Source organism: Paenibacillus sp. NPDC058177 (assembly GCF_042883835.1).
GTDB classification, from domain to species: Bacteria; Bacillota; Bacilli; order Paenibacillales; family Paenibacillaceae; genus Paenibacillus_AQ; species Paenibacillus_AQ agri.
In genome coordinates, this window is sequence record NZ_JBHVVB010000005.1 from 300,846 (window position 1) to 358,516 (window position 57,671).

43 protein-coding genes and 4 tRNA genes (1 of these 47 only partly in view) are annotated in these 57,671 nt (G+C 47.2%); 6 read left to right on the top strand and 41 right to left on the bottom strand.

Features of this window, described 5'->3' with window-relative positions; translation table 11 throughout:
• The 21 genes from ACFVU8_RS20840 to ACFVU8_RS20940 form a co-directional block, all read right to left on the bottom strand.
• A partial coding sequence (locus tag ACFVU8_RS20840) for a beta strand repeat-containing protein (protein WP_387429928.1) occupies positions 1–3,657 on the bottom strand: 3,657 nt, incomplete at its 3' end.
• Positions 3,658–3,792: 135 nt separating this feature from the next.
• A complete protein-coding gene (locus ACFVU8_RS20845) occupies positions 3,793–4,923 on the bottom strand; it encodes a response regulator (protein ID WP_387430134.1) in 1,131 nt (376 codons plus the stop codon).
• Positions 4,923–8,045: a hybrid sensor histidine kinase/response regulator gene (locus tag ACFVU8_RS20850; protein ID WP_387429929.1), complete on the bottom strand. Its 3,123-nt coding sequence runs from the start codon at positions 8,043–8,045 to the stop codon at positions 4,923–4,925. Before ACFVU8_RS20850 ends, ACFVU8_RS20845 begins: the two co-directional genes overlap by 1 nt.
• Before the next feature lie 126 nt (positions 8,046–8,171).
• Positions 8,172–8,555, bottom strand: coding sequence for a hypothetical protein (locus ACFVU8_RS20855; protein WP_387429932.1), 384 nt, complete (start codon positions 8,553–8,555; stop codon positions 8,172–8,174).
• A 132-nt stretch (positions 8,556–8,687) separates the two neighbouring features.
• The gene (locus ACFVU8_RS20860; protein WP_379464874.1) at positions 8,688–9,428 is read right to left on the bottom strand and encodes an IclR family transcriptional regulator; all 741 of its coding nucleotides are present in this window, start codon (positions 9,426–9,428) and stop codon (positions 8,688–8,690) included.
• Between the two features lie 52 nt (positions 9,429–9,480).
• Positions 9,481–10,119: an ABC transporter permease gene (locus ACFVU8_RS20865; RefSeq protein ID WP_379464875.1), complete on the bottom strand. Its 639-nt coding sequence runs from the start codon at positions 10,117–10,119 to the stop codon at positions 9,481–9,483.
• Between the two features lie 5 nt (positions 10,120–10,124).
• Positions 10,125–11,081 (bottom strand): ABC transporter ATP-binding protein, encoded by a 957-nt coding sequence (locus tag ACFVU8_RS20870; protein ID WP_217622213.1) that lies wholly within the window; start codon positions 11,079–11,081, stop codon positions 10,125–10,127.
• 67 nt (positions 11,082–11,148) lie between these two features.
• Positions 11,149–12,048: a glycine betaine ABC transporter substrate-binding protein gene (locus ACFVU8_RS20875; protein ID WP_387429934.1), complete on the bottom strand. Its 900-nt coding sequence runs from the start codon at positions 12,046–12,048 to the stop codon at positions 11,149–11,151.
• An 18-nt stretch (positions 12,049–12,066) separates the two neighbouring features.
• Positions 12,067–12,720 (bottom strand): ABC transporter permease, encoded by a 654-nt coding sequence (locus tag ACFVU8_RS20880; protein WP_066372638.1) that lies wholly within the window; start codon positions 12,718–12,720, stop codon positions 12,067–12,069.
• Positions 12,721–13,028: 308 nt separating this feature from the next.
• The gene (locus ACFVU8_RS20885; RefSeq protein WP_387429937.1) at positions 13,029–14,270 is read right to left on the bottom strand and encodes a Zn-dependent hydrolase; all 1,242 of its coding nucleotides are present in this window, start codon (positions 14,268–14,270) and stop codon (positions 13,029–13,031) included.
• Positions 14,263–15,534 carry a Zn-dependent hydrolase gene (locus ACFVU8_RS20890; RefSeq protein WP_387429939.1) on the bottom strand — a complete coding sequence of 424 codons (1,272 nt, stop codon included), beginning with the start codon at positions 15,532–15,534 and terminating at the stop codon, positions 14,263–14,265. The genes ACFVU8_RS20885 and ACFVU8_RS20890 overlap by 8 nt, the downstream gene beginning before the upstream one ends.
• Positions 15,535–15,561: 27 nt before the next feature.
• Positions 15,562–16,926 (bottom strand): dihydroorotase, encoded by a 1,365-nt coding sequence (locus tag ACFVU8_RS20895; protein WP_387429941.1) that lies wholly within the window; start codon positions 16,924–16,926, stop codon positions 15,562–15,564.
• Entirely contained in the window at positions 16,923–18,482 is a 1,560-nt protein-coding gene (locus tag ACFVU8_RS20900) for an HAL/PAL/TAL family ammonia-lyase (RefSeq protein ID WP_387429944.1), read from the bottom strand. The genes ACFVU8_RS20895 and ACFVU8_RS20900 overlap by 4 nt, the downstream gene beginning before the upstream one ends.
• Positions 18,483–18,520: 38 nt before the next feature.
• Positions 18,521–19,615, bottom strand: coding sequence for a thiohydantoin desulfurase (locus ACFVU8_RS20905; protein WP_379464881.1), 1,095 nt, complete (start codon positions 19,613–19,615; stop codon positions 18,521–18,523).
• A complete protein-coding gene (locus ACFVU8_RS20910; protein ID WP_387429947.1) occupies positions 19,615–21,270 on the bottom strand; it encodes a thiourocanate hydratase in 1,656 nt (551 codons plus the stop codon). Before ACFVU8_RS20910 ends, ACFVU8_RS20905 begins: the two co-directional genes overlap by 1 nt.
• Before the next feature lie 303 nt (positions 21,271–21,573).
• Positions 21,574–22,461 (bottom strand): DUF427 domain-containing protein, encoded by an 888-nt coding sequence (locus ACFVU8_RS20915; protein ID WP_387429950.1) that lies wholly within the window; start codon positions 22,459–22,461, stop codon positions 21,574–21,576.
• Between the two features lie 34 nt (positions 22,462–22,495).
• Positions 22,496–23,428, bottom strand: a complete 933-nt coding sequence (locus ACFVU8_RS20920; RefSeq protein ID WP_387430136.1) for an ABC transporter substrate-binding protein — start codon at positions 23,426–23,428, stop codon at positions 22,496–22,498.
• A gap of 292 nt (positions 23,429–23,720) precedes the next feature.
• A complete protein-coding gene (locus ACFVU8_RS20925; RefSeq protein WP_387429951.1) occupies positions 23,721–24,245 on the bottom strand; it encodes a hypothetical protein in 525 nt (174 codons plus the stop codon).
• A 78-nt stretch (positions 24,246–24,323) separates the two neighbouring features.
• On the bottom strand, positions 24,324–24,872 hold the full coding sequence (locus ACFVU8_RS20930; protein ID WP_387429953.1) for a GNAT family N-acetyltransferase: 549 nt from the start codon (positions 24,870–24,872) through the stop codon (positions 24,324–24,326).
• 122 nt (positions 24,873–24,994) lie between these two features.
• Positions 24,995–25,315 carry a restriction endonuclease gene (locus ACFVU8_RS20935; RefSeq protein ID WP_387429955.1) on the bottom strand — a complete coding sequence of 107 codons (321 nt, stop codon included), beginning with the start codon at positions 25,313–25,315 and terminating at the stop codon, positions 24,995–24,997.
• Between the two features lie 124 nt (positions 25,316–25,439).
• Complete coding sequence (locus tag ACFVU8_RS20940) at positions 25,440–25,703, bottom strand: hypothetical protein (protein WP_387429957.1); 264 nt, start codon at positions 25,701–25,703, stop codon at positions 25,440–25,442.
• A 457-nt stretch (positions 25,704–26,160) separates the two neighbouring features.
• Here ACFVU8_RS20940 and ACFVU8_RS20945 point away from each other — a divergent pair, with 457 nt between their 5' ends.
• Together ACFVU8_RS20945 and ACFVU8_RS20950 are read left to right on the top strand one after the other, a co-directional pair.
• On the top strand, positions 26,161–26,808 hold the full coding sequence (locus ACFVU8_RS20945) for a transcriptional regulator (protein ID WP_387429959.1): 648 nt from the start codon (positions 26,161–26,163) through the stop codon (positions 26,806–26,808).
• 866 nt (positions 26,809–27,674) lie between these two features.
• Complete coding sequence (locus ACFVU8_RS20950; RefSeq protein ID WP_387429960.1) at positions 27,675–29,552, top strand: amidase; 1,878 nt, start codon at positions 27,675–27,677, stop codon at positions 29,550–29,552.
• Between the two features lie 142 nt (positions 29,553–29,694).
• Here ACFVU8_RS20950 and ACFVU8_RS20955 read toward each other — a convergent pair.
• From ACFVU8_RS20955 to ACFVU8_RS20970, 4 genes are all read right to left on the bottom strand, one after another.
• A tRNA-Lys gene (locus tag ACFVU8_RS20955) sits at positions 29,695–29,767 on the bottom strand.
• A 12-nt stretch (positions 29,768–29,779) separates the two neighbouring features.
• Positions 29,780–29,855 (bottom strand) — tRNA-Ala (locus ACFVU8_RS20960).
• A 294-nt stretch (positions 29,856–30,149) separates the two neighbouring features.
• Entirely contained in the window at positions 30,150–31,574 is a 1,425-nt protein-coding gene (locus ACFVU8_RS20965) for an MFS transporter (protein WP_387429962.1), read from the bottom strand.
• 102 nt (positions 31,575–31,676) lie between these two features.
• Complete coding sequence (locus tag ACFVU8_RS20970) at positions 31,677–32,261, bottom strand: TetR/AcrR family transcriptional regulator (protein WP_387429964.1); 585 nt, start codon at positions 32,259–32,261, stop codon at positions 31,677–31,679.
• A gap of 561 nt (positions 32,262–32,822) precedes the next feature.
• On the opposite strand from ACFVU8_RS20970, the gene ACFVU8_RS20975 reads away from it, so the two are divergent.
• Complete coding sequence (locus ACFVU8_RS20975) at positions 32,823–33,104, top strand: ArsR/SmtB family transcription factor (protein ID WP_379464892.1); 282 nt, start codon at positions 32,823–32,825, stop codon at positions 33,102–33,104.
• Between the two features lie 71 nt (positions 33,105–33,175).
• Positions 33,176–34,372, top strand: coding sequence for an MFS transporter (locus tag ACFVU8_RS20980; protein WP_387429966.1), 1,197 nt, complete (start codon positions 33,176–33,178; stop codon positions 34,370–34,372).
• Between the two features lie 230 nt (positions 34,373–34,602).
• Here the strand turns inward: ACFVU8_RS20980 and ACFVU8_RS20985 are convergent.
• From ACFVU8_RS20985 to ACFVU8_RS21030, 10 genes are all read right to left on the bottom strand, one after another.
• Positions 34,603–34,675, bottom strand: a tRNA-Lys gene (locus ACFVU8_RS20985).
• Positions 34,676–34,687: 12 nt separating this feature from the next.
• A tRNA-Ala gene (locus tag ACFVU8_RS20990) sits at positions 34,688–34,763 on the bottom strand.
• A 130-nt stretch (positions 34,764–34,893) separates the two neighbouring features.
• Positions 34,894–35,784 carry a sensor histidine kinase gene (locus tag ACFVU8_RS20995; protein WP_387429968.1) on the bottom strand — a complete coding sequence of 297 codons (891 nt, stop codon included), beginning with the start codon at positions 35,782–35,784 and terminating at the stop codon, positions 34,894–34,896.
• A 45-nt stretch (positions 35,785–35,829) separates the two neighbouring features.
• A complete protein-coding gene (locus ACFVU8_RS21000; RefSeq protein WP_387429970.1) occupies positions 35,830–36,627 on the bottom strand; it encodes an ABC transporter permease in 798 nt (265 codons plus the stop codon).
• The gene (locus ACFVU8_RS21005; protein ID WP_066374270.1) at positions 36,620–37,543 is read right to left on the bottom strand and encodes an ABC transporter ATP-binding protein; all 924 of its coding nucleotides are present in this window, start codon (positions 37,541–37,543) and stop codon (positions 36,620–36,622) included. Before ACFVU8_RS21005 ends, ACFVU8_RS21000 begins: the two co-directional genes overlap by 8 nt.
• A 91-nt stretch (positions 37,544–37,634) precedes the next feature.
• Positions 37,635–38,315 (bottom strand): response regulator transcription factor, encoded by a 681-nt coding sequence (locus ACFVU8_RS21010; protein ID WP_379464897.1) that lies wholly within the window; start codon positions 38,313–38,315, stop codon positions 37,635–37,637.
• Positions 38,316–38,347: 32 nt separating this feature from the next.
• Positions 38,348–40,120 (bottom strand): ABC transporter ATP-binding protein, encoded by a 1,773-nt coding sequence (locus tag ACFVU8_RS21015; RefSeq protein ID WP_387429972.1) that lies wholly within the window; start codon positions 40,118–40,120, stop codon positions 38,348–38,350.
• Positions 40,117–41,883 (bottom strand): ABC transporter ATP-binding protein, encoded by a 1,767-nt coding sequence (locus ACFVU8_RS21020; RefSeq protein WP_387429974.1) that lies wholly within the window; start codon positions 41,881–41,883, stop codon positions 40,117–40,119. The genes ACFVU8_RS21015 and ACFVU8_RS21020 overlap by 4 nt, the downstream gene beginning before the upstream one ends.
• 194 nt (positions 41,884–42,077) lie before the next feature.
• Positions 42,078–42,680 carry an acyl-CoA-like ligand-binding transcription factor gene (locus tag ACFVU8_RS21025; RefSeq protein ID WP_387429976.1) on the bottom strand — a complete coding sequence of 201 codons (603 nt, stop codon included), beginning with the start codon at positions 42,678–42,680 and terminating at the stop codon, positions 42,078–42,080.
• Between the two features lie 130 nt (positions 42,681–42,810).
• Positions 42,811–44,331 carry an MFS transporter gene (locus ACFVU8_RS21030; RefSeq protein WP_387429978.1) on the bottom strand — a complete coding sequence of 507 codons (1,521 nt, stop codon included), beginning with the start codon at positions 44,329–44,331 and terminating at the stop codon, positions 42,811–42,813.
• A 253-nt stretch (positions 44,332–44,584) separates the two neighbouring features.
• On the opposite strand from ACFVU8_RS21030, the gene ACFVU8_RS21035 reads away from it, so the two are divergent.
• Positions 44,585–45,520: an EamA family transporter gene (locus tag ACFVU8_RS21035; RefSeq protein WP_379464901.1), complete on the top strand. Its 936-nt coding sequence runs from the start codon at positions 44,585–44,587 to the stop codon at positions 45,518–45,520.
• Between the two features lie 161 nt (positions 45,521–45,681).
• Here the strand turns inward: ACFVU8_RS21035 and ACFVU8_RS21040 are convergent, their stop codons facing one another.
• A complete protein-coding gene (locus tag ACFVU8_RS21040) occupies positions 45,682–46,521 on the bottom strand; it encodes an oxidoreductase (protein ID WP_387429979.1) in 840 nt (279 codons plus the stop codon).
• Positions 46,522–46,717: 196 nt separating this feature from the next.
• Between ACFVU8_RS21040 and ACFVU8_RS21045 the strand changes: the two genes are divergently transcribed.
• On the top strand, positions 46,718–47,173 hold the full coding sequence (locus ACFVU8_RS21045; RefSeq protein WP_387429981.1) for a MerR family transcriptional regulator: 456 nt from the start codon (positions 46,718–46,720) through the stop codon (positions 47,171–47,173).
• A 176-nt stretch (positions 47,174–47,349) separates the two neighbouring features.
• Here the strand turns inward: ACFVU8_RS21045 and ACFVU8_RS21050 are convergent, their stop codons facing one another.
• The 5 genes from ACFVU8_RS21050 to ACFVU8_RS21070 form a co-directional block, all read right to left on the bottom strand.
• Positions 47,350–53,676, bottom strand: coding sequence for an InlB B-repeat-containing protein (locus ACFVU8_RS21050; RefSeq protein ID WP_387429983.1), 6,327 nt, complete (start codon positions 53,674–53,676; stop codon positions 47,350–47,352).
• Positions 53,677–54,269: 593 nt separating this feature from the next.
• Entirely contained in the window at positions 54,270–55,226 is a 957-nt protein-coding gene (locus ACFVU8_RS21055) for a tRNA dihydrouridine synthase (protein WP_387430138.1), read from the bottom strand.
• Between the two features lie 491 nt (positions 55,227–55,717).
• The gene (locus ACFVU8_RS21060; RefSeq protein WP_387429984.1) at positions 55,718–56,212 is read right to left on the bottom strand and encodes a hypothetical protein; all 495 of its coding nucleotides are present in this window, start codon (positions 56,210–56,212) and stop codon (positions 55,718–55,720) included.
• A complete protein-coding gene (locus ACFVU8_RS21065) occupies positions 56,213–56,458 on the bottom strand; it encodes a helix-turn-helix transcriptional regulator (RefSeq protein WP_387429986.1) in 246 nt (81 codons plus the stop codon). It abuts the gene before it with no gap.
• Positions 56,459–56,767: 309 nt separating this feature from the next.
• On the bottom strand, positions 56,768–57,671 hold the 3' portion of the coding sequence (locus tag ACFVU8_RS21070; protein ID WP_387429988.1) for a hypothetical protein. Its footprint extends 944 nt past the window's final position; only the last 904 of its 1,848 coding nucleotides appear in the window; its start codon lies beyond the right edge, outside the window; its stop codon occupies positions 56,768–56,770.

Here is a 57,671-nt window from a genome sequence, read left to right on the forward strand (position 1 = left end):
GTTATTAACGGCTGGCGCCACCGTCACCGTGATCGCCGCAGACGCTTTCTTCGTTGCGTCTGCTGTCGAAGTTGCCGTGATCGTATAGCTACCCGGGGCCGCATTCGCTGCTACAGTAACTTTACCGGTGTTGTCCACCACTACTTTGTTACTGGCGTCACTGCTAGTCCACGTAACCGTGGTCGCTGCTCCGCCAACGGCATCGACTGCCGCTGTGAGCTGCTTGCTTCCGCCTGGCAAGATGCTTGCCGTGCTTGGGCTGACAGCTACGCTATTAACGGCTGGCGCCACCGTCACCGTGATCGCCGCAGAGGCTTTCTTTGTTGCGTCTGCTGTCGACGTGGCTGTAATTGTATAACTACCCGGTGCCGCATTCGCGGCTACGGTTACTTTACCCGTATTGTCCACTGCCACTTTGTTGCTGGCGTCACTGCTACTCCACGTAACTGTGGTCGCTGCTCCGCCAACGGCATCAACTGTGGCTGTGAGTTGCTTACTTCCTCCTTGCACCACACTTGCACTATTCGGAGTGACACTCACACTATTGACCGCTGGCGCCACCGTTACCGTAATCGTTGCAGAGGCTTTCTTTGTTGCGTCTGCTGTCGACGTTGCTGTAATCGTATAACTGCCCGGTACCGCATTCGCTGCTACAGTAACTTTCCCTGTATTGTCCACTGCCACTTTATTGCTGGCGTCGCTGCTACTCCACGTAACCGTGGTTGCTGCTCCGCCAACGGTATCAACTGCCGCTGTGAGTTGCTTACTTCCTCCTTGCACCACACTTGCACTACCCGGAGTGACACTCACGCTATTGACTGCTGATGCCACCGTCACCGTGATCGTCGCAGACGCTTTCTTCGTTGCGTCTGCTGTCGAAGTTGCCGTGACCGTATAAACGCCCGGTGCCGCATTCGCGGCTACGGTTACTTTACCTGTATTGTCCACCGCTACTTTGTTGCTGCTATCACTACTCGTCCAAACGACCGTCGTTTCTGCGTCACCAACCGCATCGACTGTCGCTGTGAGTTGCTTGCTATCACCTGGCGCAATGCTTGCACTGCCCGGGCTGACCGCTACGCTATTAACAGCTGGCGCTACCGTCACTGTAATTGTCGCAGAGGCTTTCTTCGTTGCGTCTACCGTCGACGTGGCCGTGATCGTATAATTACCCGGTGCCGCATTCGCTGCTACGGTTACTTTACCTGTATTGTCCACCGCCACTTTGTTGCTCGCATCACTGCTACTCCACGTGACTGTCGTCTCTGCTCCGCCAACGACATCGACTGCCGCTGTGAGTTGCTTGCTTCCTCCTTGCACCACACTTGCACTATCCGGAGTGACACTCACGCTGTTGACGGCTGATGCCATCGTCACTGTAATTGTCGCAGAGGCTTTCTTCGTTGCGTCTGCTGTCGACGTAGCTGTAATCGTATAACTACCCAGTGCCGCATTCGCTGCTACGGTTACTTTACCTGTGTTGTCCACTGCCACTTTATTGCTGGCATCACTACTCGTCCAAACGACCGTCGTTTCTGCGTCACCAGCCGTATCGACTGTCGCTGTGAGTTGCTTGCTTCCTCCTTGTACCACACTTGCACTGCCCGGAGTGACACTCACATTATTGACTACTGGAGCTAAAGTAACCGTAATCGTCACGGCCCCTTTTTTGTCGCTGTCCACTGTTGACGTTGCCGTGATTGTATAATCGCCCGGCACAGCATCCGCAGCAACAATCACATTCCCTGTACTGTCCACAACGACTTTATTGCTGACGTCACTGCTCTTCCACGTGACGGTTGTCGCGATGCCTGCAAGAGCGTCTACCGTAGCCGTGAGCTGCTTACTCCCTCCTTGCACTACGCTTGCGCTAGCTGGGCTAACCGTCACACTGTTGACTGCCGGAAGCAGGGTTCCTGACTGCAGAATCGTTCCAGTTACCCCCGCCGCCACATATGTGCCTTTTCCGTACGTGACGCCCATTAGGCTTTTCTGAATGCCGCTCGCTCGGATCGTCCAATTCACTCCATTACTAGAGGATACTATCGTGCCTTGATTCCCCACCGCCACATACATGCCATTTCCGTAAATGACGTCCCACAGAGCATTCGGGGTTCCGCTCGTTCGCTGCGTCCAGTTCGCTCCATCACCGGAGGTCAGAATCGTTCCACGTGTCCAATTTGTACCCACTGCCACATAGGTTCCATTTCCGTAGATAACATTATTTAAAGTATCCGTAGTGCCGCTCGTTTGACTACTCCAGGTCACTCCGTCACTGGAAGTCAGAATCGCTCCACTATCTCCCACCGCCACATACATGCCATTTCCGTACGTGACGCCATTTAGAGAATACGTAGTGCCGACTGTTTGACTTGTCCAGTTCACTCCGTCACTGGAGGTCACAATCACCCCATTGTATCCCACTGCCACAAACATTCCGTTTCCGTAAGTGACACCTCTTAGATAATACGTAGCACCGACTGTTTGACTTGTCCAGTTCACTGCGTCACTGGAAGTCACAATCACTCCATTATCCCCCACTGCCACATATGTGCCGTTTCCATAGGCGACATCGTTTAGATTCACTCTGCTGCTATTAGTTTGGCTCGTCCAGCTCGTTCCGTTACTGGAGGTCATAATGAATCCCCTGACTCCTATCGCCACATACATGTTGTTTCCGTAAGCAACTCTCTTTAGATCATTCGTAAGAGGGTTCGCTCGGATCGTCCAGTCCGTTCCGTTGCCGGTGGTCAGAATCACTCCACCTGCACCTATCACGACAAACGTTCCATTCCCGTAGGCAGCGCTAATTAGCCCATTCGTAACACCGGTCGTCCGGCTTGTCCAACTCGTTCCGTTGGTGGAGGCCACAACATTGCCAGTAAAGGTATCAAAGGCCATAAATGTGCCGTTTCCGAAAGCAACGTTATATAGAGTGCTCGTAGTTCCACTCGCACGGCTATTCCAGGTTGTTAAGTTAGTAGAGGTTAGAATGGTCCCACTAGCACCTACTACCACATACATGTTGTTTCCATATGTGACATCATTTAGAGCATCCGTAGAGCCACTTGTTTTACTCGCCCAGCTCGCTCCATCGGTGGAACTCATAATCGTTCCCTTAGTTCCAACCAATACAAACGTTCCGTTTCCGAAAATGACTTCATTAAAATGGTTCGTCGTAGTAATCGACCGTTTCGTCCAGCTGACACCATTGTTGCTGGAAGTCACTATCGTTCCACCTGCACCTACCACCACAAATGTTCCTTTTCCGAAGGTGACGCCACTTAGCGCACTCGAAGTAATAGTGGCACGGTTCGTTCGGTCCGTCCAGTTCACTCCGTCGGTGGAGGTCACAATGATTCCAGTGGCCCCCACTGCCACAAACGTGCCATTTCCAAAGGCGACGCTAGTTAAATAATTTGTAATGACACTACTTCGTTTCGTCCAGTTCACTCCGTCACTGGAGGTCACAATCGCTCCGCCTTCCCCCACTGCCACAAACATGTTGTTTCCGAAGGTAATTGCATTTAAACGCTCACCCGTAGGCAACGGATTGCGGATATTCCACTCGTCAAGAGAATCTGCAAAAGCATACTGAGGAATATTGCCCGCAATTAATAAAAATACGATGAAGATCGACATCCAACGTTTGATCATTTTCTCTATTCCACTCACCTTCATGCTGATTTACTCTACGGTGATATTATATCTGGAGCAATGTTGCAAAATTGTGACAAAGCAAAAAGGAACCCGCTTCTGATGACAGGTTCCTTTCTTCGTTCGATATATATATCAATCCGTTAATTCTCGAAGCAAAGATGTAAGCGTATCTCCCGACACAGCTCCCAGCTCTGCATGGATCAACTCGGTGTATTCTTCGTAGTAGGCGGTAGCACGCCCAGAACCGCCGATGCGATAGTGTAGCTTCAGCGCCTCTTCCCGCAGTGATTCATCATAAGGATCGTGTTCGACCAGCAGCTCGGCCAGTCGCAGCGCCTTGAGCGGCTCCGTCACGGATTCCTCATAATACAATAGCAGCTTTTTCCCCAGACTGAGAAAGAACTGGCGGTATTCTTTGCGGTAAGGCTCGCACCAGACGCTGTCGAACCCTTGAAGAAACGGCCGGCTACAGCGGTGAATCAGTTGCTCGACATACACCAGATTGTCAGGATCTATTCTGACAGCATCCAATACGAAAAGCTCCAATTCGTCCGCATCCAAAGCCAGCGCTTCATCGGATAAGACCAATTTGTATCCATTCCGGACAGATGCCAGCGACATCCCTGATCGGCAGTCCCGTAGCGTCTTATTGATTCTGCTAACCGTGCTTCGAAGGTTGATGCCGGCCTTCTCCACATCCAGGGCCGGCCAGAGCGCCTCAAACAGTTCCCACTTGCTAACCTCTTTATCCCGGGGTTGTAACAGCATATAAGCGAGCAGCTCTGCGCACTTGGAGGTTACCCAGCGAACCGGCTCGGGGTCAACATCCATATGTAGAGCAAACTTGCCGAACAGGTAGGCGACAGCACTCTTTTGTCCGTCGTTACCAGCATTATCCCCGCGTCGCTGCCGTCTTTTTCCTACGCGTTCGAGCGAACGCTGCAAATCCTCTTCCATTAGCGGCTTCAGCAAATAGTCGAGTGCATTCACCCGGAACGCATCGATCGCGTATTGATTGTAGGCAGTAATGAACACGACCTCCATGTCGAGCTTGTCCGCATATACCCGCTCCGCAATCTCAAGTCCGCTCAGCTCGGGCATTTCAATATCCAGAAATAGTACATCGGGCATTAGCTCTTTCGCCATTCCTAGCGCCTCATGAGGATTCACGCAGCAGCCCAGCACCTTCACTCCTGCACTCGCAAGCATTCTGTCAATTTGCTCCGTAACCAATAACTCATCATCTACAACGATAGCTTTCATCAACGTGTTTCATGCTCCTCTCCGTTAGCTCTAGTTGCTGCTGTGCGGGTGGGGATCAGGAAGGTGACGGTTGTACCCTTGTCCTGAACGCTCTCGATCCGCAAGCCTTGAGCGAATTCATTGATGAGTCGTTTGTGGACATTGATCAGGCCAATGCTTCCATCCAGCCGCTCCCGCTTAAAAATTCGATCAAGTTGCTCTGCGGTCATGCCAACCCCGTCATCCTGAACAGTGATCTGCAAGCCTTGCTGCGCAAGCTTCGCCCGAATAACCACCGTGCCTCCCGACAATCGCTTCATGATGCCATGGCGAATCGCATTTTCGACCAGAGGCTGCAAAATCAATGCCGGAATCAACGTCTGCGTTCGAACATCCACATCCCATTCCACATTCAGGCGTGTGCCGAAACGGGCCTGCTCCAGCTCCACGTAGGATTTGGTGAGAGACAGCTCGCGCTTTAGACTGACCTTCGCATGACGGGGGTCAAGATCAAAGCTGAGTCGCAAATAGTTGCTGAATTCGCTCAGCAGCTTGCCTGCCCGATCGCCATCGCTATAGCATAACGAGATAATGCCACTCAAGGCATTATAGATAAAATGCGGCTTGATCTGCGATTGCAGAAACAACGTCTCCATACGAATAGCCTGCTCGACTGCTTCTTTCAATTGCAGCAGTGTCTGTACCCGGGCCAGCAGCTCCTTGCCACTGAACGGTTTCACTAGAAAATCATTTGCTCCCACTTCGAATCCCATCGCAATATCTGCCGGCGAGTTGCGTACAGTCAGCAGCAGAACGGGCAGCTCGTAGAGCGGGATCTCCTCCCGAATACGCCTGCACACTTCATAGCCTGAGAGCTCAGGCATCATCACATCGAGCAGGACAAGCGACAGATCATCGCGATGCTGCTGAATCAGCTTGAGCGCGTCCACCCCATTGTACGCCGTAAGAACATGATAGCGACTGGAGGCAAATAACTCCTGCAGCACCTTGATGTTGGAGGAATCATCATCCACCAGCAAAATCTTCACCTCGCCGGTTCGCTCCGCTGCATGCGGCGAGGTCTCTTTCTTCGCCGGCGAGCTTGCCCTGGGCAAAGGTTGCGGCTCCAGACCGGCAGCGGCTTCTGCCCGGATGGCCCCAAGTTCTCTCTGCGTTGCCGTCGCCTCCGGCAGCTGCAGCTCGAACATGGAGCCTTTTCCCGGCTCCGACCACTTCAGTTCCAGATCCCCGTCCATTTGCTTCGCAAGCGCCTTGGATATTTTCAGGCCGAGACCAGAAGATTGATACGCCGAAACCGCTGGCTCCCCGTCATTATATAGATCAAGTTGGAAAAGCTCCCGACGCCGTTCTTCACTCATTCCGGCGCCAGTGTCTGCAAACGTCAGGAATAGCCGGCCTTCTCGCGACTCTGCAGCCACCGTCACACTTCCACGTTCCGTAAACTTCAACGAATTGCCGACCAGATTCACAAGAATCTGCTTCAGGCGGTTTTCATCGGTAAACAGATAAAAGGTTCCCGGAGGTACCTGATTGACCAGCCACACCTGATCATTTCTACGAATGAATTTCAGTGCTTCGAGCGTAGCCTGCACCGTGCCGCTGACATCGAAAAACCGGTGGTGGAACGTCAGGCTTCCGCGCTGCAAGCTCTGAAAATCGATAATATCGTTCACCAGCGTGGACAAACGGGTCGCCTGGGCAATGATAAAGTCCAGATTCTCACGATGCCGCTGCGCTATCCCTTCGCCGCTCTGGTCGATAACCACCTGCGCCAGATTGATAATGCCGTGCAGCGGTGTTTTGAACTCGTGTGACGTATGGATGAGAAATTCGTCTTTTTGGCGGTCATACGCAATGAGCTGCTCAGTGAGCCGCTCGTTCCGCAAGAACGCCTCGCGAACCCGGTCCGACATGAGGAAGGATTGCGATAGAACGAGAAGCAGAGGCGTTACGATCATATAATACGGGTTGTCTAGCGCGAGCTGATAACGTGTCTGGGCATACACCCAACTAATAATAAGGAAAAATAAACCGAGCAAAATATAGTAAACTTGAACCCCGCTATTCCGATAACGGAACAGCCAGCGAATCATGAAAGCGAACGCCGTGATTTGCAGGACGATCCCGAGCCAAAGAATATCAATTAAATATTCGTTTGGTATGCCAACCAATAAGACAAGACATCCATAATAAACCCTTTTCAACCACTTATACTCCGGGCTTCCCTTATGATCCAGGCCCAGGTACAGATAGACATAGAGGGTAAAGGACATAACAGAAACGTAGGGCAGGATAAAGAGCATTTTCTGCAATAAAAGAAAAGAGATCCCGGGGAACAGAGTCGCCATGACGATTTCATTGTCAATGCTGAAAAATAACCCTAATGACAAGCAGAACAAACTAAAAAAGGCGAGATAGGGCTCCTTCCACCATTGCTTGAATGTTCCTGCGAAATAAATCCCGAATACCAGCATGGTGGTGATAACAATCATGTCCGCTAAACGGGCATTATCGCGCCTGGCCCATACATCTGCTGTTAAACCGAATTCTGGCGCTTGCACCAAGCCGCCTTCCAAATAACGGTAGCTTGCGATCTGAATAATGATATCAATGGTGCCGCTATCCGCTTTCATCATACCGTAAAACGGAAGGTTGCTAGGTACAAATTGATCCGGTGACAAATGCGGTTTTCCAGTACCGCCGAGGTCTGAACCGTTCATGAATATATGGCTGGACAACCGAAGCTTTTTAGCTCTAAGGCTATAAAAGTCAGGATCTTTAACCTCTACGCGCAGACGGTACGTACCTGCACCATGCCCCCTGTCAGATGAAACTACACCTTTCCAGCCTCCAGCAACACTAAGAAGCCGGCGCTCCGCTTCCAGTGCCTTGCCACCGGTTTGGAAATCCTGCGGAGTTAACAGCTTGTTCTCATAGAACTCCCACTCTCCCCGCAACGGTACAATTCCTTGCTTCGCAAAATCCCATTGTCTGGCGTCCAACACTCCTCCACGCGCTTCGGGGTACCGAAACGTAGGATGAAGCCATTCATAGACGAATATTGATATAACGACGGTAAAGACAAGCATCATGCCGATGAGCACCGTCAATTGTTTTCTCATTGTCCCTGGTCCCAGTCCCATTTTCATATTCGCACCCAATCCATAATGTTTATGACTATATTCGTCAGAATACGACACATTTCCTTCAAATAGGGAACTTGGGGAATCAAGGACACATTACCTGGTTTATTCCTTTTCTATTTGCGCCAAAACAAACGAATCTTTATTAATTTCAACGGCAATAGCAGTTTGAGTAGATAGGTCCTTTATCTTATAAAGTTTTGTTCCAACAGGATAATGATTTGAAAAATCATCCTTACCGGACTCCGATTCCTCATCTGAGTAAGTTTTAACTTCTCCTATACTTTCCTGAATATCGGTAGGAGCTACTTTTATTTCAGTTCCCACATAGATTGTTTTATTAAACGTAATGATTTTATCGAAAGACCAGCTCTGGGATGATACCTGGCCTGTCTCAGGTGCGTTGGTCTTGTCAACTTGAGCTAATGAAGGATGAGCACATCCCGATAACAGTAGTAATGCAAACAAAGTTCCAATTAGCCGCTTCACTGTCATTCCCCCTTAATAATCAAGACGTTGGAAAATGAAGAAAAGTTACCTGAACTTAGTCCTGGGCAACGCAAAAAAGCGGCTCACCTTACACTCCGCTACTCTTACTCTTTATGCAGTTCAATAAAATATTTACCCCAATCCGCCAAGCTTGCACGAAATACGAGACGCCGCTTCCTTCACATGCCCAATGAACAGCGGAATTTCGTCTTCGCCAAGCCGATGAATCGGTCCTGCAGCCGACAGGCTGGCAACAATTCGCTGCTGCGGGTCAAGCACAGGCGCTGCAATAGCGAACGCATCCGTATCTACCTCGCCTAAGGTAAAACAATAGCCTGCGTCCTTTATGTTATGCAGTTCTTGCAACAGCGTAGACTTCGTGGAATTTGCTTCAAAAAGCTTGCACATGTCTTCGATAATCTTATCGTTCTCATACGCAAGCAGTGTTTTGCCCGAAGCGCCTGAATTCAGCGGAAGCACCCGGCCATTTTCGATAGACATTCTGATTAATCTTGGACTGGTTACATGCTCAAGACAAATGGCTTTGGAGCCGGAGCGGACGAATAAGACCGAGGTTTCATTAGTCAGAGCGGTGAGCTCCTCCATAATCGGCCTGGCGATAACCAGAAGCTCCTTCTCGATCTGCTGAGACAAGCCTCTGGCTAAATCAAAGATTCGAAGCCCCAGGCCAATCTTGCTTCTCCCCTTGCGCTCCACAAAGCCACTCTTAATCAGCGATTGAATAAAACGATATGCCGTGCTCTCCGGAATGCCCACCTTCTCCGCAATTTCGCTTACTGTAAGCGTAGTACCGGAGTCAGCAAGGACAAACAGGATATCGATAGCACGTTCCAACGTCTGAGTACCATTCATTATTACACCTCAAAATAAAACGATCGTAGTTATAAAACTCTGAACCAGTATATCATACTCTCTGTTCCCCGCGTGACCTGCGCAAAGTGATTTTCTCAAGTCGTAGCAGGACCATATTCGTCGATAACGCCAGCAAGGAGACTAGCAGCGTGCCCCACACCATCTTGGGAATCGAGTTTTGATACAACCCTTCGAACAGAACCCCGCCCAGCCCTCCGGCATTAATCCAGGCCGCGATGGTTGTAATGCCTATTACGGATACCGACGCAATTCGCACCCCGCCCAGAATAACCGGCAATGCCAGCGGCAGTTCAATCCGGACAAATTGTCTCCACGCGCTGTACCCCATACCTTTAGCTACCTCAATAATAGAAGGCTCAATGCCTTGAAATCCTGAGATAACATTGCGGACCAGAATTAGCTGACTGTACACAACCAGTGCAATAATGGCCGGCTTAGCACCAAGTCCCACGAACGGGATCAGCAAGGCGAACATGCCCAAGCTGGGAATCGCATAAATAATACTTAGTACAGACAACACAGGTACGGCAATTCTCCGTCTTCTGGCTAACCAGTAGCCAAGCGGTAGCGCGATAAGCATCGCAATCAGCAAAGAAACAAACGTAAGTACGATATGCTCCCATAAAGAGATCAATAAATCATCATAATGGCGGGAAAAATAGTCCAGCATTCCAATCACCTGCCATTCTGCAGATTCAACTGCTCTAGCGTAATCTGACCTAGCCGCTCGCCCTTATCATTTTCAACAACGACATAAGGGGCATTATGCTGCAAAAGAGACTGAAGCGCCGTCTTTAGACTTTCACTACCCTGAATGGTCGGAACACCATCCGTTACAGTCTCATTCGTCAAAGCGATCATTCGATCCTCAGCCCGGATCAGGTGGAGCTGCTGGAATAAGTCATCTGCTTGAATCAAACTCGACACGAAGGAATTGCTAGGGTTCGACATAATGGCCAGCGGGGTGTCGTACTGCTGAATGGAGCCCTCATTCATGACGATCATTTGATCTCCCAGCTTCATCGCCTCTTCCACATCATGCGTAACAAACAGCACGGTCTTGCCAAGCTCCTGTTGAATCTGCTTAAAATCATCCTGCAGCTTCTTACGTGTAATGGCATCAATAGCACCAAACGGCTCATCCATCAGCAAAATGGCAGGGTCTCCAGCCATCGCTCTGGCAATACCCACCCGCTGCTGCTGTCCACCTGACAATTGGCGAGGGTAGAGCTTTTTATAATTTTCTGGAAGATGGACAAGCTTCATTAAATAATCAATTCGCTCCGCGGTCTTCTGCCGCTCCCAGCCCAGAATATCCGGCACAGTGGCAATGTTCTGCTCGATCGTCAGATGCGGGAACAGCCCCACCTGCTGTATCACATAACCAATACTCCGACGCAGCTCTGTTACAGGCAAGCTCCGAATATCTTTGCCAAACACGGAGATGGTACCTGCGGTCGGCTCAATAATGCGGTTCACCATCTTCAGTAAGGTTGTCTTCCCACTGCCCGATGCGCCCAGAATCGTAACAAAGGAACCTTGGGGAATACTTAGACTCGTTTCATTTACAGAAGGCTTCGGGGCCTTCGGAAATGTTTTGGATACCTGCTCGAAAACGATTGCCTCTTTCATCACTAATCAACTCCTGTAGGAAGGGGGCTTCTCCCTGCTGGAGAAACCCCACTGCTTCAATTATTAATTACTTCTTGATTAGACCTTGTTCTTCCAGGAAGGACTTGGCCACATCTGCATATTCTTTTTTCTCAATATCGACTTGAGCATTCAGCTTTTGCACAGTTTCGTTATCCAGCTTCGCCGAGATTTTATTCAACACTTTCGCGATTTCCGGGTCCTTGTCGTTAAGCTCACCACGGATTACAGGAGCAACGAAGTATGGAGGCCAGAATTTCTTGTCATCCTCCAGCAGCACAAGATCCTTGTTGGTCAAATCACCATCCGTTGTGAAGCCTACAGTGACATCGGCCTCGCCGTCCAGCACGACACGGTATTTGATACCATAGTCAAACAGCTTCATGCTCTTGAAATTCAGTTTACCGTAAGTAGCATTCAGACCTTTCAGTCCATCCTCACGCTCTTCGAATTCCGGCACAGCTGCCATGTTAAGCTCCGGTGCATACTTCACGAGATCAGAGATTTTGTAGAGATTATATTTTTCAGCAATTTTCTTAGAGGTCACCAGACCTTGGGAATCATTCGCGTTGGTCGGCTCCAGCCAGATCAGATTGAATTTGTCTTTGTAGCCTTTGGCTACTTCATCGTACACCGTTTTGGCATCCGAGTTCGGCGGCAATTCCAGAACGTTGATCAATCCGGTTCCTGTGTATTCAGGATAAAAGTCAATATCGCCTTTTTTAAGCGCTTCGTGAGCAACCAATGTACCGCCGAGGTTAAGCTTGCGATCCACCTTGTAGCCAGCATCCTCAAGAGCCAGTGCATACATTTCACCTAGAACCAGGGACTCGGTAAAGTTCTTGGAGCCTACTTTCACTACAGTCTTACCGGAATTGGAGGAGCATGCGCTAATTACCAGAACTACACTTACCAGCAAACCGGCCAAAGCTAATAGTTTTCTTTTCAATGGAATACTCCTCTCACATTATCGCTGATATTTGGTGACTAATCTTTCGATTCCTGAAAAACCGATTTCCGATAGAATGGCTAATAGGGCTACTGGAAGCGCACCGACAAGCAACAAGGAAAATTTGTACATTCCCAGACCATTGATGATAAACGTACCAAATCCGCCGCCGCCGATGAATGCAGCGAGTGTGGCACTGGCAATGACCTCTACCGCCGAAGTCTTAATTCCGGACAACAGCAGTGGAGCTGCGAGCGGCAGCTCGATCTTACGCATAATCATCCTCTCACCCATTCCGAGGCCCGAAGCTGCTTCAATGATTGCCGGCTCAATCCCCCGAAAACCCATATATGTATTAATAAGAATTGGAGGGCAAGCAAGTATCGTCAAGGCGACGAGTGCGGGTGCAAAGCCTGTTCCCATGATCGGTAAAATAATAACTAATACCGCCAAGCTTGGGATGACTCGCAGGGAATTGAAGAGGCCCATGATCGGATCGGTTAGCCATTGCTTCTTGGCGCACAGAATACCGAGAGGTACGCAGATGACGATCGCTATAAGAAGCGCGTAAACGCTTATGCTTAAATGCACCTTAGCCGCTTCCAGAAACCGGTCACTATTGGTTATCACATACTCGTAAGCTTCACGGAAAACATTCACCCGTAATTCCATCTCCTTCCGCCTGATTTATCATATATCAATAATTAATTACCATTATTATTAAGTAATATATACCATTATGTCAATCGGATTTATTTATTTGTTTCTTTATATAAGACGAACTTAAGTTCCAAACGTAAAGCTCAGTCGTCACTACGGTGGAATGTTTGGACTTCCGGCCGCTGTTGTCTGCAGATTTCTTGGTTTACTACCGCTGTTCGCGGTAGAAATCCGCAGACAAAGGCGGGCGCTGTCGCTCCTACAGTTCCAAACTTCCCCCTTCGTTCCTCCTCGCTTTTTGTTACTTTCTTTTGTTCGACTTATATAGAAAGTTTTATCAGAGCATGCAGCAGCACATTAGCGCCGGCCTCACAATCCTCGGGACTGCTCCATTCCAGCGGATGATGACTGATGCCATCGCGTGAGCGGACCAGAATCAAACCGATTTCCGTAAGCTCATTCATTGCAACCGCATCATGGCCTGCACCGCAGACCATATAATGCTCCGGGAACTCATTAATTCTACAGCTCTCTGCCAAGGTATCCATAATCATCTGAGAGGATCGAACGGGCGGAGCACTGTCTGTGGCTATAATCGAGAGACTCAAGCCTTTCTCTTCTGCTATACCAGTTAACGCTTCTCTAATCGCTATCTCCATCTGAAGCAGCTTCTCAGCTTCTTCATGCCGCAGATCGACACTGTATACGACCTCTCCAGGGATAACGTTAATTGCTCCTGGCGCAAGCTTTAATGTGCCTATCGTTGCCACTCCACCGTGTTCAACAGCTATCTGTTCAATGGCGAGCAGTTGCGCAGCAGTAGCCGTCAGCGGATCTTGCCGCAGCTTCATCGGGGTTGTTCCCGCATGATCCGCACGCCCACGAACCGTGACTTCAAGCCAGCAATGTCCATAAATCGCAGTAGCTATTCCAACAGATGTGCCCAGCGCCTCCAGTACACGGCCTTGCTCAATGTGCAGTTCGACATAAGCCTGGATCGATTGGCGGGTGCGACTGGCGAGTGCTGCATTATCGGGATTCACGTCTGCATTTTCCATAGCTCGCTTTAAAGAGATGCCATTGGCATCCTTCAGTTCTAACCAACGATTATCCCATCCCCCGCTCATCGCCCGGCTTCCCAGATATCCTGCGCCAAAGCGCACGCCTTCTTCATCAGTAAAACAAATAATCTCCAGGGAACGAGCGTGCCGGATGCCCTGCTCTTTAATGGTACGCAGCACTTCTATTCCAGCCAGTACGCCAAGCGCCCCGTCAAATCTCCCGCCTTGGATAACCGTATCAATATGCGAGCCTGTAGCGATGACTGCAGCATCCGGGTCTTCACCTGCCAGCACCCCGATCAGATTGCCTGCTTCATCCTGCCGGACCTCAAGCCCTGCATCCGCCATCAGAGACATCACAAATTGTCTTCCAGTCATTTCTTCATCGGTGAGCGAAAGACGGGTAATCCCTCCTTGTTCATCCGCGCCAATCTGACCTAAGGCCTCAAGGGATGTCCATAGACGCTCGCTATTAATTTGTACAGATAGGGGATTAAGCATCCTCCCACCGGCTGAAATCTTCTTCATCAAATAGCAGCAACGCTTGCCCCAACGCCTGTGTTCCAGCAGCGACGTCCTGAAATTCTGTCCACTCCTCCGGACAATGGCTTCTGCCATCCTTGCTCGGAACAAAAATCATCCCGATCGGCGCAATACTTGCCAATTGATTAGCATCATGACCCGCTCCGCTAGGCAGACAGATGGCAGGAGCCACAGAATTACAGGCTGAGAGCACCTTCTCCAATACCTTTTCCTTGACGATAACGGCATCCGATTTCGATAAGGACTCAAGGGATAGCTGCAGTCCGCGTCTTGCCGCAATCTTGGCAGCCTCAGCAGCAAATGCTGAATATACCGACTCAGAGATTTTGTGATCCAGCGAGCGAATCTCCAGATCAAATCTAACCAAGCCCGGTACAACATTGGATGCATTAGGCTCATTGTTCATTTTGCCAATCGTGCCTACCGCATCCTTCGCATAGTGCAGACACTGACGTTCAAAGGCCAACCCGATCTCGCAAAAACCAGCCAACGCATCGTTACGCAGCGTCATCGGGGTCGTTCCCGCATGATTGGGCGCTCCAGTGATCTGGACCCGATAGCGATGAATCCCTACGATGCCCAGCACCGCGCCGAGACGATGCCCTGATTGTTCCAGCACCGGGCCTTGCTCAATATGCAGCTCCAGATACAGCGCTACCTCTCCCGGTTTCCTAACTTCAGCATGTAGACGACTGACATCACCGCCCTGCCGGTTGATGGCATCGGCAAGCTGTAGACCTGTATCATCCCGAAGCTCCAGCATCGCCTCTGTCAGATTCCCCACCATACCGCGGCTTCCAATGGTTGAAAGGCCGAACTCGCTCGGTTCTTCCGCCGTAAAATCAACGATTTGCAGCGTATGCCGCAGCTTCAGCCCCGATTCTTGCAGCAAACGGGCAATTTCGATACCGGCAAGCACGCCGATAATGCCATCAAAACGCCCGCCGCCGGTCACGGTATCCGTATGGGAACCGATCATAATCGGCGCTAAGCTGGGATCACTGCCGGGCAGAACTCCGATCAAATTAGAGGCGGCATCAATCTCCACGGTCAGTCCCGCATCCTGCATTTGTCCGGTCAGCCAGCGTCTTCCGCTGTCATACTCTTCCGTGAACGGACGGCGGGTCCAGCCGGGCTTGGACGGGTTGATCAGCGTGGATAGCTGCTCAATATTATTTTGCAACCTGGATGTGTTAGGTACCATCCCTGCATGAATCTCCATGTTCCATTCCTTCTCCCTAGAATGAATTTATGCCCGGTGCTCAGCACTTACGAATTGACCATACCCTGGCTGGCCTACCACGGCTCCAGCTTCATACACCACAGAACCTCTGACCAAGGTATGGGTTAGCTTCCCTTGCATTTGCATGCCTTCATAAGCACTCCAGCCCGCACTGGAATGTAGCTCCCGTTCATCCAGTGTCCAGGCAACAGAAGGATCAATAATCGCCAGATCGGCATCATAGCCAACTGCCAGCCTTCCTTTACGATGCCCCAGTCCAAATACATCTGCAGGTCTTTGACTAAGCAATCTCACCATCTCTGTAAGTGAAATCCGCCCTTTCGCCACACCTTCACTATAAATGACAGGTAGCAAATGCTCGACACCCGGAGCCCCGGATGAATTGTTGAAAATGTCAGCATCCGATTTGCGCTCAAGCAGCCATGGCGCATGATCGGAAGTAATCATATCAATGGCGCCTTTAGCAGCCAAGTCCCACAGACCTTCAACATCTGATTTGGAACGCAGCGGAGGGTTGATTTTCCCCTTTGCCCCAAGACGCGGCATGTCCTCTTCGCTAAGAGTCAAATAATGCGTACAGGTCTCCGCTGTGATCTTGGCCCCAAGCGAACGGAAATACTCTGCAAGCTGGAAAATACGCGGATACGTACAATGATACAAATGCAGCTTGACTCCGGTCTCGTAAGCTAGCTCCATTACCGTCAGTGCGGCGACGGATTCGCTGACCTTCGGCCGGCTCAAACCATGCGAACGAGGATCGCTGCCGTCATCGCGGTATTTATTAATGTAGCGTCTTACGATTTCATCGTTCTCGGCATGAACGCCTACCGGACAGCCCGTCTCTGCAATGACAGCAAAAGAATCCAGCAGTTGTCCGTCATCTATCCGCGGAAACCGGAAAGAGTCCGTGTTAAACATAGACACCTTGAATCCACAGGCTCCTGCCGCTGCCAGCTCCCGAATATGTTCGTAGCCATCCTCCTTATGGATGGTCACCAGCATAGCCATATCTACAAGGGATTCCTGCTCAAGACGCAGTCTTTTTTCCTCGAACATCTCAAGCGTACAAACCATACCCGTCGCATCGTAAGGCATCTCAATAATCGTCGTTACCCCACCTGCTGCTGCGGATGTACTCGCTGTGGTAAAACCTTCATCTAAAGAGCTATAACAATGAACGTGCGCATCCACAGCCCCGGGGAGTACAAAACTACCCTCTGCATGAATAACTTTGTCTGCCGTGATGCCATCTGGATTCTGTTGGCTTATGCTGACAATCTTGCCGTCCTTTACCCCAATCGCTGAATCATATAGCACTCCATCAGGAAGTACGAGGTTACCGTAAACTAGAAGATCATATTGTGAGCTCATGAATCACTTCTCCCTTCCAATCGAATTCCCTTGCGCATTAATTCATATGCAGCACTAATATCAGGGGTTAGTGGCCGATCCTCCGTCAAAGGCGATACCACGTTTCGAATCTGTGTATAGACCGCAGCTGATCCTTGACCTAATGTAGCTTGTGAATCACGTAAATCAATCGCTTGAGCGGCGTGAATGGCTTCCATGCCAAGAATATAATATAAATGATCAATAATATCAGATGTCTTACGAATCACCAGCGGGGTATTATTGGCGTGATCCTCCATGTCTCCAGCAATCGAGAAGTAGTCCGCAGAGACCGGATTAGAGAGTAAACGGATTTCCGCATCCAATGAAGTAAAAGTCTTCTGCATCGTGCCGAAAGCAATCGTTCCTTCGTCAGGAGCTAGAAAACGCCCTAAGCCCGTGAAACGCGACGTACCTAGCTTAAGCGAGCGGTAGCAGGATATTTTGGATACATGACTGAGTGCAATGGCCAGCATCTCAAAAGCAACGGTCCACGTAGTCACGTCAAAATTAGACGAAGGAACCACCCTTCTTTCCTTTAAAAGAACACAAGGATTGTCGTCTGAGCTATTCAATTGTACTCGCAGAAGCTTGGAAGCATACGCGAGCGCGTCCCGAGCCGCGCCATGGACATGACTGGCGCTGCGAAAGCTTAATGGATCTTGTATTTTCTCCCGCTGATCCATCTGCAGCAGCTTGCCACCGCGTAAATGACTTCGGACATTCGCTGCACTTTCCGCTGCTCCGTCAAGTGGCCTAGCTTCGAACAATGCTTCCTCAAACGGGCTAACGCAACCTTGCAGCGCCTCAAGCGACAAAGCGAACACGGCATCCGCCGTGTCCAGCAATCGTAGTGCCGCCGCTGCTGTTAACGCCGCGTTGCCTGACGACAAGGCGTTAGAGCTAACAATCGCCAGCGCATCTTTCGGTCCAAGCTTTAAAGGCAGAATCCCATTGGCTTCCAAAGCGACTTGGGCAGAGAGCGTGTTCCCTTGATAGCTTACTTGCCCTTCGCCGATCATAGCCAAACCAATATGGGATAAAATCGATATATCTCCAGCGCCCACCGAGCCGCGCACCGGGAGAATCGGGTGGATACCGGCATTAAGCATATCCCGGTACATCAGGACAATCCCCGGCTGCACCCCTGTACAACCTAGCAGCAATGTATTTAGACGGGCAACAAGTACCGCTCTTACCTGCTGCTCTGTAGCCGCAGGACCCACCCCAGATGAATGAGAGTAAATCAGATTCCGATTGAATGCCTCATACATATCGGCGGTGATCTGACGGTCTTTATTCTTGCCAACACCACGATTCAGTCCATAAATCGGAATGCCTTCCGCAGCCAGTTCATGAATCAGAGCATGCGCTTCCTCAACCCGTTCCAGTGCCTCCGGAGACAATTCCACCCGGCATCCGCTGTTGGCAATCTGCTCAAGCTCCTCAATAGAGAGATTGTGCCCGTCAAGCGTAATTATAGAATCGGACAGTTGCTCTTCTGTGTCCGTAACGTTCATTTCTATTTTTCCGTCCATAGTCTAGCACCTTCTCAGTTGTAATAAAGGATCAATTATTAGATACCCTTCAGACCGTATTCGGCAAGCGGAATGCCAAGCGCCTTCTCTACCTCCGGATAAACCGTAGGGTCCTTCACGCTGGAGCTGAGCGGAACATGCTGCTTGTCGATAGCCAGCAATGAAATTTCCATACCTTCCTTCACACCACCTACGCTAATAGGCAAACCTGTAGCTACCTCAAAGGTTGTGATCACATCCGGGTAAGTTGTTAAGCGGTTCCCGTTCGCATCATCCACTGCCATATATTCATTCATGACATGCAGCGTCAACTCACTGCCAGCTCCGTCAGCCATAGTGATGGTACCAATATCAAATGCGCCGGAATAATGAACGTCCTTCTTCAGCACGACGCCTCTGCCGATCATTTTACCGTTTGTTTTCTGAACAACGGTCTCCATGATGTCTTCCGGCCCTTTCGCCTCCGCCTCGATCATGGCATAGCCCAGATCCAGCGCAATCGAAATCCCGCCAATCGCCGCATGCTCTTTCACATAAGAAGCCGGGATCGGATGGCGTGCAGATGCAATGAAGCCTCCAGACATATCAGAAGCCGTGCGCAGGATGTTGGACGTCTTCGCAGGCGTTCCTTTTACAACCAGCTCCAAGTAAGAACCGGTGTCTCTGCGGCCACCAACTACTACCTGAATGGTCTGATAGTCAAGGCGTGAAGCCAGACCCATGGAGCCCATTTTGCCTGTAGGATGCGCGCGAATATCACCAGTTGCATCCACAACCACCAAGCCGAGCGCTGCAGCAGGCAACCAGCCGTTTATCGTACTGGACATGCCGTTCTGAGGCGTCATCACTCCGACCACCTTGCCGTCAAAGTTCTCCATCAGGAGCTGAACAGCTTTGATATAGTCAACACCCCACATCTCCCATTCATTTCCGGCAGGCGCGCCAATCGCTGTACAGGTAATAATAATCGCATCATCGGGAAGCTCATCAACCGATACCAGCTTAGGTTTCGCAATGCCTACCGCCGCACCGCCAATTTCCAATCCATGATCAACCCAGCCCCCGCCTCCAGCTGCAAATACTGCTCCGCCTCTAACTGCTGCACGTACATCCGCTATCGTTAATTCCCGCATTATGCATTCTCCTTCAAAGTAGTATCAATTCTACGTATTCCTTTTTTGCTTACTTCATCTAATGCTTCCTCATACCCTGCATCTGCATATCGCATAACGCCGAGTCCCGTATCGTTATCTAGTGTTGTCTTCAAACGAAGATCCGCATCAGCCGTTCCATCCGCTACGAGTGTTACGCCAGCACTTGTCATATAACCGCTATAACCGCCACCGCCGGAATGGATCGCTACGAGATCCGCCATCGAAGAACAGTTAATCATGGCATTCAGGAGCGGCCAATCCGAGATAGCATCACTGCCGTCCTTCATATTCTCAGTCATAATGTTCGGATGGGTCATCGATCCGGCGTCCAGGTGGTCACGTGAAAAAGCAATCGGACCGCTAAGCTCGCCCGTCTTAACCATTTCGTTCACCGCCAGAGCCAGCTTCGTCCGGTCACCGTGACCGAACCAGCCAATACGCGCTGGCAAACCTTCCACCGGCACGTACTTGTTCGCCAGCGAAATCCAGTTCACCACCACATCGTTATCACTAAAATTCTTCAATATATATTGATCAATCTTCTGAATATCGCCGGCGTCCCCGCTCAGAGCTACCCAGCGGAAAGGACCAATAGCGCGCGAGAACAACGTTCTAAGGAAGGCTTCGGTAAATACCGGGATATCAAAAGCATTTTCCACGCCGTTCTGCACCGCTTGTGAGCGGATATTATTTCCGTTATCAAAAACAATCGCCCCTCTGCGCTGGAACTCCAGCATCGCTGTAACTTCAACAGCAATCGAAGCCCTTGCATCCGCCTGGAGCTGATCGGGTGCAGATTTGCGCAGCTCGGCAGCTTTTTCCAAACTATAACCGGAAGGTATGTAGCCATACATCAGATCATGCGCTGAGGTCTGGTCTGTGACCACATCAGGCTGTACGCCTCTGCGAATCAGTTCCGGATAAATTTCAGCAGCATTGCCTAGCAAACCTACAGACAGACTCTCCTTCTTCTCAGAAGCTTCCTTAACCCACTGCAGCGCTTCATCCAAATTGTCTGTCTTCTTCTGTAAATATCCGACTTCAATACGTTTATCAATTCTGGCCTCAGATACCTCAACGCATAAAATAACCGCACCCGCCATCGTGCCCGCCAGCGGTTGTGCGCCGCCCATTCCGCCCAAACCAGCCGTTAGAATGAACTTACCGGCCAGGCTGCCGCCGAAATGCATTCTGGCGATGGATTGGAAAATCTCATACGTCCCTTGAATGACGCCTTGCGAACCGATATATTGCCAAGCTGCGGCGGTTAGGCCGCCCCAGACGATCAAGCCCTGCTCTTGATATTTATAGAAGTTATCACTCGTAGCCCACCGGCCAACGATGTTACAGTTTGCCATGACCACAATCGGAGCATATTTATGCGTACGCATAATGCCGATAGGCTTGCCGGATTGAATAACAAGCGTCTCATCCTCTTCCAAGGATTTAAGAGTATTGACAATGGCATGATAGGAATCCCAATTCCGTGCTGCCTTCGCAAGTGCAGCATATACCGTAAGTTCCTTCTGATTTTCACCATTTTCAAGTACATTCTCGAGCATTCTCAGCAGCGCTTCCTGCCTCCAGCCCTTACACCGCAACTCTCCACCTCTAGCAGCTGTAATTCTATCCATGCCAATTCCTCCTTTTTATCATCATTCAATAATCACTTTCTATTAATCAATAAATTAACAAACACACACCTTATAGTCAATACAATTCGCAAGATTTGCGTCAGTTTAAGTAACGCGCTAGGAAATAACCGCTTTATTGCGGTGCTGAAATAACTTTATTGTAAGTTAACATCGGCTTAGAAAGCTAATTTAATGACAATTTTCTACAGATTGATATGCTTTCTACAGCGAGAAAAAAGGAACCCGGCTCCGCTGTGGAGGCAGATTCCTTCTTTTATAATGGGCTTCCTATACAAAACACAATCAATTCACTGACTCACCATCTACCAGAAGCTCGACACGTTCATTGTAGAACGCGATACGGCCAGCGATCACTGACAGCTCGGGACGAGGATCGGAGTAAGACCAGGCGATCAAATCCTCCCCTTCATTCGAACGCCAGTAACGATCAGAGTAACCTTTATACGGGCACTCGCTCCAATCTTCGGTTTCCGTCAGTGCACTGAAATCAACCGCTTCAATCGGGAAATAGTATCGGGTCGGCAAACCCGTCTCATAGACCAGCACCGGATCATTCGTTTCGGCAATCACCCGGCCGTTCACCTTAACAGTAACATGACGGCTGCTCGGCAACGCATCCACCCGATTATGCGGGTCACGCGGATGTGTCATCACCGGTTGATCTTCCTCGTACCAGCCGTCCAGCACACCGAGAAACCAGTTAACCCCGAGATAACCTTCGAGTCCCGGTTCGTTCCAGGACCACGCTGCAAAAGGAATATGCCGTTCCCCTAAATGAAGATCAAACCACTTCACATCTGTTGTACGCGGCCGATAGAATATCCCTGGCTCCGGCACTCCCTCCGAAGGGGTCAAGAGATCTGTTCGAACGTGTTCAACCGGAAAACCGTACTCAGGAACCTTATGCCGCGGCTCCCACACTAGTATCTGCGAACGGCTGTCTACTACCGCCACATCCCCTACTACGCCTCGCACCCAACGCTCGCTCGGCTCGAACGTGTATCGTTCAGGGTACGGAGGATACCGCCGGGTCAGACCGGAACTCTCCTGAGGAAGCACAGCGCTTGGTGGACGATTAGCAAAGCGGGGAAGGAGCCCACGCTCCTCATCAGTAATGACAAATGGTACACGTTTGATAGTGTTAGCTGTTTTTTGATCAAATTGAGACATAATCTTCATCCCCTTCTCTTCTACAGAGTTAAAATCATTTAAGCAATCCTTCGCTTTCCAGCCACTCCTTGGCTACATCCTTCGGCGTTCTCTGCTTCACATCAACCTCGCCATTCAAGCGCTGCATTTTGTCATCATCAAGTCTTCCGGCAAGCTTATTGATAATCTCACGCAACTCAGGGTGTTTCTCCACTACTTCGCCGCGGATGAGAGGAATGGCATAGTAAGGCACGAATACCTGTTTATCATCTTTCAGAACAACAAAGTTGCTGAGCGGAATTTGACTGTCGGTTGTATACGCATTGGTCACATCAATCAAATTTTGTTCGATGGCTTTATAGGCCAATACTCTGTTCGGTATGTTCTTGATCTCTTTAAATTGAGGATTATACACCTTCTGGATTACCGGCCATGTATCCTCACTCATCAGAAAGTCCTGGCTTGTTCCAAATAATAAATCCTTAGAGTGAGCCGCTAAATCCGAAATACTCTTGATATTCAGTTTCTCAGCAAACTCTTTGCGCATGACAAACCCATAAGTGTTATTAAATCCGAGCTGGTCCAACACCTCGACTTGATGCTTCTCTTTGAATTTTTCTTTTACAATATCGTAGACCTTTTGCGGATCATTTTCGGGCTTCTCCTTTAAAATCTTAATCAGAGCTGTCCCTGAATACTCTATATAAGTATCGATCTCACCTTTCTCAAGCGCCTCCCACACCGGACCCAAGGAAACTATTTTGGTGTTAAGTTTAGTATCATGTTCAATGAGCTGAGCAATAGCATTAGCCAAAATGTCCGACTCCCCAAAACCTTTGGAGGCGATTGTTATCGTATCCGCGCCACTACCCTCTGACTTTCCACAGCCCGTTACCGCCAATACTAATATGAGCGATAATCCAAGCATAACAAGAGACCGCGACTTTTTTCTCAAACCTAATCCACTTATTCTTCCAAGTAACTTCATCAACAACTTCTCCTCCCACTTGCCCATAAAAAAAGGCTCCATTCCCCTTAAGCTAAGGAAAATGAAACCTCCGTTTGTCCGGTCAGTTATCAGTATGATTATTAATATTCGATAAGTGAATATCGTAAAGCAATATTAAAACACACTATTCCGCTTGTCAATATTTTTGTTAAGTAAATTCATCGGAATAAGGAGATACCTACTCTAACAAAAACACCCACAAAGTCGATTACTTCTGATAACAATAAATAAGCGGCATTCCTGCCACTTTTCTATGGTGGACTCTTCAAATTTATGCAAGGGGTCCTTCTAGTTTCTTATTTAATTCTAAAATAAAATGGGCGGCGTGATCCGTATGATTTTTGATATATACACGATAATCTCCATCTTTCGGAACTGTAATGGTCACTTTACCTGTTCCGTTTGCTACGGTTCCACTGTAGACTTCATCCGTAGATACAGACATAATGCCAACTTCAAGCTCTCGTTCCTGCTCACATTGAACAGAAAAGATGATAGGTTCACCCTTTTTCCATGCCATCTTCGCAAAATTGTTGTCTCGTCCAGCCCCCAAGTCTATCGTCAATTTCTTTCCGTCTGATGTCTCAATTCCGCCCAATACCAGAGATGCTACTTCAGCGGGTTGAGTCTCTATCGGGCTGTCCTTTGTTTGCTCTGAGGGCAGAACCTCAGCAGATTCATTACCCAGAGTAGCACCCACTCCGACAGCAATAATTGCAATAAGTGCAATACTTATGGCCAGCATACTAACCTTCTTTTTTCTAGTGTTCATGAGTGAAGAAAAATACGACTTCATTCTTTTGCCCTCCTGTAAAAGAAAACCTAAATAATAACCATTAAAAATGGTCAATGAACCAAGTCTTGTGTCCCTAGACTAATCTGCATATCTTGCCATCATGTATGTACTGTAATATTTTCCGTCTGACAGGATGCGATCCTTCTTTAATATCCCTTCGACTTCAAAACCCAAGCTTTTGTACAGCCGGATAGCACTCTCATTGGTTTCCAGCACGCCGCTTAGGATGACTTTGGTTATGCCGTTGGCATCAGCCCAAGTAATGGACGCTTTTAGCGGGTTCTTCCCAATACCGAAGCCCCAATATTGTTTCAAGACACCCACTCCAAACTCCACCTTGTGCATGAAGCGCTGCAAATCATTCCCTGCACATCTGGAATAGCCGACGATCTGACCAGCCGCTTCCGCCACCAAACATATATTTCGCAGATGAACCGTGTCCATCTCAATGATTTTTTCAAATCCGGCTTCATCAATAAAAGCTTCTCCCGGCACTCGATCCATATGTTCGGTCTCCCCATCAACCTGCAGCCTTACATCAGACAGACGCTTCGCATCTCCCTTAACTGCAGAGCGGATCGTATAAAGAAGCCCGTTTACTAGGAATTCCTGTTTGTTAATGATCATGGCGGTATTCCTTTCCTTTCTGTTATTAGCTGTTTCCGAACATCTACTCGTTCAGAACCAATTTGAAGATCAGATATTTCCTACATTACATATGTATGCCTGCCTTATCTTTTACGTAAAAACTATACTCCACGTTTAGTCCTCCATCTCTTTAACCTATCATCTAGCGACAAACCAGTGATCAGCTTAATATTAAGCCTATCTGCCGCCTCCTTGGCCGCCTTTGTGAAATTGCTCGTCGTCACTATCCAAGCATCGTAGCAGCCGTGAACCTGCTTGCCCGCTTTAAGGCGCAACACTATATCATTTCCGACATCCTGCTTCCAGCGCTTGCACTGTACAGCGATTTTATACCCCTCTTTGCCTTTAAGGATCAAATCCACTTCATGATCGCCAGAACCGCCAACTCGTTGTACGATATAGCCTTGATCTATGTAATACAACTCCATTAACCTCTCAAAATCCGTACCGGATAATGTCCTTACGTCTGCTTTTAGAATCTGTGCATCGGTTAACTTTTTGATAGGAGCTTTTGCCGAAGGAATATTAGTCTTAGCCCTGGTTGCGTTACTTTGCGTTACTTTGCTTTACACTACTTCGCCTTACATTAGCAGCCTTGCCTGACTTCCTCGCCTTCTTGTTCCTCCGACGTTTGTTGGTCCACATTCCGCCGAAAATCTCTCCCAGAATGACAGAGCCTAACAAAATACCAAAGAAAAATCCCCAGTGCAGGCCCGGAATGCTAAAGTAAACCCCTAAGCCTCCAAGTATTAACAGCCCTCTTATCACATACGCTACCTGTCTACCTTCTGCATAATACGTTTTAGCCATAATCGCTCCACCTCATGTTGTAATAAGCCCTACTAGAAAGTTAAGAACTTTCTATTCGGAATATCCGACATTTAACTTGATCATTCTTCTATTTTTCCTATATTTAGGTTTTATTCACTATATCATATTTCTGGTTATATTTGGTGCGAGAAAGCCCCCGATGAGTCTGAGTACCTATCACAATCTAATCGTTTGAAAATAAGTTGTTACAAACACGCCTTTCCAGGCGCTCTCTGACTCTCCACTTTACTCTATAACGCTTCAGTAAAATGATTTGTACTCAAATTAGAGTCCGCGATATAATACAAGCATAGGTCGTGAAGCACACGCCGCTCCAATGCAATTTCCCACTGAATTGATTTCAGGTGGACGTTGTTTTGGAGCGGTTTTTTTGCGGGAAAAATCAATGCCTTGTTTATGAGTTAGGTTAATTCGTGAGTTAAGGAGGAGCATAGTGATGCAGCGATTTGATCAGCAATATGAGGAATGGTTAACAAGAAATCTGGAGAATGAGAGTAACCCCAGACGAAAGGAGTTTCTTGGTAAAGGGCTAGGTCATGGTACGGTGGAATTCCTCCGCGCTGTATGGTTCCCGGCAGTCGGAAATTTGGATCATCTGTTTCCTGAATGGGAGGTACGCGATTTTAATAATGGCTATCGCTATCTTGATTTGGCTTACATGCCAGGAGGTGTGAAAGGCGGAATTGAAATCCAAGGATTTGGCCCACATGCCAGAGATCTGGATGTCAGGCGTTTCAAAGATTTATGTCGCCGCCATTGCTTGCTAGCTCTTGATGGCTGGACTTTTCTTCCTATCGCTTATCCTTCAATTGTCGAGGAGCCCAAACAATGCCAGCAGTTAGTGCTTTCGTTTATCGGTAAATTCATTACAACGGATGTGCCTTCTAATCTAACTTGGCTGGAAGCAGAGACGTTACGCTTCGCTAGACGTCTTCTCCGAACTTTCACACCCTTGGAGCTTGCGCATCATCTCAAAGTATCTGATAGGCACACCAGACGAATTCTACATAAGTTAGTTGAACTACAGTTATTGGATATCACAGGAGGACAGCAGCGCTATCGGACATACCAGCTTAGAGTGTAGCGCATGTTCAGATGCGTGAATTTATAAAGATGTATGTTAACAGCGCCTGAATTCCGTTACTGTAATCGGGATGCGAGGGAGTCTCGCGGACTACGGGGGAGCTTGACGGGCTATGAGCAGTCTCGAGGGCTACCGGGAGTCTGGCGGACTGTGAGCAATCTCGCGGGCCGTGGGGGCCTGGCGGGCTGTGAGTAGTCTCGCGGGCCGCGGGGGCCTGGCGGGCTGTGAGCAATCTCGCGGGCTGTGGGGAGCCTGGCCGGCTGTGAGCAATCTCGCGCGCTGCGGGGGATTCCGGTAAGTTTTAACGGACCGAGAAGCTCTTATTCACCAAAAAAACACTGCTTTTCTAAGCTTACGGACTCAGATGCAGCTATTTACTGATACTTGCTGGGGATATGCCTGGTAAAGAGGCAATAAGCGCAATACGGTCCGTTAGACGAACTTTTTGTGCCAAATGGAGTAAATAAGCGCATTACGGTCCGTTAACCTGCTAATGTGCCGGGTAGAGCAAATAAGAACTGTGCGGTCCGTAGTGGTCGTAAAGCAGAAGCTCCGGAGCCAAAAGCTATGCGGCGATGAAATGTACTGCGAAAAGGATGCATCAACGCTCACATATTGGAAACCTAGCTTTAGAGAGTAGAATCAAAACTGCAATCTCTTATTCAACTATATATGTTATATAAAATAACATAAACTTCAATAAATCGTCATATTAAAATGTTAAATTATTTAAAACCCAATATGATGTCATGTATTCACACATATTTTTCTGAAAAATCACTACTTTACGTAAATTTATGTTGACCACCTCAAATTTCATGTATTAATATGTAACATAAAGCAAGACATCATGAGGGGGCCATACTATGAAAACATCCACATCTACCCGGCATAGACGTAAGCGGCGCTACGCGAAGACTCTTATGCACCTTTTGACAGGCGTAATGCTCGGTATCATATTATGTCTGAATCTCTATCCGTTGATGGCCTACGCTCAATCCGAGACGGATGTAACCGAAATAGGCGTCGTAAAACTGGCCGAGGCCCTGAAGACCGGCAAGATCACAAGTGTAGAGGCTGTCCAGGAATACCTGGATCGGATTAAGGCCTACGACAAAAAGATCGGTGATAAACCTGGTCTGGGTGCAATTATTACCCTTAACCAGAATGCGTTAAAAGAAGCCGCCGTGCTTGACAAGGAGCGGGCAAACGGCCATATTCGCGGCCCGCTGCACGGCATCCCGGTATTGGTCAAGGACAACATCAATACGGCTGATATGCCCACCAGCCACGGCAATCAAGCACTCGCCACCTACCAGCCTAAGCACGACGCTACCGCTGTCCAAAGACTGAAAGATGCCGGAGCCATCGTGTTGGGCAAGACAAATATGGCAGAATTCGCTATGTTTTGGGATACGGTAAGCTCCGTCAAAGGCAGAACGTATAATCCTTATGATCCTACGAAAAATATCAACGGCTCCAGCGGCGGGACCGGCGCAGCAGTCGCAGCAAGTTTCGCTGCAATTGGCCTCGGAACCGAGTCCTGTGGTTCGATTACCGATGTTGCTTCCTTCAACAATCTAGTCGGATTCCGCCCCACAGTAGGGCTTGGTTCCATGGCTGGAGTTGATTACAATCCGCTAGGAGATGCCATTGGACCTCTGGCGTTGTCCGTTGAAGACGCAGCGATGCTACTTGATGTTCTTGCAGGCACAGACCCTAAAGATCCCTGGACCGCAAAAGCAAACAGCTACAAATCCACTTCATACCTGAACTCATTGAAAGGTTCTTCCCTTAAAGGGGCCCGCATCGGTTACGTCATTGCCCCATTTGGAGGTTATGATTATTCACCAGGCCCTGAATCTAATAATATTTTAGCGACGGCGGAGAAGGAAATTTCAGTACTAGAGGCTCAAGGCGCCACAGTCATTAAAATCCCGCTTAACCGAAGCTGGTGGAATAAGTACGCCCCGCAGAATGCTTCCTACTGGGCAACAACCGGGCATGAAAGTTATTTCGCAAAGACAGAAGCAACCTGGCCAAAAGGTCTGGCTGGACGGACCGAACCGAAAAATGCGATTAATTTCGGTGACATCGTTGCAGGTAGCCCAAATATGGAGAAGACTACCAAAGAGTGGTTAATGGCGGACGACAAGAAGCCACTAGACAAGGCAGGATTCGCAGCAGCAGTCGCTGCCCGTCAAAAATTCGCTCAAGGGGTAACTGAGCTATTCACTTCATATAAGCTTGATGCACTCGCATACCCGACAGTCGCTGCCCCGCCTGCCAAAGTTCATAAGAATCCTGCCGAACTACTCGATTCTGAGCAATTCGGCACACATTGCGGATGGGCTAATTTCACCGGCCGTCCTGTAGTGAGTGTACCCGCTGGCTTTGCAGACAAATTCCCTGTCGGAATCAGTTTGCTCGGGTCCAGGTTTGGCGATGCCAAACTATTAGGATATGCCTATAATCTGGAACAGGCATCCCCCCATCGCAAAACGCCTGAATTGACTCCATCACTCCTACACAAGGCAGGAAGTACTGACACAACGACATCAGCAGTTTCGGCCAATTCTTCCGGAACCAAAGCCTCACCAGGCTCTGGTCAAGCCTCAAGCGGAAACGCACTCTCCGCCAGCACTTCAAGCATGTCGCCTTCTGGCATTCCACTACCAATCGCCACAGTCTTCATAGTAGCCATTGGCCTGATTGGACTCGTCGTCCGGCTACGCAAAAACTAACTCCCTAACTTCCTCAAGCATACATTCTTAACTGAAAGAGGGGCAATCGATGATTGCCCCTCCTTTCCTGTCTCATAAAATCTCTTCCCTTAGACGCAAAAAAACTCAAGCGCTAACTGCGCTTGAGTTTTTTTGAATACGATGGACTCTCAGGGACTCGAACCCTGGACCAATTGATTAAGAGTCAACTGCTCTACCAACTGAGCTAAGAGTCCATATGATGTTCTTGGTGGAGCCTAGGGGGATCGAACCCCTGACCTCATCGCTGCCAGCGATGCGCTCTCCCAGCTGAGCTAAGGCCCCAAAGGGCTTGTCTTCTTCAGGTGAACCGTTCCCTGCAAGCGACTTTTATATCATACAAAAGATCAGCTCTACTGTCAATACTTTTCTCGAAATATTTTGAAGAATGGATTGAACAGGCTGCTATGACTCTAGCAAGCTGTTCGATATGCAATAACATCAACTTTCACATCAAAAAAAGAAACCATGGCATTATACAAAATACCATGGTGTAATAATTCTTTTGACATCTATTAAGAACTGAATTGCTATCTTTCAAAATATCATAACTCTCTTGCTTTAGAATCACGTTATCACTCAATGCTTTGCAATTGCTGTATCCTTATTTACAGTCTTCTTTTGCTTAAGAACCATGAAGGCGACCAATATACCTAGAAGCGTTACGATGGTCGTAACGATAAACGCAATATGAATGGAGTGATTTAGCTCAGTAGTCGTCATCGTCTCCAATGTCGCATTCGAGTTCAATCTTGCGGATATGATCGCCATTATAACAGCAAGACCAATTGCGCCGCCAATTTGCTGACCAGTTGTAATAAGCGCGGACGCCACGCCCTGCTCTTTAGGGTCGATCCCTGTGCTGCCTGCGATGAACATCGTCGTGAATACAAGTGCTTGACCGATGCCGATAATCACAGTACCCGGAATGACTCCCCATACAGAGCCCGTAGCAGATAGCTGAGTGAGCATCAGGAAGCCGCCCCCTCCCGTTCCCATTCCCACAGCAATCGTGCCAGCGACTCCAACCTTCGTTAACAGGATATTAATCAGCCTGACTCCCAGAAACGCGCTAAGCGTAAGCGGCAAGAAAGATAAACCGGATTGAATAGCGGAATAGTGCAGAACATTTTGCGTATACAGCGTCAGGAAGTAATAGAGTGTACCGAACGATGCAGAAAACAGGAACGCGGTCAACGCGGCTCCAGTCAAATTGCGGTTGCGGAACAAACGGAATGATAGCAGTGGCGCTGCCGAACGTTGTTCGATGGCGACAAAAGCGATAAGTAAAACAACGCCGACCAGGACAAATGGCAAAGTCCCAAGGCTAAACCAGCCTTCGACTGGGGATTGAATGAGATAGTACACGATTAGCAGCAACCCTGCTGTAACCGATAGCGTGCCGCCAACGTCGAAATGTTTTGCTTGGGTCGAAATCTTGCTTTCTTTGAGCACGATCGGTGTCATGACAATAGCGAAAAGCGCGATTGGCACATTCACGAAGAAGGTGGCCTCCCATCCGATGTAGCTAGTTAAAACCCCACCAAGCAACAGACCAAGAGATAAGCCTACTCCGCCCATTGAAGACCAAATTCCCATCGCTCGATTGCGCTCAGCACCTTCTTCGAAATTGGACATGATCAGTGATAATGTGGCCGGTGACAACAGTGCTCCCCCAAGTCCTTGCAATCCTCTAGCAATGATTAATATGAGTTGAGATTCCGAAAGGCCCCCTAGCAACGAACCTAAACCGAACAAGGCCATGGCAATAATGAACATCCGACGTCTGCCCATTAAATCGGATAACCGTCCGCCAATTAACAAAAATCCTCCGAACGCAAGCGAATAGGCGCTAATCACCCACTGCAAATGATTGGCTGAGAAGCCCAGTTCCTCGCCAAGGGAAGGCATTGCGACGAAAATAATCGTGTAATCGAGCGCCATCATCAACTGCGAAATGGCCAGAATGAACAGCGCTAATCCTTTAAACCGACTTGCATCCATAGAAGTATTCTCTCCTTTTTCAGACCAAATGGTCTAATTTGATTATATTTGACTGATCGATCTAAAATAAACAAAATAAATGAAGCAGGAAACTGCTTCACATTATCTATTGAGCACAGACAGGGTAACCGCTGTAATTTCCTCCAACACTTTAGCATCATCGGATAATTTGGCAACTTGGGTCAACGCATATCGGGCATGATACAAATACTTCGCAAGCGCAAGCAGGTCCTGCTGGGTGTTCAGCTCATTTTGATCCTTGGCCCGAATCAAGGCTTCATAAAACGCCTTCTCTAACCGAATTCGGTCTTGCTCGAACAACGCCGCGATCTCCGGGTCATGAGGAACCTGGTCGATAGCGCTATATAGAATTAAGCATTCCTTGCGCCGATCCGCATCCTGTAGTGTCGCCACGATCTCACTGAAAATTTTCTCAATCGATTGCTTGACGGATCCCGTCCGCTCCAGATAGGAGACAACAGCCGACGATTTTTCGTTAAGATAATGCTTGACGGCTTTAACGAAGAGATCCCGCTTCGTGCCGTACGTATCATATAAACTCTGACGGGCAATGCCCAAGCCATCGAGCAGAATTTGCAGGGATGTTCCCTCGTAACCGTAATGTCCGAACACTTCCATTGCTTTGTGCAGCACGAGGTTCGTATCGAATTCCTTACTTCTTGCCACTTCAACCCCTCCTTTCTGTCTCATAGTACCCTTACCGGATCGTTCAGTCAAGAAAAAGCATAATTCTAAAAATAATTGCAGACTGATCGATCTAAAATAATCATTAAAACGACCTTCTTTGTTCCCAACTATCCAAATCACCACGCGATAATTTCCTATCCCCCTCTCTCACTTCGTGACCACATCTTATCATTTCCAGACTATTTGGTCAAGAAAGAACAAAAACAGTCCATTCAAGCGATGCGCTCTCCCACGGATAGTCATTTACACACCCATAAACAGCTTGTCAACTGAATCCGTCATAGCCGGTTGAATAACAGCATGGAAACCTTGCAGTGCCGAAGTACCCAGAGCAAACTCCGGGAATAGATTCCTCCTAATGAAGACTAATTCAACATGAGAGCCTGGCAAGATGGTAGCTATTTTGATGGAAAGCCCAAGCGACTCATCTGTTACAATAAACTACACAATCATATTCTCTGTTTACATTCAAAAAAAGGTGTGCTACATTATTTTCACGGATATGGAAATAACTACAGTTAGAAAAAAGGTGAATTTACGATGGTAGAAGAAAATGCGAATGTGCGTCAAGCTGTTAAAGTGTACAAAGCGCTCGGAGAACCCACGAGAATCAAAATTGCCCTGCTCCTTACGGAGGAGACAACTTTGTGTTGCTCGGATATCGAGTCTAAGCTGGAATCGGTGGCCAGCTCAACGCTTTCCCATCACTTGAAGCAATTGACAGACTGCGGACTGCTAAACTTCCGCAAAGAAGGAACGTATATCTACTACAGCGTAAACCGCGAAATGGCACAGAAATATGCGCCTTATTTGCTGGAGTAATTTTTTTTCAACATTATTTCTATATATTTAGAAATATAAAATATTGAAGTATAGAGAGGAGCTTTACCAGTATGTCGAACGCATTGAAAATTTATATGCTGGCTATGATCAGCTTTCTAGTTGGGACATCCGAATATACTATTGCAGGGATTTTGGATAAGGTTGCTGTAGATGTAGGTGTCTCCGTATCGGTCGCAGGTCAGCTGATTACCGTTTTTTCGCTGGCCTATGCCTTCGGCACACCGATCGTCATAGCCGTCACTGCACGTATGGAGAGACGTCAACTTCTGCTTTATGCGCTTGGTGTATTTGCAGTAGGCAACCTGATTGCCGTCGCGTTACCCGGCTATACATTCTTGCTCGTATCGCGTGTTGTTCTCGCGATTAGTACCGGCGTGTTTCTCGTTACCTCATTGACGGTTGCTGCCAAGCTCGCTGCACCTGGCAAACAAGGAAGTGCGATTGCAACACTTATAATGGGCTTCAGTGCCGCCTTAATTATCGGAGTTCCACTTGGAAGAGTCGCCGCTTCGGTTTATGATTGGAAGCTCATTTTCGGCGTTATCGGTCTACTAGGTTTGCTTGCCATGTTCTTAATCCTTATTGCTATTCCCCAATCCAATGGCGAGGCGCCTGTTCCGATTCGCAAACAGTTTGCACTGTTGAAGAAACCTGAAATTGCGATCGCGTTGGCTGTCGCCTTCACGTGGATTGGTGGATACTCTGTTGTTTACACCTATATTTCGCCCTACTTGCTGACCATAACCAAATTAAGCGAGCAAAGCGTAAGCATCGCACTCTTCTCTTTCGGTATCGCCAGCTTGCTTGGCTCTAAATTCGGCGGCTACAGCACCGATAGATGGGGAGCTCCCCGTACATTAGTCATCGGAATGCTGTTTAATACCATTGCTCTAGTTCTGCTCTCACTAGCTGGACAATCGCCGTTGATCGTATTCCCGCTTCTGATGTTTTGGTCTTTCACAGTTTGGTCTTCCAGCCCTACCCAGCAGTTTTATTTATTGTCACTTGCTCCAGAGGCATCCGGCATTATGCTTAGTATGAATACCTCCGTGTTGCATCTTGGCATGGCCGTTGGTGCTGGTCTTGGCGGTGTTGTCGTCGAGCAGGCATCACTGAGCTACATCAGTTGGATCGGCGCAACGAGCGTCATTCTGGCTGCTGTAACTGCCGCTACCTTCTTCCGTATTTCCTACTCGCGCAAACGCCGCGAAGAAGTGAAATGCAGCCTAGTCGAGACGTGTGCGTAATTCAAATCTTCCCAAAAAAACCAGGCTGCTGATTAACGGCACCCTGGTTTTTGTTTTTCTATTCAGGTCAGATCAGGAATTTGTTTTTCTTCCCGCGGCGCAAGCACGACAAGTTCGTCATATAGTTATGCATCTTGCCACTTAAAAACTCTGTGACTGTATAAAAGCAATCAAGTTGTTTCCTAATACAAAACAACAAAAAAACGGCATTTCTGCCGTTTCTTCTGTGATGGACTCTCAGGGACTCGAACCCTGGACCAATTGATTAAGAGTCAACTGCTCTACCAACTGAGCTAAGAGTCCATATAATATTCTTGGTGGAGCCTAGGGGGATCGAACCCCTGACCTCATCGCTGCCAGCGATGCGCTCTCCCAGCTGAGCTAAGGCCCCGAAGGACTTGTCTTTTTTCAGGAAGATCATTTCCTTCAGTCGACTTTAATATCATATAAAAAATGAGCTCACCTGTCAACACTTTTTTTGCAGGATTTTTTTGAAGCATTTATTTTAGCTCAAATCCTCCTCAATCTGCCCTGTCACTTTCATAATAAGCCGGAAGTTCAACGACAATCTCAAGGTAGCCTTTTTGAAGAGAAGCTGATACACTCCCCTTCATCCGCTCCACCAGAAGTTTAACGATAGCAAGACCTAACCCTGTTCCCCTGTTTCTGGCGTGATCCCCCGTATAGAATCGGTCGAACAGACGCTTAACATCAAGAACAACGCCATTCTTCACGGGATTACCAAATGAGAGAATAATTTTGTCTTCCTGATGTTTCAAGCTAATTTGGATCTGACCTGTGCCATGCTCACAGCCATTACGGATCAGATTATTCACGATTCTAGCGAGCATTTCCCTGTCAGCGAGGGCAAACCTTGGCGGAGTCTCCTCAAATTGAACGGACAGTCCTCTTTCCTCCAATAAGGGAACCGCTGCCGCTACACCCTCAGCAATCAGGTTACCCACATTCACTTTTTCCGCTCGGCATTCTGGTTCTGCATTCAACAGGTAGGCATATTCGAAAAAAAGCTCAATCAGCACACCTAAGGCCTCGGTATGCTTCCGGGCAATACGAAGCTTCTCATGCTGGTCAGAAGGTAAATCACCATTCGCCAGCAGTTGCTGATAGCCCTTAACCGCGGTCAGTGGTGTTCGCAAATCATGGGAAATGTTCGCAATCAGCTCCTTAAAGTTCTTCTCTTCACGCATGGCTTGAAGGCGGAGGTTCTCCTCCGCCTTTAAGCATTGATTAATATGAATGGCTAAACGATTAAGCTCTTTGCTCAAAAGGTCCAGGCTTACCGGTTGCCTTGTATGCTCTGCCAGCCGCTTGCCTAATTGGCGATTAATGCTGCGTAGCTGCTGGTGAATAAAAACAATATACACACTCAGCAGCAGAACTAAAATTATCAAAGCTCCTAATGCCAATGCCATCGCCAACGACTTCACAGCCCTTCCTTACTTAATCTCAGATTTTCTAAATGCCGTAAAGGTGACGGCGAGCATGAATGCAATAAAAATTACGCTGATACCGATCGTTCGTGCCATATCACCTGCAGTTGTCTCCAACGCCATAAGAGCATGCTTGTTCCCGTAAGGGGTAAGCGAAAAGATACGGCTGAGCACCGATGAACTCTCACTTCCTCCGGCCAGTTGTGCGCACAGAATAGAGAAACCATAATAGATAGCAACCACGAACACAGGCTTTTTCAGAAAAAAAGCAAGCGGCACACATAGGCTTAACTGTGCTATATAGACAATAATCAAAGTCAGCATAATAGCCGCCAGCTTCCCGATCTCTGCAATCTCCATTACGTTGCCGCTTTCAGCTGTCAGCACATGCAGGAAGCCTATTCCCACAGAACCTACGTCGAACTTATACCCTGTACTAAGCCCCGCCGCCGTAACGATTGAATATGGCAGCAAAAGCAACATTAAGGCAACGGCGAGCGCAACAGCTTTGCTAATGATGATAGCGTATCTCCGGGAGCCGCTAGAAATTGCATTGTGAATCGTTTTGTTCTCAAAATCGCCGCATATGATCATACCCGCAATCACCGCTCCGAGAATACAGGTCATGTTCATGTCCGAGAACATAAATTCGATGCCTGTCATGCGGGTGTCGATCTTACCAAGCGGAATGAGGTAGGCCATAACCGCCGAGATCATCGCGCTTGCTGCTGATATAGCTATCAATACTTTGACCGCCTGTGATTTCATCAGCTTGAATAGATCAGCCCGGATCAGATTAAGCATCCCCTTCACCTCCTAAACAAGAGATGAAGTAGTTTTCTAGCGTTTCACCTTCAACATTAAACTTGGTAACAACAATGCCTTTATCATGAATAGCCCTGGCAACCCGCTCCAACTGGTCTAAACAATCATACAATTTAACCGTACGATCCGGCATAACCTTATAATTCAAGGTGCCAAGCTCCGTCTCCAGTACACTCGTCAGCTTTTCCGGCTGGTCACAGCGAATTAGAATATGATGCTTGCAGCGCTCATCAAGCTGTTCCTGAGTAAGTGTCTGCTTAATCTCTCCCTTGTGAATAATGATATAGTTGGTCGCGGTCTGATACAGCTCAGGCAGGTTATGACTGGAGATGAGAATAGCCATCTGCCGCTCTTCGCAGAGCAACCTCAGTAAGTTGCGGATTTCGATGACGCCAAGCGGGTCGAGTCCGTTAATCGGCTCATCCAGAATAAGCACTTCCGGGCTGCCTAAGAGGGCGATAGCAATGCCAAGCCGCTGCTTCATACCAAGCGAAAAGTCTCTCGCTTTCTTCCTGCCCGTGTCTGCCAGACCAACCAGCTCCAGCAATTCATCTTCAATCTCCTCGTTAGGGACACCTCGCATCATCCGATGCAGCTTCAGGTTCTGCTTCGCGGTCATATATGGAACAAATCCCGGGTGCTCAATCATGCAGCCAAGCCGCTTCCGTTCCTCTTGAAGAGGGTACTTTCCGCTATGGCCGAATAGCTCGATGCTGCCTTCTGTAGGGAAGGCTAGACCAGCCAATAGACGCATCAGCGTCGTTTTTCCGGCGCCGTTTTGTCCGATCAAACCGTAGATATGGCCCCCTTTTAAGCGGATAGAAACTTGGCGTAGCGCTGTATAATCACCGTAGTTTTTACTCAGATGATGGGTTTGCACAACGTATGAGTTCATTTTATTCACCTGCCCTTTCTGCCCCCAGTATAACGATCGCAAGTTTAGAAAAGGTTAAGGCTGACATTGAAAAAGTAAAGAAACCGATAAGTTATCTCTGATGTATCCTATAGCCCAGTCCCCAAACCGTTTCTATGTACTCCTCTTCCGGGCTCATTTTTTTCAGCTTGCTTCGCAAATTGCTGATATGCGTCTTCACCGCATTGTCATCCCCAAGGTATTCGTCCTGCCAGACCGATTCGTACAAATTCGCCTTGGTGAACACCTTACCCGTGTGCTTCAGCAGCATCTCCAGTATCATATACTCTTTGGCAGTTAGCTCAATCTCCGCACCTCCCGCCGTCACGCGTTTAGCATTCTCATCCAACAGCAGATCTTTGTGACGCAGTACCCTGCTTCCCGGTTGATCCCGCCTTGAACGGCGTAAATTGGACTCCACCCGTGCCGCTACTTCCCCTAAGTCAAACGGCTTCGTTATATAATCGTCCGCGCCCAGCTTCAGAAGATCGATTTTCGTACCTACCAGATCCTTCGCAGAAATAATAATGACAGGGGCATCGGAAAACTGGCGCATGTCCTTCAGAATTTCATCCCCGCTTTTATAAGGAAGCATAATATCAAGCAGAACCAAATCATACAATCCGCTGTGAATTTCCCGCAATCCATCCGCCCCTGTATAAGCTGACCGAACGCTGTACCCTGCAGCAGTCAACGATTCCGCCAGCATGTGGTTAACATCTTCCTGATCTTCAATAATGAGGATTGTATTCATTAGGGACCTCTCGTTTCTATTTAAATTGAACTTTAGGTTCGAATATCAGGTTCGGCGTCATCCATGTGAAGTTTGGACTTTCGGTCACTGTTGTCCCCTAAATCCTGAAACTTCTTATATAGTCCCTGATTACGCATTAATTCGGCATGTGTTCCTTCTTCTGCAATCCTGCCTTCATTCATGACAATGATCCGATCGGCTAGCGAAACTAGACTTAGACGATGAGTGATGATAATAGCTGATTTGTGTTCCAAGTACGTTTTTAGAGAGGCCACTACTTGTTGTTCAGTAGCAGGATCCAAGGCAGATGTCGGCTCATCCATGATGAACAAATCACAATCTTTATGTAAAAAAGCTCTGGCCAAGGCAAGACGTTGTCTTTGTCCACCCGAAAAGTTACTGCCTTGCTCACTGATAACCGTATTATATTTATCGGATAATTGATCTACGAATTCTTCAAGCTCTGCGTTTCTTGCCGCGATGTGAATATCATGATCAGTTGCTTGATCATAGGCTAATTTGATATTATCTTGCACCGTTCCAGAGAATAGATATGGCGATTGATTCACATAAACCGATTGACCATGGACCGATACCTTTCCTTGCGTTGGCTCGTATAGACCACAACATAATTTTGCAAAAGTAGATTTGCCCGAACCGCTCGGCCCAATGACGACTACCGTCTCTCCGCTTTTCAAGTCAAAGTTAATATGATTCAGAATAGCTCTATCACTGGATTCAGGTTGAAAAGACACATCGTGAAGGGATAAGACTTCTCTTTTATAAGATATCTCCGTCTCTTGCTTCTCATTACTGTTAGAACTTTTTGTTGCTGTATTATTGGTCGTTCCCACAAAATCATATATTCGCTGAAACGCTCCAATCCCCTCTTGCACACGGCTATACTGATCTGACAGGCCAATGACCGGCCAGACTACAAGCTCGAACAGGACACTAAACGTAATAATCGTTCCAGGAGTCAGTGCATTTCTCGAAGAGGCAATCGCGATGAATACTAATGCCACAATGTAAATGAGATTGAATCCGCTCTCCGTAAAGGTTCTGCTCATGGTGTTCGTCATTGCAAGTCTGGTTTGCGCTATGCTCAGATCCTTCCTTCGCTGCATGAATGGATTGAGGTATAACTCGCTTACATTAAACACTTTAGCAACGGTATATCCCTGGATATATTCTTGTGCTGTTTCTCTAAGCGCCCGTTCCTTCTCTTGAACATCGCTCGACTGGGTACGAATTCTTTTATCAAACATACGACCGATCCAGAATAGAATAGGTGCACTTATAGCTCCAATCAGCGCTAACACGACATCAATTCGGATCAAATAAACAAACGATAAAATAATGAGGACAAGCACAGTTATAAACTCAATAACGGCGTCTATAATTTGCGAACTATGCTCTACATCGTCCTTCACCCGGGTGACCAGATCTCCGGAATGATATTTTTTCAATTTCTGATAAGGCATATGGTTTATAACTTCAAACAATCTAAGCGTTATATCTCTATGTACGTAACCCAGCAGCTTAACGATTAAATGCCTGTGGAGTGCCAATAAGATAATCCCTGCAAGTAGCAAACAAATGACTAGTTTAATAACATAGAATAATCTCGCCAACGTGCCATGGTCTGCGGTATCAATGAACAGGCCCTGGATTTTAGCTACTCCTAATTCAAATGCAATATCTACCCCAATCAAAAAAGGAAGGAAGATAAGAATCATCCAGTACCGTTTTACATAGTGAAAAAGAAGGGACAGCACTGCCCTGGTATTGATCTGCGTATTCAACGGATACCCTCCCTCTTCATTTTCTCCTCTTGCAGTAAACTGAAATACTCCCCTTGATTCCTTATTAAATCTGCATGTGTCCCTACCTCTGTCACTCTTCCACCCTCCACAACAATAATCGTATCCGCATGCCGAATCGTATCCAGCTTGTGTGCAACGACGATCGTCGTCCGATCTTTAGCGAGCGCTTGCAGGGACTCTCGAAACTTTCTTTCATTCTCAATATCCAACGCTGAAGCAGGCTCATCCAGCACAAGAATGTTGGGCTTTCGTAAATATACCCTGGCGAGAGACAGACGCTGAATTTCTCCTCCTGACAGCTGGACACCTCGTTCCCCAATAGCTGTGTCATACCCCTGTGGCAGAGCACTAATATAATTATGAATATGCGCTAACTTGGCAGCGTTCACCACTTCGTCCATAGGTACATTCTCTACTCCAAAGCAAATATTATCCTTAATGGAACCAGAGAATACAATGGCCTGTTGTGAAACATATCCAATACGGGATCTCCACTCCGCCAGCGGGATATCATGTATAGAAACATCGTTGTACAAAATCTCTCCTTTTTCGGGAGTATAGAGTCTTAGCAATAACTTCAGGATCGTAGATTTACCCGAACCGCTGGGTCCTACGATCGCTGCCATCTGTCCGCTTTTTATCGAAAAACTTATGTTATGAATTGTCTTTCTATCGTTGTTATACGTATAATTGACATGTTTAAGCGTAAGATCATGCCGGCCTGGATGAAATACTAGATTCGAATTCTTATTTAGATCATCCTCTTCATTTGGCAAATCTAACAGACTGAATACTCTTTGCGCCTGGGATATCGCTTGAATCATGTCTGTCCATAATCTTGATATCGATAAAAGCGGGTTTGTTAATTGTCCACTTGTTACAATAAAGGTAGCCAGTGCACCTACCATTAGTTCCCCCTTTAAGACCTGATAGCCCCCGAATCCAAGTGTAAAAATCATTCCGCCAAACGTGGCCACCCTATTCAAAGCGTCAAAGCTTCTTTCCAGAATAGAGATGCGTAGTGATCTTGCCAGCACTTGATGAAGTCTTCCTTTTAAAATCCCTTGAAAGTGTTGCTGCAGCCTATAGGTTCGTACCTCTTCAGCGCCTTGAATCGCTTCTTGAAGTATGGAATCCCGATCCGCCACCTCTTTCCCACGCTTGTCATACTGTGCACGTAGAAATCGGGAGATCGGATATGTAATCGCAGGATAGGCCAGTGTAAAACCAACCAGTCCAAGTGTTAGAGGCAAGCTAAGCCAGCTAAAATACGCCATAGCCATCATAATCTGCAGCGCGTTTGTGATAAACGCCAACAGCTTGTCGTTCACTCCGGTTTGCGCATCCGTTACTCCGTTCAACAACCGCCCCACAATGTCGCTGCTATGATAACTTTCGATATGCTCTACCTTTTTCAGATGAAGCTGGTTCAGAACGTGTTTTTGCATATTGGTTATTGAAGCATTTTTAATTTTTACTGTGACTTGAGTTTGCATGATATTGATGACCGTCTGCAGAACGATCGTTATCCCGGCAAGTGCAGTTCCATAATACACAAGATGAAGAGATTTGGACGTCGCTCCCGCCACAATATTTCGTATTGATTCCAGATAGCCCAGATTTACAAAGGTTCCGCAAAGGATAATTAATAATAATAAAATGTACCGAAACGCTTCCGGTTTTGAGAAACTTAGCAATCTAGCAAATGCTCTTTTTGTTGAATAAGTAATCTCTTGGTTCATGATTAGCTCCTATGTATTGGAATCTTTTATAATATTTCCAGCCCGCTAACCATGATACATGAACACCTCCCAAGGTAACAAATAGTATAACCGTTTTTTATCCTCATCTTTTTCTGCAAAAAGAAAAACCCCTTGATGTACAAGGGATTTCTTCTATAGAGCCTACACGTACGTTAAGAATTGCAGACACGGTCTTATTCTATTATTAAGCCTTTCTCCACAACCTCCAGAGCCTCTTCCAATAATTTAGCAAACTCCAATCGGGTCACTTCTGCACTATAATCCATTAAGGATATATTGACCCCGACGATCACTCCGCCAAAGGTTCGGATCGCTGGATCATCTGAACTACGTCCAAGTCGCTTGGCAACCATCTGTGTCAATAGGTGCATCATCTGAGTTAAGTTATTCATCGCTGCTGCACGCAGTTCCGGAACCGCCATGATCAGTTGATTGCGCTGACGTGTTGTCTCCCATTCCTCATCCGTAATCTCCGTAATTCCCGAAATCATCGCATTCCTTACGGCTTGTAGCGGACTAAGCTCTGGTGATTGATTGTCAAAAGCATCCACAAGAAGGGGATCATAGTTATCGGTTAGCACCACATCCTCTTTCGTTGCAAAATAACGAAAAAAGGTGCTCGGAGAAATTTCCGCAGCTTCCGCAATTTGTTCAACCGTTGTATCATGATAACCCTTCTCCTGAAAAAGCCTCAATGCGTGCATCTGCACACTCGCCATCGTCTTCGCTTTTTTCCGCTCACGCAATCCAGTCTTTTGTTTCGCAGTCTCAGGCATTCCTTTCACTCCTAACCAAGTCAAATCACATTCAACATGAACCTTCAAACTTATTTTCATTGAAAATAGAGTTCATGTCAAATTGTAGTCAAAAGCATAAACTATTGACTCTCATGAACTGGAGATCAGATTATTCCTTCGCCTCAAGAGTGGCAGTAGAGCTATTACGCTCCGCTGATCGTGTTTGTAAGAGGATAACTGTAAAAATAATTCCCACAACTGCGGCCCCTGCACATACCCATAACATATTATCCATGCCAGTGACGAAAGCATTTTTCACGGAATGAACCAGAGAGTCTGAGCCGGTTCGCTGAGCAGCGGCTAGGCCGGCTGACACATTACGTTGCGCCATTTGGGCTGCTTCTGTAGGCCATTCCTTCTGGTCAAGACCATTGCGATAACCTGCGTTCAACACAGCCCCTAAAATAGCAACACCTAATGTTCCGCCAACTTGTCTCATCGCCATTAGCAGGGCCGACCCCACGCCGCTTCGCTCGGGTGTGAGTGCAGAGATCGCTGTGTCCATAGCAGCGGGAAGGGCAAATCCAATACCAAGCCCGACGGCAGAAATCCAAATTAATACAAAGCCATATCCGCTTGATATTGTCGTGGCACTCCCCATCGCCAGCCCTATGCCAAGCAGTATAGAACCCGCTATAATCGCCGTCCTGGTTCCAAAGCGCGACTGTAGTACATCAGAGATTGGCGTTCCAAGCAGTAATCCTAATACTAAAGGCAAGAGTCTCAGACCAGCACTGAACGCATCCGCACCTAACACGGCCTGAAGATATTGGGGCAATACGAACAATACACCAAATAGTGCAAAAGAAATGATCGAACCGATCAACGTTCCGCCCGCAAAACGCCGAGACCGGAATAATGCCGGATCCACCAATGGATGAGCAGTCCGAGTCTGATACCTAACAAACCATATTAATAGAAGGAAACCTCCAACTGCTGTCGATAAGGAAAAGCTATCCCCCCATCCTTTTTCACCTGCTTGAATAACACCATACGTTAAAGCAATCAGTCCAACACTTGAAAATAGCATTCCCGGTAAATCCATTGGTCGATATTCCTGACTCCGTGATTCAGGCAAAAGAAAGGAAACGGAGAGGATCGCTATAATCACTAGCGGAAGATTGATGATAAATACTGAGCCCCACCAATAGTGGTTAAGGAGCCAACCTCCAAGAATAGGACCAAGCGGAATGCCTATCGCATTGGCCATCATCCAGACTGCAATAGCTTTGGGCCTTTCCTTCTCCGTAAACAACACTGGAATTATAGCCATAGATAACGGAACAATCAGGGAAGCGCCCAAACCAAGAAAGGCACGCGCGGTTATCAGCTGCCAAGATGATACAGAATACGCACAAGCCAGAGAGGCTGCACCAAAGATGAGCAACCCGGTAAGCAGCATTTTCTTGCGTCCGATCCGGTCCCCCAGCATCCCCATCGGCAGCAGCATAGCGGCAAAAACAAGATTATAACCGTTGGCAAACCATTGAAGCTCAGCATTGGTCGCGTGTATGTCTTGAGCCAACATCGGCAACGCCAAATTCAAAATCGTCATATCCAGTCCGATCGCAAGTATCCCGAATGCAAGCGAAGCCAGCACCCACCATCTTTGTTGATTTTGCGAACTCATATTTAACCCCCTCCAGTTATTGGAATTAACTTTCTTTTGATAGTTTATTTATTTTGAATGTAACTGTCAATATTTATTTCTCGATGTTTAAGGTAGGCACTTTTTTGTCTCACCGGACCAACTTCTTCAAACAACAAAAAACCGCTTCACATTGAAGCGGTATCTTATCAGATGCTTGACTTAGACTATACTCTCAAGCTTAAAGTTCTTTTTGCACCCGCTGCAAATCTACTTTAGAAAAGGTGAATAAGATATGAAATATATGGCAGCCGTAATGACAGGCTCAGCATGTTTTGGATTACTCTCCACAATCGCAGTATTGGCTTACGGCAGAGGCTTCCATCTTGGAGAAGTCGTGGGCTCACAGTTTTTTTGGGGATTTGTCTTATCTCTTGCTTTTTACTTGGTGAAAAATTTGAGCACAAGCCGGCACAAACAGAAAGCAGCATCTAACCCTACGGACGACTCGAAATTAAGCTGGAAACAAAAGCTGACGCTGGTCAGCGCTGGTTTTCCGCTCGCTGGAGCTGGATTGGTTTACTTCAAGTCGTTAACCTACGTACCTGCTTCTGTTGCGATTATTTTATTATTTCAATTTATTTGGATCGGCGCGCTTATCCAATCCATTAGAAACAGACGTCTTCCAGACCGAATGACCGTTATCGTCATCGTAATTCTGCTGCTCGGAACTGTGCTGGCTGCGGGTCTTTTGGATGATGGAATTAGAAGCTGGAACCCGCTTGGCATCCTATATGGCCTTAGTGCTGCATTATTGTATTCGTTGTTTATCCTCCTTAGCGGATCTGCCGTACCTAAGGCGCCCGCAGCCACTCGAGCGGTATGGATGCTGGCCGGCGGCATGGTGCTGATCTTCATCCTGTACCCTCCAGCGTTCCTGTTCAACGGAAAAATTTTCGGAGAGCTACTGATCTATGGATTCACTCTAGGATTTTTGGGTTCATTTATTCCACCGCTATTGTTCGCTTATGGTGTTCCGCATGTAGGAGAAGGAATGGCCAGTATATTGGGAGCTACCGAACTTCCAGTCGCTGTGCTTTCATCTTTTTTCATTCTGCATGAACCGATTAGCCCCCTTCGTTGGCTAGGTGTTCTGATCGTATTAACATCTATCGCCCTGCCTGAAATCATACGACGATTCACGCAAAAGCGCAGTCTCTCTAGGGCCTAAGCGGCTTCTGATAAAATGAAAAATATAGATAAAGCTTGATAATAGGAGGCCACGTTGGTCTCCTATTATTATTCTGAGTCAAATGGTTAATTATTATTTTCCTATCAAAAAAACACCTCCGCCCCCCGCTTTCAGCATGGTGGTGGAGGTGTTTGATCTAATTATATTCCGTCTTGGAAATCGGCATTCAAGGCGACTTCTTTTTGGTTTTCGAAATTTTTCAATGTGTCTGTATATTTGTTCACCGCGAAATGGTAAGCATCTGCTCCAAGTAGCAGCCGAAGCGGCGGCTCTTGAGACTCCGCAACGCTGATAATGGCTTCTGCAGCTTTTTTTGGATCTCCAGGCTCTTTGCCATGGGAATCTCCATTTACAAATGGAGAGATGAGCTCCTCATACTCCTTAATCGATGATTCTGTTCTGGCGGCTGAGCGTCCGGACCAATCCGTGCGGAAATTGCTTGGTTCGATCAGCGTTACATCAATATTAAATCGGGCAACTTCTTTGGACAGGCTCTCTGATATACCTTCAACGGCGTACTTCGTAGCGTTGTAATATCCCACTCCAGGGAACGATACTAGACCTCCAATGGACGATATATTGATAATATGTCCGGAACGCTGGTTTCTCATATAAGGCAGGACTGCACTTGTCATGTTCATGAGACCCCAGAAATTGATTTCGAACATCTTCCGGGTCTCTTCTTCAGCCGCTTCCTCAATGGAGCTAAAATAACCGACTCCAGCATTATTGACCAGCACATCAATCCGGCCAAATTTCTCTACCGTAGCTTCTACAGCATTCTCAACTTGTTCAGGCTTAGTGACATCAAGTTCTACGGCCAGAACGTTATCTGTATTCCCGCTGACAAGATCAACAATGGAAGCGAGATTTCTTGCAGTAACAACAACCTTATAACCGGCCTCAATCGTTGCTTTAGCAAGCTCTCTGCCAAATCCAGTGGAACATCCAGTGATGATCCAGACGCTATTTTCACTCATTGCTCTCTCCCCTTAAGCTTAAAATTTGACTACATCTAAACTCTAAACTTGAGAGTAAAGTCTAAGTCAAGCTTCATTCATCATAAAAAATCAGGAGTATTACGTCTCAACCTCAAGCTATGCATAGCTTTTTGACTTAGAGTATAGTCTAAGCCGTATAATCATTTACTACGTTTTTAAAAAGGTGGTCTAATCATTGGGATATACAGTTAGTGAAGTTGCCGAGATGACGGGAATATCTGCACATACATTGCGCTACTATGACAAACAGGGATTATTACCCTTTGTTGATCGGAATAAGGTAGGAAATCGGGATTTTAAAGATAGTGATTTTGAATGGCTAGGAGTCATCACCTGCCTGAAAAAAAGCGGGATGCCCGTGAAAAAGATCAGGCAGTATATTGAATGGTCCATGGAAGGAGATGCTACATTAAATGAACGCCTGGAAGTATTCGAAAACCACAAAAAGGTGGTTATTGAGAAAATAGATGAAATGCAAAATTATCTGGAGAAAATCGATTTTAAGATTTGGTTTTACCAAACAGCAATTGAATCCGGGACAGCAGCCATACACGCCCAAAATAATTGTGTATTTACTGAAGGGATGAACTTATCAACGGATCCGAATCTTCATACACCAGAGCTCCAGTAACTTACACTTTGCTACTAACGACTAAAATGCCTGAATCAACGCGCTACTCCACCTGCTTAGCACTGACATAAAATCAGGCCAGCCAGAAGTTCCTGGCTGGCCTGATTGCATGAAAGCTGCCTCCTCGGTCGCCTAGTTTCGAGACCTTGGGGGCAGCTTCATCTTTTTGCTGTCTGCTAGATTAAGTTAGATTTTTGCAGCAGCTTTGCTATAATTTTGGCAACTTCCGCTCTTGTAATTGCATCCTTCGGTGCAACGGTAGTATCACTCTTACCTGTAACGATACCTGCTTTTACAGAAGCAGCGATGCTTTCCTTCGCCCATACGGAGGATTGGGACGAATCTTTAAATGTTGCAAGCAGCGTATCTGCTTCACCCGCTTTAAATTCCACTTTCAAGCCAGTAATTTTCATAGCTCTAGCAATCATAGTCATGGCCTGTTCACGAGTGATTGGATCCATTGGCCCAAATTTACCGCCATTGTAACCATCAATAATGCCGAACTCATGCGCAATCTGGATCGACTCTGCATACCAAGCTGTATCCTTCACATCGCTGAACGGATTACCCTTGGAATCCCCGTGCTTCAAGCCTAAGGCCCGTACTACAATCGCTGCAAATTCTGCACGGGTGATGTCTCTAGCCGGTGTGAAATGTTCTTTGTCAGTACCAAACACCACAAGTCTGGAAGCCAGATCATTTACCTCTGCTTTGGACCAGTGACTCTCCACATCCTTGAATTTCAGCGGGTGGTTCACAAGTGTATAGAGACCGTTGTACAAGCTTTGAATTTTCGCATAAGGCACCCCGTTGATCGTTTCGACCATGGTTGGGATATGCGCCATTTGTCCGTTTTCACGAATATATACACCTGTAGTTACATTCTCTGGATTGATACTGCTGGAAAGCTTGATAAGTCTTGCTACATAACGGTTAAATACGTCGACGTTCACAACTTTCCCGTTATAACTTCCAGTAACTTCGAACTTCACTGGAGTGATGAGCATGTCAGCTTGGCCGTTCTTAACTTGTTCTTTCATTTGTGCAGCAGTCGCAGCATCTGCAATAGAAATGGCAACTCTAAACTTTACATTGCCCATATCTGACGGATTGCCCAATGAATCCAGCAGTCCCTTGAGATGGATTGCAGTGACTGGAAGGATATACGTTGCATTCTCTGTTTCAAAACGGAGTACGTTTGACTTCTCAGCCATCAATTTTAGAAGCTGTCCATTAATCTCAACTTCAACGTCATTGGTTACAGAAACTGGAGGCACAGTCAAAGTACTTTCCGCCTTCTCTGCTTGAAGCTTTTGAATGATAGCCTCATTATCTATAACGATTGTAGTAACATCCTTATTGGTAGCCCCACGAACCTCAAGTTTGGCTGTATCCTTTTGGATAACATTATTGATATAGAGATCGACCAGGGCATTTACGACTTTAATATCGCCTTTCTTAACAATCAAAAGCATGAATTTCACGATTCTGTTATTGCTGTCTACCTCATAAACAGCAATGTATTTATTGACTTCCGCATCTGCTCCCTTAATGTCGCTTCCCGCAATATAAGGGTCTAGCACGCCTGCTCCTGTAGGAGCCGAATCTCCGATTCCAGGGGCAGAAACCGTGCTGGAGGACACTTTAACGACCAAATGATTTCCTTTGCCGACGTTATCAACAACTACACCGGTAGTTCCAGCTGCGCTGCCCGGTTTAAGGGACGGAGAAGGTACAAAATCATTTGATTTTACGATATCTCCACCACCTGATCCACTATTCGGGCTACCATTCGAAGCGTCATTTGATGTGAAATTGACGAACTGGAAGCGGCTGAATCGATTAATTTGAATTTCTAGCCCAACCGGCTGTCCATTTTCATACTGCACCACACCTGATAGAAGTTCGGTGGTTCCATCCGTATGCTCAACAAATACTTTCAAAGAGTCCAAGAAAGCTTGCTTATTCTGTTCAGGTATTGTGATTCCATAGAACGGAATGACAACCTTGGTAGCAAAACCTGAGAAATTCGTTTCAATCTTTCTCGGAATGCTCAAAATTTGAATACTCTTTCCTCCGGCGCTTTGATTCACCAGACTATTGCTTGTGAGAGCATTCTTCGCTTCATTTTGTTCCTGAGCATCTTTGATCGGAACGAGTCTGAAGTATAAGTCTGTCCCTCTATCTGCCGAGTCTTTTAATGCCGCAGCACTCAGCTTGATACTGCCTTCATCTGTCTTGATCTCCAGCAACGCGTTTTTGTCTGCCATAGCAGCTACAGCTCCTGAAGGGATTTCGATAGCGAATTCATCGGCCTTATCCACCGGAGCATGTTTCAATTGCATAGCAACCGTACGTTTGCTTTCGTCTTTTTCTGTTGGATTGATACCATCCGTTAAGGCCTCTACTTTCGACGGGTCGATGATAACCGTATCGATTTTGGAGCCATTATTCAGGGTTGTCCGCAGAATCATGAACTCGTCATGGCTGGAAGTACCGCTTGGATTGACACTTGCTTCCGCCTGTCTTCCCGTCGGTTGTCTCGTCTGATCTGCTTCCTTCCCGACCGTTTTGTTTTTCACAACCATAAGGAACGTTTTAGTAATTGAAGCATTCCCTTTTGTAATCAGAGCCGTCAGTAACACATTCTTGTCGCTGCTCTGCGGACGATTGACAGCCCCATAGGCTTTGCCATTCTGAAGAGAGATGTCGATCGTACCAGAGTCTAGCGAGGTCCAGGTAATATTAGTACCGTAAAGTCCTTGACCTAGTAGCGTAAACTCGCTGGTAACGGATTCCCATGTATCTCCTTCTGTGAATGCAAATGCTTTTGCCGCGCTCAAGTCTTTTGCCGCCGCACGAACTGCATCTTCATCCGACATCCGGATGACTTTAACGATAAAAGTTTTCGTCACTTGAGCTCCTGTGACGTCATCCGTAATCGTTGCGGTCAGGGTAACGTATACGTCTTCATCGTATACTGCAGACCGGTTTACACGTCCGTTCGGGCTGATCAATTCCGGATGGCTGGACGTCCATGTAACCGTCGTGTTTCCGGACTGGCCTTTGGCAGGCAAGTTCAGCGTTTTGGTCACATGTTCTGCGTTGTCGCCTTCTTGATACAGGATGCTCAAGTGATCCTTATCGTTGTTCAGATCTCCCGACCCTGACTTTACATCTTTGTCTGTAATCACAACAAGACTGAACTTCACAACTTTGCCTTCGCTGTCTACTTCATAGACACCAACGTAGCGGTTAACTTTCGCATCCACTCCTGGAATATCACTACCCGCCGTGTATGGATCAATGATCCCGGTTCCTGTTGGTGCTGCATCGCCTGTATTCGGCGTCTCAATCATAGTCGAGGATACTTTCACCACTAGGTGATTTCCGGTTTCTGGTGTTACATTTGGAATTCCCGTGGTTCCTTGCTCAGTACCTGGACGTGGTGCTGGCACAGGCTCAAACTCTGGCACGGTTGCTCCATTATTAATATCTTTGGATTCCAGCACGATCAGGCTGAACTTCACGACTTTGCCTTCGCTGTCTACTTCATAGATACCTACGTAGCGGTTAACTCGCGCATCCACTCCTGGAATGTCGCTGCCCGCTGTATATGGATCAATGATTCCGGCTCCTGTTGGTGCCACATCGCCGGTATTCGGCGTTTCAATCATAGTAGAAGACACTTTCACCACTAGATGATTTCCGGTTCCTGGCGTTACATTCGGAATGCCCGTCGTTCCTGTTTCAGTACCAGGACGTGGCGCTGGCTTGGGATCTAATTCTGGCACAGTTGCTCCATTATTAATATCTTTGGACTCCAGAATAATTAGAGTGAATTTCACGACTTTACCTGCTTCGTCCACTTCATAGACACCAACGTAGCGGTTAACTCTCGCATCCACTCCTGGAATATCACTACCCGCCGTGTATGGATCAATGATCCCGCTTCCTGTTGGCGCTGTATCGCCTGTATTCGGCGTTTCAATCATAGTGGAGGATACTTTCACCACTAGATGATTCGCGGTTCCTGGAGTTACATTCGGAATGCCTGTGGTTCCCGGCTCAGTACCCGGTTGTGGCGCTGGCTTCGGATCGAAGTCTGGCAAGCCTTCACCCGGATGAATATCTTTGGACTCCAGAATAATTAGAGTGAACTTCACGACTTTACCTGCTTCGTCCACTTCATAGATACCAGCGTAGCGGTTAACTCTCGCATCCACTCCCGGGATATCGTTACCCGCAGTGTATGGATCGATAATTCCGGTTCCTGTTGGTGCTGCATCGCCTGTATTCGGCGTCTCAATCATAGTGGAGGATACTTTCACCACTAGGTGATTTCCGGTTCCTGGCGTTACATTCGGGATTCCCGTGGTTCCCGGCCCAGTGCCTGGACGTGGAACTGGTACAGGCTCAAAACTTGGCGCAGGCACCTTCACTTCTCTGGTCCATTTTGCATATAACGTAACATCTTCCGTCACAATATCTGTAGCGAAAGTCCACGCATTCTCAAGCGTTGCTTCCTTATACCAGCCCCCAAAGGTGTAATCTGTTCGGGTCGGCACTGTCGGCGCACTGATGGTTGATCCTTCACTCACTTTCTTAAGAGCCGCTACTGCAGAACCACCTTGCGAATCAAAATGTACGTTGTATGTGGGCAGTCTTTTCGAAAACCAATCAACATATAGCGTCATATCAGACAAGACGGAGATTGTTAAACCTGGTACATATCGGTTCCCCTGCCCATCCGCCTGCACATTCCAACCGTCAAATTCTTTTCCTGGTGGAGCAATAATTCCTGTGCCTTCCGGTAATGGCCAAGACTTTTGTCCTTTAAGCACCGTCATAGGAGGCGGAACGGTACCCGTGCCTCCATTCAAATCAAAAGTGATGGTATACGCCTCGAACCACATCGCATATAACGTAATGTTTGATGTCAAATAGGGGATGCGAACTCCCGGCGAATATCGGTCTCCGGTCCCATCCTCCTTGGTACTCCAACCGCCAAAGGTCTTTCCTGTCGGCCCGGTGAATCCCATATTATTGGGAAGAGGTGGTGAAATAGGCCCCTCGCCTATTTTTATGGAGGATGGTACTGTGCCTGTTCCTCCATTTAAATCAAACGTGACGGTATAAGCATTGCTAAACTTGGCATACAGTCTAATGTCTGATGTCACGTTGCTGATGCTTGCATTCGCTTCATAGCTAGTTCCGCTTCCATCTGCTTTGGTATTCCAACCGTCAAAGTTCTTCTTTCCTGCCGGTCCGGTCAATCCCGTGCCATTCGGCAGCGCTGGTGAAGCTTGTCCTGGGGACACCGTCATGGGATCAGGCACTGTGCCTGTTCCTCCATTTGAACTAAAGCTAACGGTGTAGCCGTCTGCCACCTTCCGAATTCGTTGGTTTAAAGTATCTGAAATGTACACGGTCCCGCTCTTGTCCACAGCTATACCTTGCGGCATGAACAATTTAGCAGAAGTCGCCGGTCCTCCGTCGCCCGAATAGCCGCCCGTAGCGCTTCCAGCTATCGTGCTGATCTTTCCGGATGTCATATCGATTTTCCGGACCTGATTTTCATCCAGGATGTACAGATTGTCATTACCATCCTTAGCAATTCCTCGCGGGCCTACTAACTGGGCTAACGTCGCATCTCCTCCATCTCCCGTGCTGGCACTAGTACCATCGCCTGCTACCGTACTGATCTTCCCCGACGTATCTACTTTTCGTATACGAAAAGTACTACGATCTGCGATATACATATTGTCATTGCGGTCAAACGTAATTCCATATGGAAAATATATTTTAGCAGCTGTCGCATCTCCTCCATCGCCGACGTCGCTGTGACCATCGTAATCTCCCGTACCTGCAACAGTGCTAATTTCGCCTGATTTATCAACTTTCCGAATTCGATGGTTATACGTATCTGCTATGTACAGATTACCGCTACTGTCAAAAGCTAATCCATACGGATCGTTCAAGTGGGCAGAGGTCGCGGCCCCTCCGTCTCCGGCATAGCCCATAGAACCATTGCCGGCTACCGTACTAATATTCCCTGACTTATCGACTTTCCGAATTCGCTCGTTACTCGTATCGGCAATATACAGGTTATCGTTGCTATCCACAGCTAAACCTGCTGGATTGAACAACTGGGCGGATCGCGCTGGCCCATTGTCTCCCGAATAGCCCATGTTACCATTACCCGCTACCGTACTGATGATCCCTGATTTATCCACTTTACGGACTCGATGATTTTGGGTGTCTGCAATATACAGATTCCCGGCGCTGTCAAAAGCTAGTCCTTGTGGGTTATAAAATCTGACGAGAGGTAAATTCGCTTCCACTCCGTCTCCCATATAGCTAGTTTCACCATTACCCGCTACTGTAGTGATGATGCCACTACTTGCAGCATGGGCTTTTTCGCCAGACAGTGCAGGCAGCATTTCCGCAATAAGCAAGAATACCAGCACGCAAGCTATGATTTGTTTTGCCTTTTGTTGCATTTCTTTGCCTCCTTGTAGCATGCTTCGTTTAATGTAACTCACATTCGATCCGAGAGATTGCATATTAATAGTTTCTTCATACCTGGAGCTATTGTTCCAACACTATCGAGATGATCGTCTAAAAAAGAAAAGTTCATCTCTAGATCACCATCATGTCTTATTCCTCCCTACTCTTTATCGCAAATATTCTAACAAGCGAGCCTCACAAATTTCTCACAAAATATCGAGTGCTGTCGAAATAACGCAAAAAGCAGGGCAAATAAACATCGCCAGCTAAACTGACCACGTACAATGAGACAAGATATAATGCGGATTCAAGAAATTGCAACTCTATCGGAATGTGGCGATAACACAAATCAGGAAAGCTCTGTATCATGTACTCATCTTGCTGAGGGGGCATCCCTTTTGGACTCGTATGGGGTGGGCAAATCAAGGATTTTTCATCGTTAATCACCATGGAGGTGATATCCCAATTCTTAACGGTAGGATTACTCAAACAATAACTTTCTCTGCGCTCGCGACATGCAGTACTCCACATATATGAACGACATAGCAATTTGTGAAAATAAAAAAAACGGCATTTCTGCCGTTTGTTAGTTCTTAATGACTTCTTCATTTATATTTTCTTCAATCAAAGCATCAGCATTCTGTTCAAAGGCAGTAAGAAGCTCACGTACTTCATCCGTTGACTTTGTGCTCATCAATTGATTGCATAGTTCACTTGCCCCTCGGAATCCTTTGACATAGATCTTGAAAAATCGTAAAAGGGCTTTAAACGGACGTAGCGTTAATTCTGGTGCATATTTATCATGAAGATCAAGATGCAATCTTAGAAGATCAAGCAATTCGTCACTGCTATGTTCTCTCGGCTCTTGTTCAAAAGCAAACGGATTATGGAAAATACCTCTCCCAATCATTATCCCATCCACACCATATTGCTCAGCAAGCTTTAAGCCCGTTTCTCGATTAGGAATATCCCCATTGATTGTCAAAAGGGTGTCTGGTGCTATGCGATCACGAAGCTCCTTAATTTCCGGAATCAGTTCCCAATGTGCATCTGCTAAGCTCATTTCCTTTTTTGTACGGAGATGAATAGACAGATTAGCAATATTTTGATTCAGAATATGGGTTAGCCAACCCCGCCATTCCTCTATATCGTAGTAGCCAAGTCTAGTTTTTACACTGACCGGTAATCCTCCCGCTTTAGCTGCTTGAATAATATCTGCCGCAAGATCTGGACGCAGAATAAGGCCGCTTCCCCTACCTTTTCTGGAAACATTGTGCACCGGACAACCCATATTGATATCCACACCTTTGAAACCAAGCTTAGCCATACCAATGCTCATTTCCTTGAAATATTCAGGCTTATCCCCCCAAATATGTGCCACCATTGGTTGTTCATCTTCCGTAAATGCTAAACGTCCCCGTACACCATATCTCAATTTAGGATGACAATAGCTCTCCGTGTTTGTAAATTCCGTAAAAAATACATCAGGCTTACCTGCTTTACTTACTACATGCCGAAAAACAATATCCGTTACATCTTCCATTGGTGCAAGTATAAAAAACGGCCGAGGTAAATCACGCCAAAAATTATTTAACACTACTTACTCAATCCTCTCACTATAGATCCAACGCTACGACAAAACCGTCACAATGAGTGTTAAGTGCCTCAACAATCCAAGCTCAAAACTCAAATTTAGCATTGACGCTTCTACTATATAAATATACCGTGGATACATAGTATAACATCTCATCTCTTTTTTTCGAACCATCCAAACAAGACTTTAGACAGAACAACAACTAAAAACCACTTCGAATTGAACTACAGCTCCAATGTTCAATGATTCTAACAATTGGGGTGTAGTTCAATAATGAAGTGGCTTTTGTTTGATGAAGCCTAGGGGAACCCATGACCTCATCGCTGCCAGTGATGCGCTCTACCGCGGATAGCCATTTACACAGCTACGAGTATTCATTGAGAATAACTATAAATTTGGCTGCTTCGCGAGGTTCGATCGGCAAGAGTATATGGAGTTAATCATCCAATCCTCTTCCCGCTTCCCCCATGCTTCCTCCGAACGGACATCATAATGATCACGGTTAGCAGAATCGGCGGGATAGCAGCAAGCAGGAAGCGTCTTTCGCCTGATAGAACAGAGATGATGGCAAACAGGATCAGAAACGATACTCCGACTGCAATGCCCTGCACGAGTTGAAGCTTGCCTTTGCCCGTCTCTTCGGGATCGTTTGTCATACGAGCATGTAGGATGATGGAAATCAGCCCCCAGCTGCCCAGATGAACGAATAGCAGAATTCCCAGCGACGGAATTGTGCCGATGGACAAGCCTAATACTTCCAGGGACAGCAACACAGAAATCGCCGCAATCGTGAAGTACCATGAGATCGAGCGAGACTTGGCTGCTATATAGGCGAGCACCTCATCCAGAGCGTTATTTTTGACCGCGCCTCGCCTGCCAAAATACCAACCTGCAATCCCGAACAGCAGACCTCCATATATGCCTACGTATAACATCTACTTCTCCTCCTTTTCTTCAAATACGAATACATCCTCAATGTACATGTGGAACGCTTTTGCGATTTTGAAAGCGAGCTCCAGCGACGGATTGTATTTCATCGTTTCGATCGCTATGACCGATTGCCGAGAAACTCCAATGATCTCACCAAGCTGCTCTTGCGTCATGCCATGCTCGTTTCGCAATGCCCGGACATGATTTTTAATACGATCCCCTCCAAATGCGGTAATCTTAATGTAAAGCAAGGTTTACGTTAAGTATACTTTACATTATTTAAAATGTAAATATTTCCTTAAATAAAATATTTTGTGGATTAAAATAATCTTAACAGGCAAGTGTAGGTCTTTAGATCTGTCACCGATATTAATGGAAAGACCTATGAAAAAAACAGCGGTTTTGATGCCTAAACTAAAATAAGCATAATAAGAAACAAAAATTACCCAATGTAAATACAACAAAGGCCCCCTTGTGAGGGAGCCTTTGTTCCAATACAATATATTTTCATTGTAGGTGTTCTAATATCTTATTAATATCTCTAGTTCTACAATTGAATTCTATCTAATTCGACCATAGAAAAATGAATACCCATCCGACACCCCAAGCTTGCCCGTCTCCGTCCCGTCCACCAGTTTGACCGCTTTTAGCAGCGATACAATTTGTGAATGCATGAGCTTCACGTCAAATTTGTCCATTTCTCTATTCTCACTATCCGTCAGCAGGTAATCCGGCATTGGGATAAATCCAAGCAATGGGATACCCGCTTCAAAAAGAGGCTGACTCTCCCCGAACTCAAACTTGTTATGTCCGCGTAAAATTACAGTACGTGCATCGCCTCTCTGCTCAACAGCCTTCTGCCAGATCGCCGCCATCATCTCATTGCCCGCATAGGTATATTCTGTACTTATACGTCCCGTCGGACCATAATGCCCCGTGTCGTCATCCTTCCATTCCATGCTGCCGAGATGCTCGACCGTAATTCCTGCTACAGCTTTCATATGGCCATTCTCGCCATCCCATAGCTCACGGTGCCCCTCCATCCAGGTGGATGTCGCTTGAGAAGTTCCTTTGAACTCCGGCAACCGGAAATGTCCGGTCACAAAAGCAAAGATCATCGTCCGTTCCGGCTGCTCCTGCTGCAAGTAACGAATCATGGACAGCATGCCTACGGCGCCATTCTCCTCCACAACATTAATCCCATCGGTATGGGTATTGATGATAATCGCTTCGTCTTTCCTTTTCCCCTCGATCTTCACATAAAAGGATTCCGTCGGTGCGTTTTTTTGTTCATCTGCTTCTAAAATAACCGTGCCTTCTTTGTGCTCGTTAGCTGCGCTGATCACCTTTTGGCCCTCTGTCTCATTGACCCAAACCGCAGGGATTCCAGCATAGTCGGTGGTAAACGGTACATACTGCTTCTCAACCTTATCGTCGGATACCCCTTTCCAGACTAAAATAACG

Bases quoted from the DNA above. Each gene is read 5' to 3' on its own strand.
- ACFVU8_RS20945 (WP_387429959.1), top strand. From the start codon at position 26,161: ATGCAGCGATTTGATCAGCAATATGAGGAATGGTTAACAAGAAATCTG.
- ACFVU8_RS20915 (WP_387429950.1), bottom strand. From the start codon at position 22,461: ATGTCTCAATTTGATCAAAAAACAGCTAACACTATCAAACGTGTACCA.
- ACFVU8_RS20910 (WP_387429947.1), bottom strand. From the start codon at position 21,270: ATGGATAGAATTACAGCTGCTAGAGGTGGAGAGTTGCGGTGTAAGGGC.
- ACFVU8_RS20895 (WP_387429941.1), bottom strand. From the start codon at position 16,926: ATGAGCTCACAATATGATCTTCTAGTTTACGGTAACCTCGTACTTCCT.
- ACFVU8_RS21060 (WP_387429984.1), bottom strand. From the start codon at position 56,212: ATGTTATACGTAGGCATATATGGAGGTCTGCTGTTCGGGATTGCAGGT.
- ACFVU8_RS21010 (WP_379464897.1), bottom strand. From the start codon at position 38,315: ATGAATACAATCCTCATTATTGAAGATCAGGAAGATGTTAACCACATG.
- ACFVU8_RS20850 (WP_387429929.1), bottom strand. From the start codon at position 8,045: ATGAGAAAACAATTGACGGTGCTCATCGGCATGATGCTTGTCTTTACC.
- ACFVU8_RS20870 (WP_217622213.1), bottom strand. From the start codon at position 11,081: ATGAAAGAGGCAATCGTTTTCGAGCAGGTATCCAAAACATTTCCGAAG.
- ACFVU8_RS21025 (WP_387429976.1), bottom strand. From the start codon at position 42,680: ATGCCTGAGACTGCGAAACAAAAGACTGGATTGCGTGAGCGGAAAAAA.
- ACFVU8_RS20940 (WP_387429957.1), bottom strand. From the start codon at position 25,703: ATGGCTAAAACGTATTATGCAGAAGGTAGACAGGTAGCGTATGTGATA.
- ACFVU8_RS21055 (WP_387430138.1), bottom strand. From the start codon at position 55,226: ATGGAAGATGTAACGGATATTGTTTTTCGGCATGTAGTAAGTAAAGCA.
- ACFVU8_RS20950 (WP_387429960.1), top strand. From the start codon at position 27,675: ATGAAAACATCCACATCTACCCGGCATAGACGTAAGCGGCGCTACGCG.
- ACFVU8_RS20900 (WP_387429944.1), bottom strand. From the start codon at position 18,482: ATGGACGGAAAAATAGAAATGAACGTTACGGACACAGAAGAGCAACTG.
- ACFVU8_RS21005 (WP_066374270.1), bottom strand. From the start codon at position 37,543: ATGAACTCATACGTTGTGCAAACCCATCATCTGAGTAAAAACTACGGT.
- ACFVU8_RS20885 (WP_387429937.1), bottom strand. From the start codon at position 14,270: ATGCTTAATCCCCTATCTGTACAAATTAATAGCGAGCGTCTATGGACA.
- ACFVU8_RS20890 (WP_387429939.1), bottom strand. From the start codon at position 15,534: ATGGAGATTCATGCAGGGATGGTACCTAACACATCCAGGTTGCAAAAT.
- ACFVU8_RS21000 (WP_387429970.1), bottom strand. From the start codon at position 36,627: ATGCTTAATCTGATCCGGGCTGATCTATTCAAGCTGATGAAATCACAG.
- ACFVU8_RS20980 (WP_387429966.1), top strand. From the start codon at position 33,176: ATGTCGAACGCATTGAAAATTTATATGCTGGCTATGATCAGCTTTCTA.
- ACFVU8_RS20865 (WP_379464875.1), bottom strand. From the start codon at position 10,119: ATGCTGGACTATTTTTCCCGCCATTATGATGATTTATTGATCTCTTTA.
- ACFVU8_RS20925 (WP_387429951.1), bottom strand. From the start codon at position 24,245: ATGAAGTCGTATTTTTCTTCACTCATGAACACTAGAAAAAAGAAGGTT.
- ACFVU8_RS21050 (WP_387429983.1), bottom strand. From the start codon at position 53,676: ATGCAACAAAAGGCAAAACAAATCATAGCTTGCGTGCTGGTATTCTTG.
- ACFVU8_RS21030 (WP_387429978.1), bottom strand. From the start codon at position 44,331: ATGAGTTCGCAAAATCAACAAAGATGGTGGGTGCTGGCTTCGCTTGCA.
- ACFVU8_RS20975 (WP_379464892.1), top strand. From the start codon at position 32,823: ATGGTAGAAGAAAATGCGAATGTGCGTCAAGCTGTTAAAGTGTACAAA.
- ACFVU8_RS20905 (WP_379464881.1), bottom strand. From the start codon at position 19,615: ATGCGGGAATTAACGATAGCGGATGTACGTGCAGCAGTTAGAGGCGGA.
- ACFVU8_RS20930 (WP_387429953.1), bottom strand. From the start codon at position 24,872: ATGATCATTAACAAACAGGAATTCCTAGTAAACGGGCTTCTTTATACG.
- ACFVU8_RS21035 (WP_379464901.1), top strand. From the start codon at position 44,585: ATGAAATATATGGCAGCCGTAATGACAGGCTCAGCATGTTTTGGATTA.
- ACFVU8_RS20920 (WP_387430136.1), bottom strand. From the start codon at position 23,428: ATGAAGTTACTTGGAAGAATAAGTGGATTAGGTTTGAGAAAAAAGTCG.
- ACFVU8_RS21040 (WP_387429979.1), bottom strand. From the start codon at position 46,521: ATGAGTGAAAATAGCGTCTGGATCATCACTGGATGTTCCACTGGATTT.
- ACFVU8_RS20860 (WP_379464874.1), bottom strand. From the start codon at position 9,428: ATGAATGGTACTCAGACGTTGGAACGTGCTATCGATATCCTGTTTGTC.
- ACFVU8_RS20880 (WP_066372638.1), bottom strand. From the start codon at position 12,720: ATGGAATTACGGGTGAATGTTTTCCGTGAAGCTTACGAGTATGTGATA.
- ACFVU8_RS20845 (WP_387430134.1), bottom strand. From the start codon at position 4,923: ATGAAAGCTATCGTTGTAGATGATGAGTTATTGGTTACGGAGCAAATT.
- ACFVU8_RS20965 (WP_387429962.1), bottom strand. From the start codon at position 31,574: ATGGATGCAAGTCGGTTTAAAGGATTAGCGCTGTTCATTCTGGCCATT.
- ACFVU8_RS21020 (WP_387429974.1), bottom strand. From the start codon at position 41,883: ATGAACCAAGAGATTACTTATTCAACAAAAAGAGCATTTGCTAGATTG.